General features: G+C 54.5%; 68 protein-coding genes and 5 pseudogenes (2 of these 73 cut by a window edge). 23 read left to right on the top strand and 50 right to left on the bottom strand.

Annotated elements, in window-relative coordinates:
- The 6 genes and pseudogenes from ACO77H_RS12320 to ACO77H_RS12295 all read left to right on the top strand — a co-directional run.
- Positions 1-167: the 3' portion of a hemagglutinin repeat-containing protein gene (locus ACO77H_RS12320; protein WP_432755588.1), read on the top strand. Its footprint begins 4786 nt before the window's first position; the window shows 167 of its 4953 coding nt (coding positions 4787-4953); its start codon lies off the left edge, out of view; the stop codon is at positions 165-167.
- Positions 168-355: 188 nt separating this feature from the next.
- Positions 356-565 (top strand): annotated as a pseudogene (locus ACO77H_RS12315) (hypothetical protein).
- 319 nt (positions 566-884) lie between these two features.
- Complete coding sequence (locus ACO77H_RS12310) at positions 885-1121, top strand: hypothetical protein (protein ID WP_432755587.1); 237 nt, start codon at positions 885-887, stop codon at positions 1119-1121.
- Positions 1122-2083: 962 nt separating this feature from the next.
- A complete protein-coding gene (locus ACO77H_RS12305) occupies positions 2084-2887 on the top strand; it encodes a hypothetical protein (protein ID WP_432755586.1) in 804 nt (267 codons plus the stop codon).
- Positions 2884-3573, top strand: a complete 690-nt coding sequence (locus ACO77H_RS12300) for a tetratricopeptide repeat protein (RefSeq protein WP_432755585.1) — start codon at positions 2884-2886, stop codon at positions 3571-3573. The genes ACO77H_RS12305 and ACO77H_RS12300 overlap by 4 nt, the downstream gene beginning before the upstream one ends.
- A 423-nt stretch (positions 3574-3996) precedes the next feature.
- Entirely contained in the window at positions 3997-4206 is a 210-nt protein-coding gene (locus ACO77H_RS12295; protein ID WP_092236140.1) for a hypothetical protein, read from the top strand.
- A gap of 16 nt (positions 4207-4222) precedes the next feature.
- Here ACO77H_RS12295 and umuC read toward each other — a convergent pair whose 3' ends face one another.
- Positions 4223-5497: a translesion error-prone DNA polymerase V subunit UmuC gene (gene umuC, locus ACO77H_RS12290; protein ID WP_432755584.1), complete on the bottom strand. Its 1275-nt coding sequence runs from the start codon at positions 5495-5497 to the stop codon at positions 4223-4225.
- Positions 5490-5915, bottom strand: coding sequence for a LexA family protein (locus tag ACO77H_RS12285; RefSeq protein WP_170042759.1), 426 nt, complete (start codon positions 5913-5915; stop codon positions 5490-5492). Before ACO77H_RS12285 ends, umuC begins: the two co-directional genes overlap by 8 nt.
- A 101-nt stretch (positions 5916-6016) precedes the next feature.
- Between ACO77H_RS12285 and ACO77H_RS12280 the strand changes: the two genes are divergently transcribed.
- Both ACO77H_RS12280 and ACO77H_RS12275 read left to right on the top strand, forming a co-directional pair.
- Positions 6017-6700 (top strand): SOS response-associated peptidase, encoded by a 684-nt coding sequence (locus ACO77H_RS12280; RefSeq protein WP_432755583.1) that lies wholly within the window; start codon positions 6017-6019, stop codon positions 6698-6700.
- Positions 6701-6986: 286 nt separating this feature from the next.
- The gene (locus tag ACO77H_RS12275; RefSeq protein ID WP_432755582.1) at positions 6987-7766 is read left to right on the top strand and encodes a hypothetical protein; all 780 of its coding nucleotides are present in this window, start codon (positions 6987-6989) and stop codon (positions 7764-7766) included.
- A gap of 46 nt (positions 7767-7812) precedes the next feature.
- Here ACO77H_RS12275 and ACO77H_RS12270 read toward each other — a convergent pair.
- The 3 genes and pseudogenes from ACO77H_RS12270 to ACO77H_RS12260 form a co-directional block, all read right to left on the bottom strand.
- Positions 7813-7914, bottom strand: a pseudogene (locus ACO77H_RS12270) (lysis protein); the annotation flags it as partial.
- Positions 7915-8322: 408 nt separating this feature from the next.
- A complete protein-coding gene (locus ACO77H_RS12265; protein WP_432755581.1) occupies positions 8323-12885 on the bottom strand; it encodes an autotransporter domain-containing protein in 4563 nt (1520 codons plus the stop codon).
- Positions 12886-13249: 364 nt separating this feature from the next.
- Positions 13250-13339: pseudogene (locus tag ACO77H_RS12260) on the bottom strand (lysis protein); the annotation flags it as partial.
- A gap of 70 nt (positions 13340-13409) precedes the next feature.
- Between ACO77H_RS12260 and ACO77H_RS12255 the strand changes: the two are divergent.
- Together ACO77H_RS12255 and ACO77H_RS12250 are read left to right on the top strand one after the other, a co-directional pair.
- A complete protein-coding gene (locus ACO77H_RS12255) occupies positions 13410-13685 on the top strand; it encodes a hypothetical protein (protein ID WP_432755580.1) in 276 nt (91 codons plus the stop codon).
- Between the two features lie 25 nt (positions 13686-13710).
- Positions 13711-13845: a hypothetical protein gene (locus ACO77H_RS12250; protein WP_432755579.1), complete on the top strand. Its 135-nt coding sequence runs from the start codon at positions 13711-13713 to the stop codon at positions 13843-13845.
- Positions 13846-14671: 826 nt separating this feature from the next.
- On the opposite strand, the pseudogene ACO77H_RS12245 reads toward ACO77H_RS12250, so the two are convergent.
- Positions 14672-14833, bottom strand: a pseudogene (locus ACO77H_RS12245) (lysis protein); the annotation flags it as partial.
- Between the two features lie 260 nt (positions 14834-15093).
- Here ACO77H_RS12245 and ACO77H_RS12240 point away from each other — a divergent pair.
- Complete coding sequence (locus ACO77H_RS12240) at positions 15094-15882, top strand: hypothetical protein (protein ID WP_432755578.1); 789 nt, start codon at positions 15094-15096, stop codon at positions 15880-15882.
- A gap of 37 nt (positions 15883-15919) precedes the next feature.
- Here ACO77H_RS12240 and ACO77H_RS12235 read toward each other — a convergent pair whose 3' ends face one another.
- The 12 genes from ACO77H_RS12235 to ACO77H_RS12180 all read right to left on the bottom strand — a co-directional run bounded on the left by ACO77H_RS12235 (position 15920) and on the right by ACO77H_RS12180 (position 26321).
- A complete protein-coding gene (locus tag ACO77H_RS12235; RefSeq protein ID WP_432755577.1) occupies positions 15920-16447 on the bottom strand; it encodes a lysis system i-spanin subunit Rz in 528 nt (175 codons plus the stop codon).
- Positions 16444-16977, bottom strand: a complete 534-nt coding sequence (locus ACO77H_RS12230) for a glycoside hydrolase family 19 protein (RefSeq protein ID WP_432755751.1) — start codon at positions 16975-16977, stop codon at positions 16444-16446. The genes ACO77H_RS12235 and ACO77H_RS12230 overlap by 4 nt, the downstream gene beginning before the upstream one ends.
- Positions 16978-17038: 61 nt before the next feature.
- Positions 17039-17587, bottom strand: a complete 549-nt coding sequence (locus tag ACO77H_RS12225; protein WP_432755576.1) for a tail fiber assembly protein — start codon at positions 17585-17587, stop codon at positions 17039-17041.
- Positions 17588-17589: 2 nt separating this feature from the next.
- Entirely contained in the window at positions 17590-18348 is a 759-nt protein-coding gene (locus ACO77H_RS12220; RefSeq protein ID WP_432755575.1) for a hypothetical protein, read from the bottom strand.
- Positions 18349-18386: 38 nt separating this feature from the next.
- Complete coding sequence (locus tag ACO77H_RS12215) at positions 18387-19112, bottom strand: hypothetical protein (protein ID WP_432755574.1); 726 nt, start codon at positions 19110-19112, stop codon at positions 18387-18389.
- Between the two features lies 1 nt (position 19113).
- Complete coding sequence (locus tag ACO77H_RS12210) at positions 19114-19509, bottom strand: hypothetical protein (RefSeq protein ID WP_092236114.1); 396 nt, start codon at positions 19507-19509, stop codon at positions 19114-19116.
- Between the two features lie 30 nt (positions 19510-19539).
- On the bottom strand, positions 19540-23409 hold the full coding sequence (locus ACO77H_RS12205) for a phage tail protein (RefSeq protein ID WP_432755573.1): 3870 nt from the start codon (positions 23407-23409) through the stop codon (positions 19540-19542).
- Positions 23410-23468: 59 nt separating this feature from the next.
- Positions 23469-24080: a tail assembly protein gene (locus tag ACO77H_RS12200; RefSeq protein ID WP_432755750.1), complete on the bottom strand. Its 612-nt coding sequence runs from the start codon at positions 24078-24080 to the stop codon at positions 23469-23471.
- Positions 24081-24282: 202 nt separating this feature from the next.
- Entirely contained in the window at positions 24283-24669 is a 387-nt protein-coding gene (locus ACO77H_RS12195; protein ID WP_432755572.1) for a hypothetical protein, read from the bottom strand.
- Positions 24670-24744: 75 nt separating this feature from the next.
- Positions 24745-25128, bottom strand: a complete 384-nt coding sequence (locus ACO77H_RS12190; RefSeq protein ID WP_432755571.1) for a Rap1a/Tai family immunity protein — start codon at positions 25126-25128, stop codon at positions 24745-24747.
- Between the two features lie 184 nt (positions 25129-25312).
- Positions 25313-25801 (bottom strand): hypothetical protein, encoded by a 489-nt coding sequence (locus tag ACO77H_RS12185; RefSeq protein ID WP_432755570.1) that lies wholly within the window; start codon positions 25799-25801, stop codon positions 25313-25315.
- Positions 25802-25895: 94 nt separating this feature from the next.
- Complete coding sequence (locus tag ACO77H_RS12180; protein ID WP_432755569.1) at positions 25896-26321, bottom strand: hypothetical protein; 426 nt, start codon at positions 26319-26321, stop codon at positions 25896-25898.
- Between the two features lie 227 nt (positions 26322-26548).
- Here ACO77H_RS12180 and ACO77H_RS12175 point away from each other — a divergent pair, with 227 nt between their 5' ends.
- A complete protein-coding gene (locus ACO77H_RS12175; RefSeq protein ID WP_432755568.1) occupies positions 26549-26956 on the top strand; it encodes a hypothetical protein in 408 nt (135 codons plus the stop codon).
- Positions 26957-27081: 125 nt separating this feature from the next.
- Here the strand turns inward: ACO77H_RS12175 and ACO77H_RS12170 are convergent, their stop codons facing one another.
- From ACO77H_RS12170 to ACO77H_RS12120, 11 genes are all read right to left on the bottom strand, one after another.
- The gene (locus ACO77H_RS12170; protein ID WP_432755567.1) at positions 27082-27444 is read right to left on the bottom strand and encodes a DUF2388 domain-containing protein; all 363 of its coding nucleotides are present in this window, start codon (positions 27442-27444) and stop codon (positions 27082-27084) included.
- Positions 27445-27809: 365 nt separating this feature from the next.
- Positions 27810-28064 (bottom strand): hypothetical protein, encoded by a 255-nt coding sequence (locus ACO77H_RS12165; RefSeq protein ID WP_432755566.1) that lies wholly within the window; start codon positions 28062-28064, stop codon positions 27810-27812.
- Between the two features lie 25 nt (positions 28065-28089).
- Positions 28090-28851, bottom strand: a complete 762-nt coding sequence (locus ACO77H_RS12160) for a C40 family peptidase (RefSeq protein WP_432755565.1) — start codon at positions 28849-28851, stop codon at positions 28090-28092.
- Positions 28852-28853: 2 nt separating this feature from the next.
- Entirely contained in the window at positions 28854-29606 is a 753-nt protein-coding gene (locus ACO77H_RS12155; RefSeq protein ID WP_432755564.1) for a phage minor tail protein L, read from the bottom strand.
- 11 nt (positions 29607-29617) lie between these two features.
- A complete protein-coding gene (locus ACO77H_RS12150; RefSeq protein WP_170058755.1) occupies positions 29618-29956 on the bottom strand; it encodes a phage tail protein in 339 nt (112 codons plus the stop codon).
- A complete protein-coding gene (locus tag ACO77H_RS12145) occupies positions 29956-33291 on the bottom strand; it encodes a phage tail tape measure protein (protein ID WP_432755563.1) in 3336 nt (1111 codons plus the stop codon). Before ACO77H_RS12145 ends, ACO77H_RS12150 begins: the two co-directional genes overlap by 1 nt.
- Before the next feature lie 57 nt (positions 33292-33348).
- Entirely contained in the window at positions 33349-33837 is a 489-nt protein-coding gene (locus tag ACO77H_RS12140; RefSeq protein ID WP_432755562.1) for a hypothetical protein, read from the bottom strand.
- A 123-nt stretch (positions 33838-33960) separates the two neighbouring features.
- Positions 33961-34767 (bottom strand): KilA-N domain-containing protein, encoded by an 807-nt coding sequence (locus ACO77H_RS12135; RefSeq protein WP_432755561.1) that lies wholly within the window; start codon positions 34765-34767, stop codon positions 33961-33963.
- Complete coding sequence (locus ACO77H_RS12130; protein ID WP_432755560.1) at positions 34764-34982, bottom strand: hypothetical protein; 219 nt, start codon at positions 34980-34982, stop codon at positions 34764-34766. The genes ACO77H_RS12135 and ACO77H_RS12130 overlap by 4 nt, the downstream gene beginning before the upstream one ends.
- Positions 34979-35839, bottom strand: coding sequence for a BRO family protein (locus ACO77H_RS12125; protein WP_432755559.1), 861 nt, complete (start codon positions 35837-35839; stop codon positions 34979-34981). The genes ACO77H_RS12130 and ACO77H_RS12125 overlap by 4 nt, the downstream gene beginning before the upstream one ends.
- A 68-nt stretch (positions 35840-35907) precedes the next feature.
- A complete protein-coding gene (locus ACO77H_RS12120) occupies positions 35908-36084 on the bottom strand; it encodes a hypothetical protein (protein ID WP_432755558.1) in 177 nt (58 codons plus the stop codon).
- 120 nt (positions 36085-36204) lie between these two features.
- Here ACO77H_RS12120 and ACO77H_RS12115 point away from each other — a divergent pair.
- The 6 genes and pseudogenes from ACO77H_RS12115 to ACO77H_RS12090 form a co-directional block, all read left to right on the top strand.
- Positions 36205-36291: pseudogene (locus tag ACO77H_RS12115) on the top strand (hypothetical protein); the annotation flags it as partial.
- A 9-nt stretch (positions 36292-36300) separates the two neighbouring features.
- Complete coding sequence (locus tag ACO77H_RS12110; protein WP_432755789.1) at positions 36301-36642, top strand: hypothetical protein; 342 nt, start codon at positions 36301-36303, stop codon at positions 36640-36642.
- A 54-nt stretch (positions 36643-36696) separates the two neighbouring features.
- Positions 36697-37029, top strand: coding sequence for a hypothetical protein (locus ACO77H_RS12105; protein WP_432755557.1), 333 nt, complete (start codon positions 36697-36699; stop codon positions 37027-37029).
- Positions 37030-37072: 43 nt separating this feature from the next.
- Positions 37073-37699 (top strand): hypothetical protein, encoded by a 627-nt coding sequence (locus ACO77H_RS12100; protein WP_432755556.1) that lies wholly within the window; start codon positions 37073-37075, stop codon positions 37697-37699.
- Positions 37696-37989: a hypothetical protein gene (locus ACO77H_RS12095; protein ID WP_432755555.1), complete on the top strand. Its 294-nt coding sequence runs from the start codon at positions 37696-37698 to the stop codon at positions 37987-37989. The genes ACO77H_RS12100 and ACO77H_RS12095 overlap by 4 nt, the downstream gene beginning before the upstream one ends.
- Before the next feature lie 42 nt (positions 37990-38031).
- The gene (locus ACO77H_RS12090) at positions 38032-38313 is read left to right on the top strand and encodes a hypothetical protein (RefSeq protein ID WP_432755554.1); all 282 of its coding nucleotides are present in this window, start codon (positions 38032-38034) and stop codon (positions 38311-38313) included.
- A gap of 52 nt (positions 38314-38365) precedes the next feature.
- On the opposite strand, the gene ACO77H_RS12085 is transcribed toward ACO77H_RS12090, so the two are convergent.
- From ACO77H_RS12085 to ACO77H_RS12070, 4 genes are all read right to left on the bottom strand, one after another.
- Complete coding sequence (locus ACO77H_RS12085) at positions 38366-38755, bottom strand: hypothetical protein (RefSeq protein ID WP_308935625.1); 390 nt, start codon at positions 38753-38755, stop codon at positions 38366-38368.
- The gene (locus ACO77H_RS12080; protein WP_432755553.1) at positions 38739-39530 is read right to left on the bottom strand and encodes a hypothetical protein; all 792 of its coding nucleotides are present in this window, start codon (positions 39528-39530) and stop codon (positions 38739-38741) included. The genes ACO77H_RS12085 and ACO77H_RS12080 overlap by 17 nt, the downstream gene beginning before the upstream one ends.
- Positions 39531-39653: 123 nt before the next feature.
- The gene (locus tag ACO77H_RS12075) at positions 39654-39803 is read right to left on the bottom strand and encodes a hypothetical protein (RefSeq protein ID WP_432755552.1); all 150 of its coding nucleotides are present in this window, start codon (positions 39801-39803) and stop codon (positions 39654-39656) included.
- A complete protein-coding gene (locus ACO77H_RS12070) occupies positions 39803-40402 on the bottom strand; it encodes a DUF6338 family protein (protein ID WP_432755551.1) in 600 nt (199 codons plus the stop codon). The genes ACO77H_RS12075 and ACO77H_RS12070 overlap by 1 nt, the downstream gene beginning before the upstream one ends.
- Before the next feature lie 139 nt (positions 40403-40541).
- Here ACO77H_RS12070 and ACO77H_RS12065 point away from each other — a divergent pair, with 139 nt between their 5' ends.
- Positions 40542-40793: a protein L gene (locus tag ACO77H_RS12065; protein WP_432755550.1), complete on the top strand. Its 252-nt coding sequence runs from the start codon at positions 40542-40544 to the stop codon at positions 40791-40793.
- 80 nt (positions 40794-40873) lie between these two features.
- On the top strand, positions 40874-41122 hold the full coding sequence (locus tag ACO77H_RS12060) for a hypothetical protein (RefSeq protein WP_432755549.1): 249 nt from the start codon (positions 40874-40876) through the stop codon (positions 41120-41122).
- Between the two features lie 142 nt (positions 41123-41264).
- On the opposite strand, the gene ACO77H_RS12055 is transcribed toward ACO77H_RS12060, so the two are convergent.
- The 6 genes from ACO77H_RS12055 to ACO77H_RS12030 form a co-directional block, all read right to left on the bottom strand.
- Positions 41265-41543: a DUF1799 domain-containing protein gene (locus tag ACO77H_RS12055; RefSeq protein ID WP_432755548.1), complete on the bottom strand. Its 279-nt coding sequence runs from the start codon at positions 41541-41543 to the stop codon at positions 41265-41267.
- Positions 41544-41590: 47 nt separating this feature from the next.
- The gene (locus tag ACO77H_RS12050; protein ID WP_432755547.1) at positions 41591-41971 is read right to left on the bottom strand and encodes a phage tail assembly chaperone; all 381 of its coding nucleotides are present in this window, start codon (positions 41969-41971) and stop codon (positions 41591-41593) included.
- 3 nt (positions 41972-41974) lie between these two features.
- Positions 41975-42631: a phage tail protein gene (locus ACO77H_RS12045; RefSeq protein ID WP_432755546.1), complete on the bottom strand. Its 657-nt coding sequence runs from the start codon at positions 42629-42631 to the stop codon at positions 41975-41977.
- A gap of 71 nt (positions 42632-42702) precedes the next feature.
- Entirely contained in the window at positions 42703-43122 is a 420-nt protein-coding gene (locus ACO77H_RS12040; protein ID WP_432755545.1) for a phage tail terminator-like protein, read from the bottom strand.
- Positions 43119-43694 (bottom strand): hypothetical protein, encoded by a 576-nt coding sequence (locus tag ACO77H_RS12035; RefSeq protein ID WP_432755544.1) that lies wholly within the window; start codon positions 43692-43694, stop codon positions 43119-43121. Before ACO77H_RS12035 ends, ACO77H_RS12040 begins: the two co-directional genes overlap by 4 nt.
- The gene (locus ACO77H_RS12030) at positions 43691-44080 is read right to left on the bottom strand and encodes a hypothetical protein (protein ID WP_432755543.1); all 390 of its coding nucleotides are present in this window, start codon (positions 44078-44080) and stop codon (positions 43691-43693) included. Before ACO77H_RS12030 ends, ACO77H_RS12035 begins: the two co-directional genes overlap by 4 nt.
- Before the next feature lie 39 nt (positions 44081-44119).
- Between ACO77H_RS12030 and ACO77H_RS12025 the strand changes: the two genes are divergently transcribed.
- The gene (locus ACO77H_RS12025; RefSeq protein WP_432755542.1) at positions 44120-44425 is read left to right on the top strand and encodes a hypothetical protein; all 306 of its coding nucleotides are present in this window, start codon (positions 44120-44122) and stop codon (positions 44423-44425) included.
- Here the strand turns inward: ACO77H_RS12025 and ACO77H_RS12020 are convergent.
- The 11 genes from ACO77H_RS12020 to ACO77H_RS11970 form a co-directional block, all read right to left on the bottom strand.
- The gene (locus tag ACO77H_RS12020) at positions 44422-44916 is read right to left on the bottom strand and encodes a DnaT-like ssDNA-binding protein (protein WP_432755541.1); all 495 of its coding nucleotides are present in this window, start codon (positions 44914-44916) and stop codon (positions 44422-44424) included. The two genes, ACO77H_RS12025 and ACO77H_RS12020, sit on opposite strands and share 4 nt — an antisense overlap.
- 1 nt (position 44917) lies before the next feature.
- Positions 44918-45253, bottom strand: a complete 336-nt coding sequence (locus ACO77H_RS12015; protein ID WP_432755540.1) for a hypothetical protein — start codon at positions 45251-45253, stop codon at positions 44918-44920.
- Between the two features lie 57 nt (positions 45254-45310).
- Positions 45311-46459 carry a P22 phage major capsid protein family protein gene (locus tag ACO77H_RS12010; protein ID WP_432755539.1) on the bottom strand — a complete coding sequence of 383 codons (1149 nt, stop codon included), beginning with the start codon at positions 46457-46459 and terminating at the stop codon, positions 45311-45313.
- Positions 46460-46534: 75 nt separating this feature from the next.
- Positions 46535-47323 (bottom strand): DUF6651 domain-containing protein, encoded by a 789-nt coding sequence (locus ACO77H_RS12005; protein ID WP_432755538.1) that lies wholly within the window; start codon positions 47321-47323, stop codon positions 46535-46537.
- Between the two features lie 123 nt (positions 47324-47446).
- Complete coding sequence (locus tag ACO77H_RS12000; RefSeq protein WP_432755537.1) at positions 47447-48061, bottom strand: hypothetical protein; 615 nt, start codon at positions 48059-48061, stop codon at positions 47447-47449.
- A gap of 114 nt (positions 48062-48175) precedes the next feature.
- On the bottom strand, positions 48176-48376 hold the full coding sequence (locus tag ACO77H_RS11995; protein WP_432755536.1) for a hypothetical protein: 201 nt from the start codon (positions 48374-48376) through the stop codon (positions 48176-48178).
- Positions 48373-49485: a hypothetical protein gene (locus tag ACO77H_RS11990; protein ID WP_432755535.1), complete on the bottom strand. Its 1113-nt coding sequence runs from the start codon at positions 49483-49485 to the stop codon at positions 48373-48375. Before ACO77H_RS11990 ends, ACO77H_RS11995 begins: the two co-directional genes overlap by 4 nt.
- Positions 49486-50880 carry a DUF4055 domain-containing protein gene (locus ACO77H_RS11985; RefSeq protein WP_432755534.1) on the bottom strand — a complete coding sequence of 465 codons (1395 nt, stop codon included), beginning with the start codon at positions 50878-50880 and terminating at the stop codon, positions 49486-49488.
- Positions 50881-50884: 4 nt separating this feature from the next.
- A complete protein-coding gene (locus tag ACO77H_RS11980) occupies positions 50885-52183 on the bottom strand; it encodes a terminase large subunit domain-containing protein (RefSeq protein ID WP_432755533.1) in 1299 nt (432 codons plus the stop codon).
- A complete protein-coding gene (locus tag ACO77H_RS11975; protein WP_177067405.1) occupies positions 52170-52631 on the bottom strand; it encodes a DUF2280 domain-containing protein in 462 nt (153 codons plus the stop codon). The genes ACO77H_RS11980 and ACO77H_RS11975 overlap by 14 nt, the downstream gene beginning before the upstream one ends.
- A gap of 30 nt (positions 52632-52661) precedes the next feature.
- Positions 52662-53285, bottom strand: a complete 624-nt coding sequence (locus ACO77H_RS11970; protein WP_432755532.1) for a putative metallopeptidase — start codon at positions 53283-53285, stop codon at positions 52662-52664.
- 77 nt (positions 53286-53362) lie between these two features.
- Between ACO77H_RS11970 and ACO77H_RS11965 the strand changes: the two genes are divergently transcribed.
- Positions 53363-53794, top strand: a complete 432-nt coding sequence (locus ACO77H_RS11965) for a hypothetical protein (protein WP_432755531.1) — start codon at positions 53363-53365, stop codon at positions 53792-53794.
- Positions 53795-53886: 92 nt separating this feature from the next.
- Positions 53887-53959, top strand: partial view of a hypothetical protein gene (locus ACO77H_RS11960; RefSeq protein ID WP_432755530.1) — the start only. It continues 374 nt past the right edge of the window; the window shows 73 of its 447 coding nt (coding positions 1-73); the start codon lies at positions 53887-53889; its stop codon lies off the right edge, out of view.

Genomic DNA, 53959 nt, shown 5'->3' with positions numbered 1-53959 from the left:
TGTCGAAGTCACCGGTCAACCTGGTGCTGGGCGCCAAGGACGAATTGACCCAGAAACAGGACGACGCCATACGTAAGGATCAAGCCTTCAACCTTGGACCGCTGAGAGTCGGCGGGCACAGTGATCGCCAGGCGTTACAGGCCGGGATTGATCAGCAAACCAATTAACTAGCAATCCACTCGTGGAAGCAGGAGGCTATCCTGCTTCCACTACTGATCGCGTAAACACCAAAATCCGTATGCGTGAATTAGAGTTTTTCTATGTTAACCAACCCTCGCTGAAATCCATCGACTTCCACGAAAAGCACATCTGCGCCATCATCAGCCTACGCTGTTCACTCAAAGGAGGAACACCAATGCCGAACGCTGACCTACTCCCTTCCCTGCTGTCCAAAATCAACGAAAACTAACTCGCCCTTGAAGCAGCCATCATGGAGCTTACGAACTGGGTTGAGCAGCAAGGCAGCACCGAAATGGCCGACAACGTGCGTGGTGCACTGGATACCATCGACCGCAACGAAGAGTTCATCAAGCTGACCCTGGCGGTCCTTATGACGCCTGACTAATCAACAGAGACCGTTAGCTCTTAACGCCCCTACTCCCCGGTCAGAGAGGTGGGACTCTTTCGAGCGCAGCGCTGCGAGAAGCTCATTATCATCAGGAGGGTTGCTGACCTTCCGGGTCAGACCTACTGCCTAACGATCCATTGCGCGCTGGCAGAGGTGGATCTTACTGCCAGCGCCGTAATCACCGACAGTCCTGGCTCGCACTGCCGGCCAGCGGAATAGAAGAGGCAGGCTAGTTCGGGAAATTTCAGAGAGGAATGCCGCCCACCCTTCCAAGGATCTGCTGGTCAAAAAGTATAGAAAAAGGATGACGAAGGGGATGTTGCGCTTGCGCTGGGACAAGGCACGAGAGATGGCTTGCGAGAAAACTATCGAACAAGGATATCCGACGCTCGCCGCGAAGATCGGCGGGTTTCAGTTGCAAGATATTCGACCCAAGGCGGCGTCGGAAATCGTGGATATCGGCAACGCAAGCCTGCTGCTGGGGCAGAGCAATCAGGAAATCACAAAGTGCGTTGACAGAAGGCTCAGCGCCACTACGAATCCGTCAAAATAGAAAAGTTATGGAACGGTCCCATAATAGTTATGGAACACCGAGCAAATACAAGCCAGCCACAGCCGAACCCCAGAAACACGAAAGCCCCACATAAGCGGGGCTTTCGTATGAATCTTGGCGGGAAACCAGGGATTCGAACCCTGGGAACGCTATTAACGTTCGCCGGTTTTCAAGACCGCTATGCAAACTCCAGCGGGCTGTGGCTTTGAGGGCTCGCGGAGTTCCATTACTCAGCATTAGCGACCAGGCTGGAGGCCCCATTCTACAAGGGGTTAGTTTTTAGTTTAGGAACTGTTCTCGCCCCCATCCCCGGCGTCCTGCCGACCGAACACAAACTACCAAATTGCCCACGATTCGTGGCGCTTGTCGTATGGCCGCGTTCGGCCGCTAGCGGTCATGGCGTGCCTGTAAAAGGTGGGGCCATTTGTAGCCTCACTCGCGCTGAGGGAATACAAATCTTTGATGCAGACAAGAATCGAAATATTCCGTAATACATTATAGATGCTTTTCCCCCTAAGTTTTCTCCCTCCTCGTTTGTCCTGTATCTGACCGGGACCAAAAGTCACGACTGCTTGAATTGTGTGAATGAAAACTGTAACGCAGTGAAGCCAATTACGGCATTTCAACCAGAGGGATGCACGATGTCGGAGCATTATATTAGTGTAAGGGGTGAAGAGGGATTAACCACGATAACAAACCCTACCCCAGGATTTAACAGCTCACACCGATCTTCATTTACTATACATGCCGCAAAGTCAGGATCTAGTTACGGAAACAGTACAACTGAAACAGGTCATGTATTTTTAGAGATCAATACTCCGTCCTACAGAGGATCCATAGGATTTAGTCCTGGCGAGAGAACCGACACCTCACGAGACAACATTTCAACAACCGATCACTTACTATACACAGAAACAAGCTCTCACCGATTTGAAGTCCCTAACACACCTAGATTTCAAAGTATGATGGATAATCTGTCTGCGCAAGCCAACGGTTACGCAAACGGATCCGTAGACCCTGGAAACTACAATCTAGTATTTAACAATTGTATACATTTTGTAGAGCGCGTACTTTCAAAGGCCGGTGTAAGCATCGAACTTTCCGCAACACCAAATGGTGTTGCAAAAACAATAAAAAAATGCCCTGAGCCATTCAAAACACCACTTCTCATTGATTTGAGTGGTGAAGGCATAACTACTTTGTCAATCGAAGATGGTGTGAAGTTTGATTTCAAAGGAGAGTCAGACCCGATTCATACAGGGTGGGCGGGGAAGAACACTGGATTTCTGGTTATGGATAGAAACAATGACGGATTAATAAATGATGGTAGAGAGCTTTTCGGTGATCACACTCCTCTGCCGAATGGCGGTACAGCTTCAGATGGTGCAATTGCTCTCACCGCACTAGACAATAACCAAGATAGGCGGATCGACAGAAATGATACCGTGTGGGAGAATTTGAAAATTTGGCAAGACATCAATAGCAATGGAGCTTCAGAACACAATGAGTTGAAATCACTTATCGACATAGGGCTGAAAAGCATTAATCTTTCATTTGCGAAAGATTCATCATTAGATCAAAGTGGAAATATCCATGAGTTGAGCTCAACGGTAGAATGGCATGATGGTCGAGTAACTGACATAACAGATGTTCTATTTAGAACATCTGATTCGAGGCCAAATGATGATGCTGGAGCTTTTATTTTCCAAGATTCCTCTGTCGAGCTCGTCGGTTCAAGATACAGTGCAGATGAGGTATGGTCATGAGTAAATCAACCTACTCGTACCCTATTCAATTTGTTGCGCTTTTACTGTTGTCACTGTCAACGCCAGTAATCTCGGATGAAAATATGAAAACCACTAGCTCAACGTTGCCCCCAGCTATTTTTAAGCAACTCGACTATCCACCTGACTCAACACCAAACTATTACCCTAAAGATAGCGAAGAGTTTTCCAATCTACTAAATTTATCCAATGCAGGCTACGCACAATTTAACTATATTCTTGGTAAAATTTATAGTGACTATAGACTGACCGAGTCAGAAAAAGACTATAAGACCAGCTTATTTTATTACGAGAGAGCAATTAAATTATATGCGCGCCACGCGGACGCACTTACAGATCTAGGCTTTCTTTATCAGCGCGGATTAGGAACGACAAAAGATATCAACAAAGCAATTGCGCTGTATGAAACAGCCGGCGCAGCCGGATCAATTAGAGCCTACAACAACCTAAGTTCCATTTATATTGTAGGCGATGACATCCCACAAGATTTTTCAAAAGCAAAAATATACAATCAGTACGCCGCACACATGGGGCATGCGAACAGCATCGAAGTGCTGGAGCACTGGGATTACTTTGTCGAAATATCTTCAACGCAAGACGAAAAAGAAATGGCTAAAATTGTAGAAAAATACAAACAAATCGAGCTGAAAAACATGCAAAAAAAATAAATGTGGCTTTATATAAAAAAATAGAAAAATTAGCCCCCTCATCAAAATAACGAGAGGGGGCTAACAAATAAGTACAACTCCGGACTTGCTTGAGTCCTAGCTTGATTACTTGCCTGTAGGCTGACTGCTCTCGACAGATTCTGTTGAAAAAGTCGGCCTTGGTTTCCATGGCAGAAAAGTGCGCATCTGAGATTGAAATTCTTACTTTTGGCTGAGGCTTCCGGGCTCAGATTTCACGTAGCAGCGTGCAAAAATTGCGTTTTCCCGGTCATTTTCCGGGCAGTTTGAGCGGAGCGACTTTTTCAACACTATCGGCCGACTGCTGCCCTTCGCGAAGGACACCTTAGGGTCGAAAGTGGACACCCTTAGAGCAGCCGTACCGAACATCAACTGCTACGCTGTTCACTCCAAGGAGGAACACCGATGCCGAACTCTGACCTGCTCCCTTCCCTGCTATCCAAAATCAACGAGAACCAACTCGCCCTTGAAGCAGCCATCATGGAGCTTACGAACTGGGTTGAGCAGCAAGGCGGCACCGAAATCGCCGACAACGTTCGCGGCGCGTTGGACGCCATAGACCGGAATGAAGAGTTCATCAAGCTGACACTAGCCGTACTCATGACTCCTGACTGAACGTCGGATACCGTCGCTACTTACAAGCCACCGACCACAGCTGATCAAGCCTCGTCGTATAACGACGGCTCATCATTTCCCGACGCATTCCCCAGTCGGGGTTCATCGGCACACTGGCAGACCGCAGCGTTCCCTTTCCCCACCGCCCATTGATCTGGTCCAGCACCGTCATCACCCTGGTAGCCTCCGCAGGCTGCGAAACGGCGAATAGATCGTCGGTGTACTCGCCTGGCTGGCAAAGGTTGAGCAGCATCACCTCGGCCTTGCTGTACTTGAAGCCTGGCCGGTAGATGTGGTCGACCGCTTCAATCGCAGCCTTCGTCAGTAAGCGCACGTCGTCGGTTGGATAAGGCAGATCGACTACCACCCCGTTCGCATATTTGGCCTCCTCTGGGTTAAACATGCCGGTACGGATGCAGACACGGACCTTCTTGCACAGCGAACCCTGGGACCGGAGCTTTTCAGAGGCCCGCATCATGTAGGTAGCCAGCGCCTCCTTGATCGGCGGCAACTCGGTCAGGCGCCTACCGAACATCCGGCTGCAACAGATCTCCTGCTTCGGCGGGTCGGGCTCGTCCAGTTCCAGGCAAGAGGTGCCGGCCAACTCCCGGGCGGTCTTTTCAATCACGATGCTGAACTTCTTGCGCAGCGTCCACGGATCCGCCTTGGCCAGGTCCATTGCGGACTTGATGCCCAGGGCGTCGAGGTGGAGTTTCATTTTTCGTCCAACACCCCACACCTCGGCCACGTCGGTATTGCGCAGCACCCAGTCGCGTTTTGCCGGATCGGTGATGTTCACCACGCCTCCGGTCTGGGCCTGTAACCGCTTTGCCGTGTGGTTGGCCAGCTTGGCCAAGGTCTTTGTAGTGGCGATACCTACGCCAACCGGAATGCCGGTACCGCGCAGCACCTGGGCCCGAATCTTTCGCCCGAGGGCGTCCAGTCCATCAATGCCAGTCAAATCGGCGAATGCTTCATCGATACTGTAGATCTCGACCGCAGGCACCATGCTCTCTATCACCGTCATTACCCGCTCGCTCATATCCCCATACAGGGCGTAATTTGAGGAAAAAGGCACGATGCCGTGCTGCTTGAGCTTGTGCTTGATCTGGAAATAGGGCTCGCCCATTTTGATAAAAGGCTTCGCGTCGTAGCTGCGGGCGATAACACAGCCATCGTTATTGCTGAGAACTACGATGGGCACCTTGGCCAGGTCAGGACGGAAGACGCGCTCGCAGCTCGCATAGAAGCTGTTGCAGTCGATCAGCGCGAACACAGGCTGCCTAGACATGGCTTCGCACGGTGTTGGTTATCACCCCCCAGATTGAGAGCTCGTCGCCTTCCAGGATGTACCGCGCCGGATACTTCGGGTTTTCCGATAGCAGGATGACCTCTTTCCCCCGCTTGCACAGGCGCTTACAGATAGGGTCGTTGTTCAGCAGAGCCACAACGATATGCCCGTGGGCTGGCTCAATCGAGCGATCCACGACTGCGAGATCACCTTCAAAGATGCCCGCCCCCTGCATGCTCTCGCCGGTGATTGCGATCAGGTAAACGTGGGGAGCCCTGATATTTAGAACCTCATCCAATGAGATGTGCTGCTCGATGTGGTCGGCCGCCGGCGATGGGAATCCGGCCGGCACCCGGAAAGAGCAAAATGGCAGCTTCGTGCCGCCTTCGGATATCGGGCCTAAAATGGTAAAGCTCATAGAGCAGCCTTTTACAAATACTGTATAGACATACAGTTAACTTTGCAGCCGGCTTGCGGTCAATTTTTCTGTAGGGGATTTCGACAGACGGAGAGGTGCGTATGTGCGGGAGGATTTCGCAGTACAGCGATATTCAAGAGTATGTGTCCACGCTGGGCATGACCGGCACCCTGGTGAACTCCGTAGGTGAGGCACCACTTGAGCGGTACAACGTGGCCCCCACAACCCCAGTCGCCGTACTCCACATGCAGGATGAAACCTTGCACGCAGACCTGGTTCGGTGGGGTTGGCGGCCGCACTGGGCCAAGGACCGGGCTGCGCCGATAAACGCCCGAGTCGAGAAAGTGGCCCATGGCCCATTCTTCCGGGCGATCTGGCCACACCGGGTTATCACGCCCGTGGACAACTGGTTTGAATGGGTTGATGAGGGCGGGCCGAAGAAACAGCCCTACCTGATCCGCCGGCGGGATGGCGCGCCTGTGCTGTGTGCGGCCATAGGCCAGCTACCCGACGCAGATGAAGGCCAAGGCGAGCATGACGGCTTTGTGATCATCACCGCAGACAGCGCCGGCGGCATGGTGGACATTCACGACCGGCGGCCCGTGGTGCTAACGCCGGAGCTGGCCAGGGAATGGCTGGACCCGGCCACGCCCAAGGAGCGTGCCGAGCAGATGGTGTTGCACCGGGGCGAACCGGCCGAGGCTTTCGAATGGTTCAAGGTCGATATGGCCGTGGGCAACGTTAGGAGCAAGGGGCCGGAGTTGATCCAACCAACCAACATATAGCTTGGGATATGTCGCAGCCAATTGGTTGACAGCTCGATCAAAACGCCATGAAGGGAATTTTCTTCATGCAATCCAGATAACGAAATTAGGTCCGAGCAGGCAACATCACCTTTCATGATATCTTCCCGTCACACCCGATTTCTTGAGGGATGGGGTGTGAATAGAAACCCCGAAGGTCAGGCGAGCTCGGGTTTTCGACTGTCTATGGCGATAGCGTGCAAATGATTAGGGACAGCGGCCGTCACCCAAAAAACAGCCCTACTGCGATTGAAATGGAGAAGTGATAATGTGCAACTCATATCGTAGCATGCTAATTATTAAAACAGCCTCAAAGCCAAAAAAATATTTAGCAAGTCTTTTAGCCTTACTTATAAGCAATTTAGTTTTTGCGAACTCCAGCACATCTTCTGCTGATGAAAATCTCGACATGTATGACGCCAAAAACCTAATAGAGCAGGGAAAGTATAAAGAGGCAAAGACCATACTAATAAGGGAAGAAAAAACCATAACTGACATTGGAAAACTATGCTCCATATACAGCTCAATGCTAGGCTTAGCATCAATAAGCGACAACAAAGAAGAAGGGGCAAAATATGCTAGCCTATTTCAAAAATGCTATAAAGAAAACAGTACCCCCTATATTTTTCTAGGGGCCATGACCATCTATTTTAAAGGAGAGCACGAAAAAGCATTACGCATCATGGATAAACTCTTAGACAAGATAAACACTGAGCTTGCTGAGGAAAAAAAATCAGACTTCCAAGTTTTTGCAGACAAGAATTTAATATCTACCATTTATAGACTTAAAGCCTCTGACCTTCTGACCCGCCAAGAGCCACAAAAAGTAAAACCCATGATTATTTCGTTCGCGGAAAAATCTTATGAAGCAACACCATTTGGTGACGCTGAAGTTTTCTTAGCTGCTATCTACAAACTTTATGGCGATACTGAGCGTTCAAAATCAATTATAGAAAAAAGTGATGAAAGAACTACTGAGGCACACGCTGTTGACGTAATTTTAAAATCGATCAAGCAGAAAATAGACAATGCCTCAGTCTCACCTTAAGGACGTTGACTCGGAAAATTATGGCAGTTTTCAAAAACAACTTAAATTACCGAGACACCTCCCTGACATACGCTTGGCACGCCCGCAGCGCGATCAATCCTTGGTCGCCGGCATCGGTGATGGCGATAATTCGTTGAGCATGCGCGGGGCTTGAGTTGGATTCTCATTTCTGCCCATACTCACCAGTCATAAGCCAAATGAATTGCCGCCGGAAGTATCCATGCCCCTCACCAAACCCAACCAGCAACTTCGCCGCGACCTGAAATTGGCTGCGGCCTTGCTCAAGTGGGCGGGTGAATAGCCCCGGCCCCCTAGACATCTCCAGCAATGCGAGGCGCAACAGCAGATGTCACCGCTCGCGAAGCGTTACACCAACGATTGAGGCTGGCTCCTTTACCAGCTTCTTTCTATTTCGGTATTGCACCGAGGCGAACCGTCCAAAGCCTTCGAATCGCTCTAGGTCGATACAGGGGATGGTAAGTATATCGACAGAGAAGTGACCTGAATAATTAAAGTCACCTCCCTGCACACTTTAAAGTGGGTAGAATCCTCTAAGTCAAAACTCCCATGAACCAAATGCTGAAATGGACTGATCCCGCATACCGTTTGCTCCTTCAGCCATGTAATCCAGGCCCACAGAGAAACCGCCCCTAGTTTGCACCACTACTTTCGCATTGAGCTGAGCAACATTTTTCTTCAACGGCAAACCGTTGATACGAAAATCATTACCTCCAGAACGTAAGGCCATATCTGTATTCGAAGACACATCAGAAAATGCGTGCTTCAAGCCCGCCCCGCCCTGAAAACTCAATTTAATGTCATCATTATAATGCGTGGAGTAGTTAATTCGCGCTCCCAGTGTGCCGGCGTATACATCTTTGGTTTCACGCTTTCCAGACAGGGAGAACAGGTCTTTATCCTCAGAGAATCCGGAGACTTCAACCCGCGCATAAGACAAGCCTACAAAAGGCTCAACATTAAAGCGGTCAAGCCTCAAGTCATACGCCAACTCAGAGAACAGCTGCACAGTGTTACCGTGATAATCAGCATTCGGAGTAGAGGCATTAGCCTTATAGTAAATTTTGCGCTTTGTTTCTATGTCATGCCAAGAAAAGCTCGCACCTAGACGTACGGACAATGCATCGTAGCGTTTTGAGCCATAGGCGCCAAGGTTGTAAGTGCCAATATCCGCCGAAGAGATACCCTGAGACATGGAGGTTTTCCGGTACCCTCCGAACACACCCAAACTCAAGTTTGAATCCTCAACCCAGATATCACTGCCAAGAATAAAACCTTGGATATTTCGACTCAGACTGGAAATGTTTCTACCCCCCTCCTGCCGGCCCTCTAAACCAAACACATGACCCCAAGCCCCGGAGCCGGCCAATCCTTCCTCTGTTTCATACAAACGCTTGGAAACCGAGTCTCGAATATAAGATGACTCTTGTACCAGTACAGTTTTTAGAGTGGGATGAACATCACCAGTTATTAAATTTGCAAATTGTGTGAACTCTGACTTACTCATTCCGACCACAACCGCATTTTCTTTTGCCAACAGGCTACTATTTTTTCCGCCTATTACCACCGGGTCGACTGGCGTCACCACTACCCCAGGATCTACTACCGGGTCGACTGGTGTCACTACTACCCCAGGATCTACTACAGGGTCAACTGGTGTCACTACTACCCCAAGATCTACTACAGGGTCAACTGGTGTCACTACTACCCCAGGATCTACTACAGGGTCAACTGGTGTCACTACTACCCCAGGATCTACTACAGGGTCAACTGGTGTCACTACTACCCCAGGATCTACTACAGGGTCAACTGGTGTCACTACTACCCCAGGATCTACTACAGGGTCAACTGGTGTCACTACTACCCCAGGATCTACTACAGGGTCAACTGGTGTCACTACTACCCCAGGATCTACTACAGGGTCAACTGGTGTCACTACTACCCCAGGATCTACTACAGGGTCAACTGGTGTCACTACTACCCCAGGATCTACTACAGGGTCAACTGGTGTCACTACTACCCCAGGATCTACTACAGGGTCAACTGGTGTCACTACTACCCCAGGATCTACTACAGGGTCAACTGGTGTCACTACTACCCCAGGATCTACTACAGGGTCAACTGGTGTCACTACTACCCCAGGATCTACTACAGGGTCAACTGGTGTCACTGCTACCCCAGGATCTACTACAGGGTCAACTGGTGTCACTACTACCCCAGGATCTACTACAGGGTCAACTGGTGTCACTACTACCCCAGGATCTACTACAGGGTCAACTGGTGTCACTGCTACCCCAGGATCTACTACAGGGTCAACTGGTGTCACTACTACCCCAGGATCTACTACAGGGTCAACTGGTGTCACTACTACCCCAGGATCTACTACAGGGTCAACTGGTGTCACTGCTACCCCAGGATCTACTACAGGGTCAACTGGTGTCACTACTACCCCAGGATCTACTACAGGGTCAACTGGTGTCACTACTACCCCAGGATCTACTACAGGGTCGACCGGTAGTAACTCAGAACAAACTGCTTTTTGATTCGCGCCTTGGCAAAGATCAACTGGTTTAACATCATTCCGGGCGAGCATCAGAGACACTTCCGAAATGTCGTAGCTCAGGCTCGGATCAAGAAACGCAAAATTGGCCGAAACACTATCAAAGCGACCACTCACCCCCCCTCCAGCAGAGAGCACAGTGTATTTGTTTACGGGACTATACTCGCCTAATTCGGCAGCTACCAAAACATCACCGCCTTTGACATCAGCAACGCCGCCAACCTTGATCATGTCACTCAACCCTGCGGCATTTGCCTCAACGGCATAAATGGAGCTCTTGTTAAATACTAGGTCTTTAACTACATTGAAAGTCCCAATAGAGTTACCAGGCGAAATAATCCCTCCCGCCTCTAGGCTGAGTGAGCGAACAGCACCGGCACCATAAACCAATGCATCCTTGAATACTCGAACATTAGTAGCATCGAAGACGCCATTGAATCCAAGATTTCCACTTCTGACTTCTGTCTGCCCAGTAATACCGCCGGAACCTGTCAAGTTTAGTGAACCGCCACCCGCCTTCACAATCGAACCGCTACCGTCGATCCGACCATCAAACTGAATATTGTCACGCCGATTGAACATCATGACCGCATCATTAACTACGTTACCAAGTAACCAGCCTTGGTCGCCACCATCACCAATTTGTAACGTGCCCGACCTGATGACTGTGCCGCCGCTGTGTTGGCTGTCGCCAGTCAGAGTCAGCACCCCCACCCCTTTCTTCAGCAACGAGCCAGTGCCTCTGACATTGCCTGCAAAAGAGTGATCAACACTATGATTGAATGCCAAGCTGGAGCTTTCGTTAATGAAAACATTACTGTTAAGTGACCCAACATCAGCACCATTACCAACTTGCAAAATACCGGAAACAATAGTGGTACCGAATTTTCCGGGATCTATATTTAAATCATTAGCCCCCGTCAGCACCAACGTACCAAAACCACTTTTCAATAGAGCGGAACCGTGAGCATTACCACTATATACAAACTCAGATGATGCGTTTGCCACCTCAATTCCCGAAAATCGGTCTTTAATAACTATATCTTTATCCATTTGATGAGCATATTGAGTTTCTTGATTTTTTTCGGTGCTGTCATCAAAGCGTAACAGCGCACCATTCAATACGATTTTCGGCGTTAAATTATCAACTTGACTCTTTAGACTAAGATCCAAGACCCCACCAACGATATTATGGGTCAATTCAGAGCCTTCCTGAGTAACAACGATATCAGCGAACGCATCGAAAAAAGCGTCGTATTCAAAAGCTTTATTACTAAGGCGAGACATCAACGGCTGACGGGTATCGCGCAAGTAGTGCTTGTAGGCATTGGCAATAATTTCACTAGTTTTCTCGCTGGGGTGCAACCCATCCTCAGTGAAATACTTACCCCCCTCCATCGCCCTGTTTTCATTGCAAATCTGAACATCCGCACATGAAACACTTATATCATTAACAATACCGTAACGCTCACGATCCGCCGCCACATGCTGCATAAATTTAAAAAGATCAAATATAGTAATCGTAGTACCTGGACTCTTCTGAGTAACAGACAATGCAGAGCTTGTCGTTTTCTCATTTAACCCCAACATGAGCTCAGTCATACTCAGGAGCGCATCATTCTTTTCTTTTGCAACTCCAGAATGTAAAACATTAGTACTACCGGGCTTCCAATTAATTATCTCAGGAACGACTCTTATATCGGGAATATTTCCAAAAAATATATTTTTCGCACCTTGCTTAGCAATATCATAAATTAATTTTTCTCTACCCCCACCTATATCTTTTTTTGCATCTGAGATATTTTTAGCCCGATCATAGCCTTGAGCAATTACATCATTCCCTCCTGCCAACACTAAAGCCAAATCGTTTTCGTTGAAACGCCCCCCTCGTTCCAAAAATATTTTTGGCTGATCAGATATCGGCTTTAAAAGATCGAAGTTTCTTTGATCCATCTGACTTATAATCCCCGGAACCATGCCTGATAGCCAGCTATAAGAGCTACTTGCGATGGCGCCCGCAACCAAACTTGTTAGAATTTCTTTGTTCCCTCCTGGAAACACATCTAGAATCTTACTCCCCCCCTGCGCCATATTTGTATTTTTACTATTATCAATTACAGTCTCACCATTATAGCTTTGACTGTGCAGCAGCACATTTACGTGGACGAACGAACTTGGCCGAAAAGTATCACTGTAGTACATTGGGTTTGCTGAAAAAAAATCCGAACCAAAAAGTTGCTGCGCTGTATTTCCTTTGCCAGAGGTGAACGGAGCGCCAAGTGGCAACTCCGCTCCCATATCAAAGCCTGGGTTTAACCAGCCCAAATCAAAGACAATTCTGCCGGAAATAAACCTACCAATATTATTTGTGTCAAGTTGACTATCACCAAAAAGCACTGCTCTGTGATACTTATTTCTTAGACCACTATCATCATCTTCAACAATAGCGGGCCGACCATAAACTTCAGGCTCAGCTATAGTCGCGACGGAAAAAACCATGACAGCGATAGAAAATCCAAATCGGCTGTATTTTTTTATCATTCTCAAGCACTCTTTTTTTATTATAGTTAAAATCTATTATGCCAACCAATAATGGACTCACCATAGCTCCGCATTCATAGCTTTATGATTTGCGCACTTGCTGCTGAATAAAAAATAGGACTAGTCCTATTTATATGTAAGATTTTTTAAGCACTCCATTCCTACCGCCGCCGTGAGCGCGCTCTGCGAGACAATACTGAGATACGCGGTGGGTGGCTGGGAGCAGAAGTCGAACAGAATCCGACATCAGCAAACCACCTGTATTCACCATAACCCCATGATCAAAATCCAAAGCTCGCAATATTTTGGATTTTTTATCACCCAAAGATGGATAGATATGTAGGATTTTTCCTAAAGTTATTATTTAACGGCAACGGCCCTGACAAGCCCGTAGCGCGGTCAATCCTCTATCGCCGGCATCGGTGATGGCGATAATTCGTTGAGCATGCGCTGGGCTTGAGTTGGATTCTCATTTCTGCCCATACTCATCACACAAGCCAAATGAATTGCTGCCGGAAGTACTCATGCTCCTCACCAAGCCCAACCAGCAACTGCGCCGTGACCTAAAAGAGGCTGCGGCCCTGCTCAAGTGGTCGGGTGTCGATCTGATGCAGGCTGCCGTGCGGCTGTCTGAGGCTGGACAGGTAGATGAAACTAAGGAGCTGCTGAAAATTGCGGCGAGCTACCAAGCGTCCGAGGACAAGCTGACGGGCTATGCGGATGATGTTAGGACCGGACAAGTCCGACGGGTAAAACTACTTGAGCTAACTGAAGTACCTCATGGCTCGGGCAAGAATTAAGCAACTCGAAATCCTTGTTAAGGACATGCTCGAACAGGCCTCGATGCTGGAAAGTGAACGGCTTTATGCGGCCGCAGAAAAACTCATCGAGAATGCCAAGATCCTGCAGGAAGCAATCAATAAACTCAAAAAATTAGGTCCGCAGCGGGAGGCGTTATGAACGTCACAGGCCCAAACGAAGAACTGCACCGAGATATTCAGAGCATCATTTTTCATCTTGAGCGCCACTATATTGACCTGGGGTGATTAGCGGCTCGGCGCGACGGCACAGACTCAGTGCAACTGATTACGGTGGCCAGCAAGCTGCACGATGAAGCTGACAGGCTGACGGGCTATGCGAATGAGAGAATGGCGGGAAGGATTGTGTGGGAGAGGAATAGCCCCAACTAGGTACTGAGGAAGGCTTGGGGGGAGCGCAAGTTCAACTCGATGATGCGCATCCTAGACGTAGCGTGCGAACTCAACCTGACCAAATGTCTCTTTTCCGAGTAAAAACCTTTAAGCCCGTCCCCCCCATCGCGGGCTTTTTTTGCCTGCTAAACTGATAGTCTACTCGAAAGGAATCGAGGCAATGCCTGACGGCCCATGCAGCAGAAACAACAACGCCATCATGTAAAGCTGCATGTCCATGACACCGCCTCGCGCTTGAGCCATCCTATAACGACTCGGCCAAAACTGACTTGCCTGCCTGACTCTCCAGATCTAAAGAGATCTTCTGCTGTAAGGTCGGATCTGAGCCGTCAAGTTTTTGGGAGACTATCGATGCTCGGTGATCACTTAGCAATAGCGCCAAGGTCAGAAGCACAAACACACCAATCATAGGAAATGATCTTAGCCACAATGCGAGGCGACGCCGATACTGGTCTTCGTTCACCGTTACTGGTCCTTACAGCTTTAATAGCTGCGACACAACGAAATGAACCCCACTGTAGTTTTTATCGCGGATGATTGCCATCCCGCCCCAAATCCAATTGCGTTGACTCAATCTAGCGTAGGATTTCCCTCGCATACGCCTGGCACGCCCGTAGCGCGATCAATCCTTGGTCGCCGGCATCGGTGATGGCGATAATTCGTTGAGCATGCGCTGGGTCAAGTTGGGCTCGACGGGCTGCATGAGCCACGCCGACGGCGCCGGAGGTGGCGGCCACACCTGCAAAACCCTTGCTTTAAGAGCTAGGCTTGTCCGATGATTATTGAGAATACACCTAGCCAACAAGAAGTCATGATCGAAGGGGCTGTATCTCAAAGTGATCTATTACGGCTCGGCGTCAACAGATGGCGCAGTGGTATACCAACCACCGTTACGTACTAAGGCCAGGAGTGGCGCTCGCCCCTATACGCCGGACTAACGCAAGAAAAGCCCTTCAGCCTAAGTATTTTAGGGCAGACGCCCTAGGAGACAGTTCCATTGAAATCGAATTATTCAATACTTCTGTTCAGTCTTACTCTATGCAGCGTTGTACAGGCCGCGCCGCCCGCCGAGACTGAAGCGAAATTCCAGCACGCGCTACGTATAGCTGAAGACAACAAGCAACAGATAGATTTACTTGTTGAGCGGGAACAGCAAGGCAAAATTGACAAGCTTGAACGAAATGAAGTCATGCAGAAACTGGCAAAAAATAATGAGATCTTCGAGAGCGAATTGCGCAAGGCCAGCGAAGAAGGGCATGGCGTAGCCAGTTACCTGCTGGCAAGCACGAAAGCAAGACGCAAGGACTCCGCAATGATGCTCGCGGAGGCCTGTGAACTGTACCAACGCTCAACAGATCAAGGTCTGCTGGCCGGCGCAGTACTGCAATTACGTGAATGTGACAAAGCTTTCCGGACATACAAGTACGATGCCCCAGAAAGTTTGCGTCTTCGGGCGCAACTACTCAGAGCACTGGAGCAATCAGATCCATATTCGGATCATTACCCGCTACCAACGTTAAATTCGTACTGTTTCAAAACTGCAAACGTACCCCAGGCCAACAATCAGAAACCGCTGGCCACTCTGAGGGGCCTTTACACGCCTGTTTTTCTGAGTCTTGATCAGTTTCGCGCTGATGGTTATTACCTGCTGACGGTCATGGGTGGTGATATTGGGAGCTCAGCAGCACGTGGCTATTTCAAAAAAGTCCAAGATAACGCGCCTGACTGCCTAGACCCCGTCAATATCAAAATTATGTACGAACAATCGGATCTTAAAAACCATTAACCAAAAATCTTTCCTACTTAAGGCCTGATCGGATCGCCTATTCAGCTTTTCCTACATCAATTGAGGCTTGCGGGCAGAACTCCAGCACATGCCTCTGTAAAGCCCTCAAGGCTGCTTGATCAGCAATGATCCCGGCCCTGATATCGAAAACAGTTCGTCCAGCAGTTGGAGCGAGTTCGACGGTTCCTGCATTGCCCAGGCCGGTGGTGCTGGTGGAACTGGACAGGTGGCCGCTATCGGCACGACAACTTCCCGCGATGCGCAGCCGGCGAGCAGAATCGTCAGCAGCACGGCGCAGTCTTTCATTTTCAGCAAGATCATTCGCTTTCTCCTTGGTTACCTTGGCGTCGAAGTCGGCCCTGGCCTGCTCGGCGGCCTGTTGTTTCTCCAGTGCCTTGCGGGTTTGGGCGCTTGCGGCATTGTTGATAGCGGCTAGGTCATCCTTGTGCAGGCCGGCCTGCTCGACCAACCTCTTACCCATGCGCCAGTCCTGTACCTGCCAAGTGCCGCCGGCGCTGATCGCCATCGCCAGCAGGATTGCGGCCAGGATCTGCCCGGGCGTCATGCGAGCACCTTCTGCGCCTGGGCGTACAGCCGCTGGCGATCCTCAAGGCCATTGACCCCGCCATTGACCCGGCGGGTGATCTTCACGAACTCCCCCTTGTCTGCCAGGGTGTTCAGGCCTTTCGTTGACCAGAACCACGCCGCCGACATTGCGGCGTGCTGCGGCTGCTCCAAAAGCTCGGGCTGGTTGATCAGGTCCAGGCCCAAGGCCTCACCGCACGCCGCGTAATTGGCCCGGCCTGTGATCTGGATCAGCCCCCGGCCCCGATACTTTGATCCATCCCCTTTAACGGTGTTGCCCAGGTCAGCACGGCCTTCATATCTGACTTGCTGCGCCGTGGGGCCCCAGATCTCCCGCACATAGCGCAACTGGCCCGACTCATGCCCGACCTGGGCGATGAACGCCACAATGCGAGCAATGGTGACAATTCCGTGTTTGCTCATGGCCGTGTTCAGCACAGGAACAAAAACGCCGGTTTGGCGGCCGGCGTTCGGGAGAATCCGCAGCAACTGCTGCTCGGTGATTGGCATAGCTTTCTCCTGGCAAAAATAAACCCGCTCGATGGCGGGTGTGGTCGACAGCAGCACGGCGCTACGGCGCAGCGGGCCAATCAATGGCGAGCGGGTACCCGTCCTGCTCGGGCACGCGGTTCAGGGCCACGCGGTATTTCTTCCAGGCCTTGAGGGTCGCCAGCTCTGCCTCGGTCCCTTCGTCGATATCGACGGCGTCCTGAAGTGGCGCGATTGCGTAATCCGCCTCGGCTCGCAGGTGCGCGATCTGGGTTTGTGCAGCCACCACAGGATCAAGCGCCGGAGGCTGCAGCTCTTCCTGTGGAGGAAGATCCGGCACCAGGATGTGCAGCGTGATCATGACCTTCAGATCGTACGGCTCGCCCTCTTTGGTCACGGTGACCGTGAGTAGGTCGCCCTCAAACGAGATGTTCACCTCGGCGGGATTGTCCGAGGGGTGGAGCCCGTAGCCCCAGCCCTGATCGATGGGCGGGAACGGGACCATGCCCTGGGTGCCGGTGACGCAGTAGACGCCAACGTCCTTGCGATAACAGGCCACTTCGGTCCCGCCCAGCGAGACGAAATCGAACTTTTCACCCGTGCCGGTGATGTTAATTGCTGCTCTTGCCATGATCAGATCGCCCTTAGTGTGTTGTCGGCCATGCGGGTGGTGTTGCCGGTGTGGTACATCCTCACCCAGGGGAGGAACGCATTGAATGCAGAGCGAAAGAGGAACTGGTTATCGCCGTTGTAGATCATCATCTGAGCACCTACACGGCCAGAACGTCTCAGGTTGATGCCAGTTGCGTTAATCGATTCTCCTGTTCCGCCTGGAAAGGCCGCATTACCAGCGATGAGCGCCCCGCCCAACTCGTCATATGCCGCGTTCCAGTCGGAGACAACTACGGCATCTGAGCCGATGCCAAAGTCGGCAGTCTTCAACACCCGGCCCGGAGTGGTATCGACGTTACCCACGGTCACGGCCGCTGTTGCAGCAGTGCCCAGCCCCAGGCCTGAACGCGCCTCAGCCTGGTTTCTGCCACCAGTGCCGCCCTTGGCCACCGGAACGACGTTCTCCGTCGATACGCTCCCCAGGCCCGCGAGCGTAGCGCCCCACTGCTGAACCATTTGGTTCACCGCGTCGGCCAGGGCTTTGGGGTAGCCATTGACGGGCACGATCCCGTACCCGGCGCCGCCAACGGCCGGCCCACGGTACGCCGGCGAAATGGCAAGCGACGTATCGCTGGCTGGGTTGATCACTTGATAGATGCCCTGGTCAGGGCCGACGAACATATCCCCGGCACGGCAGTTCGAGAACTTGGTGCCAACGCCCGTTACTGTCGGGCTCCCGTTCTGCACGCTCACAGTCCCTTCTGAAAACCAAGAAGCCATAGGTTTCTCCAGTTGAGTGCCCACATCGGCACTTGAAATTAGTTGTAGTAACGTTCTATCGGAAACTTGCAGACGGGAATACTCAGACAAAAACCATCTGAGCCTTGCCAATAAAATCGTTCTAGGTAGTGCCTCTGATTAAAGATCTGCAACACCGGAACCCCGCCCTCTAAAATTGTGATGCCCGCATATTTCGAGTCGTTTGCAAACCACATTATTCCCCGATCAAGACTCGACACGCTTATAAAATCGTCAGCATCTACTGTTAGATCGCTGTAGTAGATATCTACGAAACGTCCTCTGCCTACCGTCCAACTCTTTGAAAACTTCCCATAACGAACAACCCTATCACTGGACACAAACATGATCCGGTTTTGTGCATCGCGCACTTCAAGTCCGTATTCAGATGAGCTGCCTTGGTCGGAATATTTGCAAGACACAAATTCCATTAAATAGTCTTGCAACACGCTTCCGCCCCGAACTGCTGATGTGACATGAAACCCGGTCCAGTTACCGGAAGATCCTTCAATAGAGGTATACAGCCCAAGGCTGGCGTGTGATGCCGATATCGTCCTCAAAAATATTTGGGGCGGTTCCACGGTGCGAATAGGTTTGGCAAAGGTAAACTGCCCTTTGCCTTCCTTGTCAGTGTAGCGAGACTGGATTCTGAACTGCCCTCGCTCGGAGAACACCAGAACTTTGTACACGCTGCTGATGCTGACAGATCCGTGATCGTTTACAGCGACAAAACCGTAGTCATCCATATCAATTTACCTTGACCACTTCTACGACGCTCTCCACAACATTGCGCGTCCACATCTCGCGGTTTTTCCCGCCGCCACCACCGTCCGGCTCGCGGTAATTGATTTGTGTGTAAATCGCAATTCTTGTCCCGCCCAAGTTTGTGTAAGTCGGTAAGCCACCCCAAGTATCAGGGTAACCAGGCTGATCATACGGCGCGTAAACTTTGGGGGTGATCGTGACAAAGCAGGTGGCGGGGTCATAGCCTGGAACATCCATAAGGATGTACTCATAGTTAGAACCTCTTCCGCCACCAGTTGCCGCCGGAACTATCAACACTGCCAACTTCTGTAGGGTGAAATCCTCCATACCTAATGTTTTAACGCCGTTAGCGTCAAACACACTTAAACCAAAGTCCATGCCCGCACCTCCCCTGCAACTTCAATCCAGTCAAAGTCTTAGATTGCCGGTCATTGTCCGACGTACGTCATTACCGTCATACACAGCAAGGCCGTTGTTATTGAGCAAGATCGAGCCGCCAGTACCATCGCCGCGCAGCACGAATGTGCCCGCCTTCACATTGATCTCCAGCAGCGGGCGCCCCCTGGAGTCGATAGCCTCAGATCGCAGCGTCATGCCCAGGATGATCTCCTGGATAAATGCCTTGTTGATCACCGCCTGGTTGATGAACACCTGGCCACCGCTCACAACGAACGGCGTAATCAACTGCCCACTGACCTCGTCGACAATCGCGAAGCGCTGCGCAAACGCCAGGATCTCCGACGTTTCCCCATCACTGCCCAGCGCCAGCCCAGCCATCACCTTCTTGCCGTTGGCAATGGTCTGGGCTTTGATCGTCGTCTGAGCAGACACCTTGCCGTTGAGATCAACAACCGTCTCGCTCACTTGCTGAACCGAGGCGTTGGTCTCACCGATACGCGACTGTAGGGTTTCCGAGGTTCTGGCCAGCGCCTGATTAGCGGAGGCCTGCACCTTCTTCTCGACCTCAAAGCTGGCTGTCGCCTCCCAGGCCTTGAGCGCGCCGGCAAGATCACCGGAACCATCATCGCCGCGCACCGAAGCCCGCAGCGCCTCATTGCTGGACGCTTGAGACGTGACCTTACCGTCGAGGTTGGTGACCTTGGTGTCGAGGCCGGTAATGGCCTGGGCATTGCCGGCTACCTTCTCTTCGGTCAGCTCCAGGTCGCTTTTGAGCTGCGTCAGTTGAGTGGCTGCCGTCTGCTTGTTGGTGGCCACCACCTGCTCCAGAACGGTCAGCCCGGACTGGTTCGCCCCCACCCGCGCCTCCATCGTGGTGAGTTGCCGCGCCATTGCATCGCTTTCCGTGGCCCGTGTGCGCTTCTCAATCCCGAGATCAGCGGTCGATTGCCAGCCTTTCAACGCGTCAGCCAGGTCACCCGCGCCATTATCGCCACGGGCGGCCGAGCGCAGCGCCTCAACCGAGGTCGCTGTGGCCACCACCTGGCCCTCGATCTCCTCGATCATGCTGGTGACCAGTTGAACCTGCTGGGCCAGCGCGTTGGTGGTTTGCAGGATCGTGCCGAAGTCCTTCCAGTACAGCGGGTTTGGCGGCGCTTCGCCGGCCGGTACCGGGCCAGTCGCCTGGTACAGGTGCCCATCCTTTTGCGTGAATGCGCCAACGGTGTAGGGCTCGTCCGGGTTGTACGGCTCCGCCCCAGTGATCTGGCCCAGCAGCCCCTCCAGCTCTGCCTTGGCCTCTTTCAGCCGTTCGTTGACCGACCCGTCGCCGTCTCCCGAGATCAGCGCGATCTCCTCCCGCAGGCCTGGATACAGCGCGCCCTTGCCGATCTTGTCGGCAAAGTACTTCTCGTAGTCGCTCTGATCCGAGCTGGCCTGGCCATTGACCGCGCCAGGGATCGGGAAGAACGGCCCGACGTTGCCGGTACGGTCCACCAGGCGCGCCCAGAAGAACAGGCTCGCACCCGCCAGCAGGCTGTGCATTTCGTGCGTGGCCTGCGGGTAGCTGAAGTCGCTCAGCTTCTTGGCGGTCTCCAGATCGGGCGACTCGCTATACCAGACCTCCGTGCGCTGGGTGTCCTCAGCACCTGGTGGAAAGCCCCACTGGATGCCGATGCCGTAGACCAGGCTGGTGGTGGTCAGGAATGCCACCGCCGGCGGCAGGCCGACCTTCCCCTCCAGGTTGGTCAGGTTGGAGCTTTTCCAAATCGATGAGATCTCGAAGGCGCTCACCGACCGTACCCGGGCCAGATAGGCGCCCGAATAGATGCCAGTAACGTCCACGCTCGTCGAGCCAGTGCGCTGCAGCTTGATCCAGTTGCCGCTGTCCTTACGCCACTCGACGTCATAGGCGACTGCGCCAGTCACGGCGGGCCACGAGATGTTCATGGTGCTGACGGCCAGGCCCTGGTCGATCGCGACGTTCGACGTGATGTTGACGCTCGCCGGCGCCGGAACGACGGTGATCGGCACAACGCTGATCGGGCGATCTTCCAGGCGGGCGCCGGTGTCGATGTGCGCGAATTTACTTGGGTCGTACTGCACGGCCGAGATTTCAAAGACGCCGGGCTCCGGCCGGGCCACGCTCACCACCCTGTACAGCGGGATGGCGAGGTCGTCGGCATCCAGCGCCCACACCAGTTCGGGCTCGGGCACAACGGAGTAGGCAACGGTAACGGTGACCTGCCGGCCGCTGACCAACTGCACGGTGCGCCCCTCGCACTTGCCGTCGGGCAGGTTGAGGATCAATCGGTCACCGGGCTTGGCCTGGGTATCACGGTCCAGTTTGATGACTTTGCCATTCACCGCCGAGATGCGTCCGCCCACTGGCCGACCGGCCAGGAGTTCGTCGGCGATCGGGATCACATAGCCAGGCAGCGGGATACGCCCGTCGAGGCCCACCTTAAAGGTAACGGCCCGGTCCTTTGAGTTCGTCAGCAGCGCCCACTTTCCGCGGCGCTGGGCCTCCGATTCGCGGTCACATGCAATAGCACTGATTTCAAGCGGGTTATCTCCGTAGCGACGCTGCAGCTTCTGGTCAGTGACAGAAGTGACGTCGGTGTCGTGGTTATTCTCACGGTTGTCGTAGCTGACCAGGGCCCGGCTGTAGCGGGTACGCTCCGACGCGCTGGAATATGTGAACTTGCCATCAATAACGTTCGCGCGGGTGTAGGCGAAGTCAAAGTCCGTAGCGCGCGGCATATCCGACAGGGTGAAGACCTGGCCCTGAGCCCAGTAAGTCATGCCCCGATAGATCGCTGAGATATCACGCAGCAGCGACCACGCGTCAGCCTTGCTCTGAAGGTTGAGGTTGCAGATAAAGCGCGGCTCCATGCCACCCTTCCCATCCGGCACCTGCTGGTCGCAATACTGCGAGATGCGGTACAGCTCCCACTTGTCGACCATCCACGGCTTGATGCGGCGGCCCAGGCCGAAGCGGTCGTTCGTGGTGATGCCGTAGGTGTGCCAGACGGGGTTGTCCGTCCAAGCCTCTTTGAAGGTGCCATCCCACACGCCTGTATAGCTGCGAGAGCGCGAGTCGTAGTTGCTTGGAACCTGCCATTTTCGGCCATCACACACAACAGTCACGGCGGGAATGCTGCGGAACTGCTCAGCGGAGAACTCGATGTAAAGTAGCGCGGTATTCGGGTAGCGGATCTTCGCGTCGATCACTTCCGTGAAGCCGGCAATCTGCATTGTGTCGGAGATTTTGTTGTTGTTCTGATTGATCGTCAGTCGGGTGATGCGCATGAGCCAACCGCTGGCTGCCTTAGGCAGGTCGATTCGGCGAGTTCGCTCGTACACAGTCGTGGTCTTGCCGTCGACGGCCTCGATCAGCACCTGCTGGTAGGCACCGCCGTCGGTGGCCACTTCGACCTTATATTCGATCCGGTAGCCATTGATATTGCCGCTCGTATCCACGGACTGGAGCGCCGGCCAGGCGAAACGCACTCGCACGGCAGAAAGCTGGGTGTTGCTGATCGCTCGAACCCAAGGCGTACCGCTGCGCAGCTCGGTGCTGATCGTCGTTTCGTTCTCGATCGACGGGATGCCCTGGATATAGGTCTGGTCCACGGCTCCGGTGCGCCACTCCCACTTCACGATCGGGAAGTTCATGTTGCCTTGGGGGTCTTGCAGCGGGGTACCGTCGAGCCGGATGTCGCGATCTGTAGGTGTGCCTTCAAACTCGCCCTCGCCTACAGCAATCAACATCTTTGCAATGGCCACTGAGCGCAGACTGTCCGGGGCCTCGGTTGGGGTTTTAGGCTTTGCTTCGCCACCCTTGGCGCCGCGGATATCAATTTTGCGTACTGCGCCCATGCTTTCCTCCAGGCAATAAAAAACCGCCTCAATGGCGGCTGCGGTGCTTCACGTGCGGGCTACATCTGGTCTTCGGCATAGATGGCGGCACTGATGATCGCCCCACCCCATGGGCGCCTCCCCGCGCAAAGAGGGACCGGGTTGCCGGACGCCGTAGTGTTCTTGGCGCTGCCGAAGGCATAGCCGGGGGTGTTCTCTGGCGCGGCGCTGGTCTTGAGGCCGCCGGCCTGGGGACTGAGCATTTGGATTACACCGCCAAGTGCAAGGGAGGCCCCCATCATCATCATTCCAGAAGTAAAAGGTGTGGCTGTGCCGCCAGAGGCATAAGTCAATACCGCCCCTACCGCAAGCAAAACAACGCCCACGACTGTTTGAAGTACACCGCCACGCTTGCTCCCGCAGATGACCGGGGCAATACGAATATCTCCAGCTCCGCCGTAGCTAAGCTCTTTTTCTTTGAGGTTCTTGCTCCCGCGAAATACAGCAAACTCAATACCTCTCGATTTTGCATTTGAGATGAATCGCTCAAACCCAGGAATCTGCACACAAAGCGCTTTAATTGCCTCGGTGGGCGATCTGACGGAAAGCCGGAAAGAGCGCCCGAATTGGCGAAGTTGCCCATACAACAAGATTGTCGTCATCCGCTGATATTCGATAGCGAGTGCGGCCATAACTTTTCTCCAGATAATAAAAAACCACCCGAGGGTGGTATGCATGCCTGATCTGGCGGTCACATGGATGTTGGCTTGATATCAAGGCCGACTTGGGTGTCACCGCCTATCCTGAATTTGCCTCAGTATGAAGGCGCCCATTGATGCGATAACAGTCGCTAGCGCCAGATGCAAAAAGCCCAGCGCGGGGCGGAACCGAAACCTAGCGTTCAAAATCACGCAGTATTTCCAGCATCGTCCGCGTCGTGTACTTCTCACCAGGATCAGTGTCTGGCGAGTCGCTACTGCGTACCCATTCACCCAGATCGAACGCTTGATAAAGCGCAAATGCAGGCTGTGGAAGCTCGCCGGCCATTCCTAAATCAAAGATGGCGTTTGCGATGCCATTCATGACTCCGTCGCAAAACTCATAGCTCAAGTTCTCAGACAGATAACCCTCCGCGACAGTGATTGATAGCTCATTCAACACCGTTTCTGGACTGACTCCGAACTCCAAGCAGATCGATTCTAGGTCACTCAGTGCCACGCCCTTTGCCTCGGCCTCCACGCATAACGCCTGTAGGTCGCTATTCGGTAACACCTTGTTCATGGATCGCTACTCGCTCACTTCGTCATGCGCCGAGTATATGAGCGACCTGTCCAGGCATCCAGCTTGGATGGAATGCTATTTACAGGGGTACTCAGCTTTGAGTGCGAGCAATGCTATTAACGTAGGGCGTTTAGTCGAGAGATCAGGGCGGTCTTCAGAGTGCTTGACGATCGCCTGTACGCCCATTTGATCAATGTAATTTTCTGGCAAGCAAATACCTGGGAACTTGTTTTCCGCTCCTCCGGTAAGGTACTGAAGAGTCTCACGAACCCCAGCAACCATTCCAACGCAGTAGCCCATATCAACTTGATTGTCGTCCTTGGCCATTTTCTTCGTTTCCCAGAAACGTAAGGCGAGCTTGCATCCGCTTAAAAACTTTGTTCCAGCATTACTTTCAGCAAACACCACATTGCTAGCCAGCACTCCAAATAGCGCGACCGCCGCTATCAAAATCCGCATGTCGTTCCCTCTCTATTTTGGTGGGACTTTAGCATCCGGAAAAGGGCGCACAAAACCAAACGTCGACCGGGGTTCCAAGGCCGTGTGTGCTGAGGCTTCACTGGCTGAGCGGATACCCAGGCTCTTGCGTAGCAACTCATCTGACCCATTAGACGGATCGTCTCGTATGGAAACTGGGAAGTGACTAAGTTGTGGGCTGTGGCCACCAATCATTTGGCAGTTGCTTTATGACTGACAGCTTGGAGATTACGACCCAGACGCAACCGCTCGATAGCACACGAACCCGGTGGTCGTTGTATTCAAATATGTCGTTGTGGTGCGCCACTCTCGGTTCGCCGAGCTTCAGCCTCAAAAGATTGGAGTATTCCGATGCGAGCTGAGCGATCTTTCCATGATCCTCTTTGTACAGCGTATCGGTGAGGTCTTTTGGTTCACTCCCGATAAACAGCCGTATCTCCTCAATGAAATCATCGACGATGATGGCCTGGCCAGTCATATATTTCTTGCCGGAAAAGCTGAAGTAACCCTGCCGAGGAGCGATCTTACGAAGGCCAACGTTGACCGCCGCATCCTTGAATTCTCCGGCCGCCCAGAGATCTGGGGACTGGATGATCTGGCTGTAAAGCTGCCAAATATCCTCAGGGGTTGGGGCGTCTCGTCCATAAATCCGCATGTCGTTCCCTCTTTGGTTTGGCGGGACTGTAGCATTTCCGGCATCGAAATCTCTCAAGCAGTAACTTTGTCCAATGCGTCGTCGGTGCTGAAGGCTAGCGCTTCAGAGCATCACACTGCGCACGCAGGTCGCTGTCGGAGATAGAGCCGCAGCTACCGTTGTTGGTTTTGGCGTTACACAAATAGCGCTTATCACTGTCATCGATGCTATTGCAGCTCCCACCATTGGTTTCAGCATTGCAGGTATAGCGAAGGTCGCGGTCGGAGATCGAGTTGCAGCTACCATGATTGGTCTTGGCATTGCAGTAATAGCGCTGGTCACTGTCGCTGATGCTATTGCAGCTACTCCCATTAGTTTCCGCGTTGCAGGTATAGCGCAGGTCGCTGGAGGAGATCGAATTACAACTACCACGGCCTTCCTTGGCTTTGCAGTAGGCGCGCTGGTCCGAATCACCAATGCTGTCGCAGCCGGCAAAGGCATAGCCGCTGATCATCATCAGCAATACAAAAAACACTCTCATCGCTTTCTTCCTTGGTTTGCCGGGAAACTACCCGCTATTCTCGGCCCGCTTTGGCGCGCCTCATTCATCGTAGACGCCGTGCACATCGCCAACTTAGCTACCGCTTCCGCTACTGCCATATCAAAATCGCATGTAGCTCCATTGGTTTGGCGGGACTGTAGCACTGAGGGGTAGGATGTAAAAAGCATCGCGCACAACCTCTGCGCATTACAACCGAGCAAGGGCACATGACTCAAACTCTTGAGCTGGAAATCAACGGCACACCTCCGGACATAACAGGCCTGGTATGCGACTCCTTCATCTGCGAATCATTTGCCTGTGACGGGAAAGTGATCGCCCCGGCGAACGTGAGTCACATTAGTTTCGGTGGTCGACGGTACCGGGCCTATTTTGATTGCGGCATTATCTTCTGGCGATCGTCCTCAACACCACCGGAACCGTGGAGCGATTCGGAAGAAGGTTGGGATTGCCCACATATCGATGTTGGTACGCTCGCAGGCGTTGTGGGCGTAGCGTTAAACGGATACGTCATGGCACCAACCGTCACCGGAAGCGTCATAGCATTTCACTTCGAAAATGGAGTGCAGATCAAGCTAGAAGATGTGAACGATGAAACCCATTTCAGCATCCTGTGAATGCTGTTCGCCGATTCAGGCGAATCACACTGAAAGCGCGAGTTTGGCCTGGCATCCACTTCATTGAGGGGCGGATGCAAAAAGCCCAGCGCGAGCTGGCTACAAATGGTCGAAACTCCATTTTTCTAGCGTAATTCATAAACCAAAACTGCTTCGGCTAGCTCGACGTCACTAACTGAGCTTGTTTCATTCTGAGTACGCAAAACTTCGAACGCAGCCTCCAGGCTCGCGCCTCTAATAACTCCATCACTCGCGACGAAAGCTGCGGCATCATTGCGAGCGGCAAGTATCTTTCGGTCCCCCCTCTTTGAACTATTCTGGCTACTTTCTTGACTGTCTTCGGTAAGCGTGACGGGGGAAAGAGTCACAGCAAGGCTCGATGAGACAATCGCTCCAAAGGCCGAAACCTTGACCGGCCTGCCATCACCAGCGATTACGGGAAAACTGCACGGAAAACCGAGCATAAGCACAACAATCAGTTTGCGCAAAATCCACTCCACGGGCGTACATCATCCTTTACGAACTGAATCTACAGTCTTCCTGTCCAGGCATCCAGCGTGGATGGAATGCCAGTAACTCGCCTGACGATTGCCGTAGTAGCGTTGCGTCTTCAACTACCAAGGAATGGCCATGTCAGTCAGAAGTCTCGTGAAGAATCTACCAGCAGACCCGGATATGCCTGGGTGGGTGCTGGGATGGGCCGTGGGTCGTAATGATCCTTGGAGCTTTGTTGACATTTACACCGACAAGAATGTCGCAGAGATCGAGGCTGAGCGACTGGGCGATGGCCACACTGTGAAGTATGGGTCGCATAGGCTAGGAACCGATGAGTTTATGGGTGGCGGCGAAGAACCTAGATAGCGACCGCCTGCTTCAAACCAAAATCAATTCTCCCAGGCCCAGATACAAGCACTGCTCTAAGCCCTGACTTACCGTGGTAGCTGCGGCTGTAGCCACCTTTGCTCTGGCACTTGCCGGAGAATTTCACGCGATCAATCTCGACGTCACCATCAAAAATTGCGACTTCGGCTTCAGCGCCGTAGATGCCACCGCCGGCAATGGTGAAAAGGTCGTGAATAGTCAGCATGTAGCGTTGCGAGGTTTGCATGCCTAGCTCCAGCGGCCCTGCCGCGTCATGGTTGTTTTGAATCTCTGTGCCTGAGGATCAGGCGTGTCCGGTCATGCCAGGGCCCGCCGTAGACGATGATCTCGGACGGCCTGCCGTATAGGTGATGCAGCAGGAACGGGCCTGGGCCGAATGCGCCCGACTCTTCACCTGGTAGTGACGGATCGGTGCCCAGGTAGATACCAGCATGGTTAGGGTGAGCTGTCCGGCCGACCTGCATTACGATCAAATCACCGCGCTGCGGCCGATCGACACGCACGAAGCCGGCGGCCTCGTAGTTGGCCTCGTACAGGCTGATGTTCTCCGCACTCTCCCACCAGCCATCAGTGCGCTGGAAAGCTTCGAACTCCAGACCCCACTCACGCTGGTACCAATCAGCGCAGACCTGCCAGCAGTCCCAGGCGCCGTGCACGAACGGACGCTTGAGCAACGGCGTACGGCCGGTCGGTGTGATCGTGCGTAGGTCGCCCTCGGGCCAGCTCAGGATGTGCCAGGGCAAGGCAGTGGCCTCGCACATGGCAAGGTCATGCGGCGACGGCCTGCTGGTGGCGTCCGGGTGTGAGTGAACGATGCCGATCACTTCGCCCAAGTCTTCCGCCGCGGCGTAGTCCTCGGGATCAAGCCTGAACTCTTCGTTCGGCTCCGTTGCGATGTTCCGGCACGGGAAATACTTCTGCTTGCGCCCGGTGGCGAGCAGCAGGCCGCAACATTCTTTTGGATACTGGGCCGCCGCGTGCGCCTGGATAGCCGCAATGATGTGCTTGCGCATGGTCAGCTCCGGGCAATCAGGGAAACGGCGGGGAATCCACCGAAGGACAGTTCGTTGTTCTCGCCGAAGCGCAACTTGCAAGACGACAAGCAGCCCTTGCACTGGTCCAGGGCCGGGTCGTCCGTGGGGTTGTCCTCGTCGTCGAACATCGCCGCACCGGTGTAGCCGCAGTCTGGCCCGCGGTAGCCGTTGGTCATGGCCCAATGGCATAGCGTCGTCATTTGCCGGCCGGGCAGACCGTGGTTATCGATCTCGCCCGGCGAGGACAGCTCCCAGACCACGGCCTCGCCGTCCTCGCTGGTTTTCTGGTCGATGTACCAGATCTCCAGCGCCTCCTGGGTAGGGTCGGCAGTTGGGTTGCCCTCGGGGAAGTTCGCTGCATCCAGGTACTTGGCCAGCGTCTCGCGAACCGTCAGCTTGAACTTGAGCAGGTCCTCGAAGGCCAGGCACAGCGCCGTGACGCGCCCATTGACGTTGCCGGCGGCGAAAGTCGGCCGAGCGGCGGTGCCGTCGCTACTCGAAGAAATACCCTCAATCTGCACCGGCCAGGCCGCGTACTCTTCGCCCTGCCACCAAATCGACTTGGCCGGGAGCTCCTCATCTGAATGCTCGTATGCCAGCAGTTCTTCGGGTGTGTGCGGAATAGCGTGCCCGTGAAAGCGCAGGTAATCCGCGCCGTACTCGGTTCCGTCAATTTCAAACAGGCGAATCTCGCCGCCGGGCTCCAGTTTCTGGATGTCCGTGATCAGTGCCATGGGCGGTTATCTCAGGGGTGAAAGGTTTGCTGAAAGGTGGCGGTGATGGCATAGACCTGGCCGCCGCGGTGCACAGGCTTGTAGCCGTTGCACTTGTAGAGGCCCAGATCCCCAAGGGGAGGCGTCCAGAGAAACGCCTTTGCCCCCTTGTGCCGATCAAGGAACGCCTTGATTAACAGAACCCGGGGCTTGGCACCGGTGAAGGTGAGCGGCCAGGACTGGGACTGGTTGTTGAGGCCGTCCTCGACCGACTGCTCGTAACCGTCCCCGAACTGCTTGGTGCGGACGCGCTGGGCGACATCCCCTTCCGCGCCCTTCTCCGTCTCCCAGATGAATCGTTCGATGGCCATCAGCGCCCCTTGATTGCTTTGTTGATGACGCCGCCTTGGCGCATGTCCTTCGTCCGCAGTTCCTGGTACTTCTGCTCGACGAACGTTGCCAGCTCTTTGCCGAACAGGTCGTAGCCAGGGTCGTCGGAAGAGGACGACGCGTTGCCATCGCCATCGATGTGCACCTCGACATTGATCTGCGTGCCGCCCGCTCCGCCACCGCCCATTGCCATTACACCCAACTTGCCGCTGGAGGTTCTGGTCAGCGGCATGATTGCCTCTTCCCCTGCCTCGCCCATCACCCCGGTCTTGCCGTTGGCCATGCCAAACGCCGTGGGCTTGCTGACGATGGAGTTGGTAAACGCACCGCCGTCGGCAAACATCTGCACGCCGCCGGACCATGCGCCACCCTTTGCCTGGGTCACACCGGACCAGCCAGCCAATACTTCAGGGCTATACCCGGCCGCTGTCGACCCGGCTGATGTCGCGACACCGCCGCCAAAGTACGACCCAGCAGCAGACACACCAAGCCCCACTAGGGAGCCGAGAAGGCCAGAGGCTGCTTGTCGGGTCGCGATGCGTGCCATATCGGCAAGAATTGACTTGGTGAAGTCAGCAAACGACAGCTTCCCGGTCATGGCGAAGTTGACGATCGAGTCCTCCATGGAGCTGAAGGCATTACCGAACAGAGCCTTGGTTTGGCCAGCGATGTTTTGCGCCGAATCCAGATAGTTGGCCCAGGCCGATGTCGCGCCCTTCGTCCAATCGCCCTGGGCGGCCTCCACATCCGCGTAGTTCTGCCGGATCTGGTCGGTTGCCTTCTTGTTCGCATCGGCGAGTGCCTGCGATTTTCGGGTGAACTCTTCGTCCGACATATTGCGCGATGGATCGGAGCGCTGGTTTTCCAGATCTAGCGACTGCTGAGCAAACCGATCTTGCTGACTGTTCAGCTCCCCGTTGAGCGCGCTCTGCCGATCTCCCTGGCCAACGCCGAGCACCGCCCGCTGGCCCGCAAGCCCCAGGGCCCGCTGTTGCTGCCCTAGCGCCTGCACGTACGAGCTGATTGCCCGCTCCTGCTTGGCCAGGCGCCCGGTCTCATTGGTAGCCAACACTTCAAGTTGGCTATCGGCATCCTTCTGCGCCTTGACCATCCCTGCGCGCGCGTCTGCGATCTTCTGGTCCAGCTGGATGCTCTGCGCCGCAGAAGTGGTCTTCTTGCCCTTGGCGGCCTCCAGCGCGGCGATCTCAGCCTCGTAGGCCGCAGTGGTTTGGTCGAGTTGATTGCCAATCAGCGCCTGGCGCCGCAGCAGATAATCTTCCTCCGACAGCAGGCCGGCCTTCTGCGCCGCTTCTAGTTCCTTTTGGTAGTTTTTGTAGGTGTCGGTGATCGCTGCTAGGTCGTTCTTGGCGTTGTTGAAGCTGGTGAGGTCGACCTGAGTACCGACTGCTTTTGGGTCTTTGTTCTTGTCCTGGAGCCCCTTCAGCAGAGTGTCATAGGCGCCGCCAGCGAACTTGTTACCATCGAAGCTGACACCATCAAGTAGCGGCGACTTCTGTCCGGTTTTCTCGGCATTCTCATATAGCGCACGAAACTGATCGTTGAGCTTTCTCAAGCCCGCCTGACGCTTGGCCAAAGGGTTTACGTTATCGAGCTGCGCGTCCAGCGCCCGCTGAGCCTCAATGGCCTTCTGGTTCGCGTCGGTATTTTCACCGGTGGTAATCGCCAGGTTCGAGCTGGCCGCCTGCCTGGCTTTTAGTGCTGCAAGCTTCGCCTCGAGCGCGGCGGTCGAGTCGTCATGCTCACCGGTACCCAGGCCAAGCGCAGAGTTCAGCGAACTCAGCCCATTGGAGATCGCGCCAGCTACCCCGCCACCTTTCCGGGTATCCAGTACGCGCTGAGTGATCTCGATCTGCTTGGCCAGGTCGGGGAATATCTCAGACCTGACTTCTGCATAGGCACCCTTGATGGCGGCCTTGATGTTGTCCCAATCGCGCTCTACGTCGGATAGCGACTCGCGGTAGGTCTTCAGTCGCGTTAAGGCGGCCTGATTCAAATCTTCGCTGAGAACATCCAACGCGCGCTGACTTTCACCTTGGTCATCCAGCCCCTTGATCACCTGGTACTGTTCAAGGGTGAGCAGCCCATACTGACTGCTGATCTTGCCTGCCGCTTCGGTTGCGGTCTCGCCGGCGGTTACGAATGACTTGGCGAGCTCCCCCGCGCCCTGCCCGGTTACTTCACTTACGGCCGCTGCGGCTTCAGCCAGATTACGCATCTGCGTGCCGCTGGTAGCTGCTCCGGATGCAAGCGAAACGACTGCCTCGCGCGCCCCGGACAGGTTGCCGGTGACGCGCCCAGCGCCGTTGGCCATGTCCTTCAGGCTGGCGATGGTCTGCCCGGCACCATTCGTACCGGCATTTATAGCGGCGTTGAACTCGCGCGCCTGCTTCATTGCATCGAAGTAGGCGTAGCCCAGCGAACCGATTACGGCGACCAGCAGGCCGGCCGGGATCATCATGCCCGCCAGGCTTTTCGCCGATTCGCCGGCGCCAGCTCCCAACTGAGCGATCGCACGCGCCCCGCTACCCAGGTCGCCCGCCTGGATGGCGTTGGCAAGCTGCATGACGTTTTCTTGCGCCTGGCGAGTGCCCAGCTTCAGTTTGTCGAACGCACCGGCGGCCTCAGTCAGCCCCGCTCGGTCCTTACCGATCTTGGTCAGGGCCTCGTTATAGCGATCAGCATCAATCTGCCCTGCTTTGTGCAGGTCGTTAAGCGCCTTCTCCTGAGCCTCCAGCTTCGCCAGTTTAGCGGTCACTGGGTCAATCCCGTTGACGGTGCGCTTCAGTGCCTCAATCTGGCGATTCTCAGCCTCGATCAGCTTTTGCTTCTGCGCCAGTTCTTTGGCTTCGGCCTTCTCAATCTTGTCGTAGGCCTTTCCCAGCTGCTCTTGATACTTCGCCTGCTCCTCAATGGTGACCAGCCCGCCCTTGCGGGCGCGCTCAAGCAGACCTTCAGCCTGGATCAGCGACTCCATGCTGGTAATGTTGCCGGTCATTGCCCTGTCGAGCTGGCTGATAACATTGATCTCAACCACAGCGCTGTCGGCTGCTTTGCGGCTTGCACCAGATTTGCGGTCTATCGCGGCAGTGGACTTGTCGACGCCCTGGGCCACCTCACTTTCAGCTTGAGTAATCTTCTTTCCGGTGTTGGCCAGCCCTTCGCCAGTTTTGCCAAGGTCATCAATCGCCTTCTCGGCATCAACTGCCGAATCAACCAGCTTGTCCAGATCGTCGGCAGCCTTTGCAGCCTGCGAAGACTCGACAGAAATGCCCAGCGAGGCGAAGTTCGTGCTCATCAGTTTTCTCCGGGCAATAAAAAACCCGCTCTAGGCGGGCTCTTTGCAGAATTAGATTTACTTGCAGTCTTTCAGGTTCTTGTACGTGTATTTCACATAGGCAGAGATACGGGGTTCTTCACCGCTGAACTTGATCCTGATGGACTCAAGGTCATGGTCAAGCTTATGTTCGCCAGCCGTCCATGACACGCCCCAGCTTGGCGCGGCCTCCTTGTTTGGCGCCCCGTACTTATCTGCAAGCGACTTTGCAACGCCGGAGTTTGTAGAGTTAATGCTCTGAAACCACTGGCCGACCTCGCACAACCCAGATTTTCCACCGATTAAATATGAATACCTATCAGCGCCTGCCTCGTTTTTTGGCGCCTGCGGAGAAAAGTAGGTCGTTCGACCCAGGGGATCGGCGCCCCCATCTTTTGACAGGGCGACATATTTCTCCAACTGAGAAGCTGTAACCCCCATTTTAGTGCCAACTGGCCCATCCCAAGGCCCTTGGTCACCACACCCTGCCAGCGCTACGAGCGCCAAAGCCCCCACGAACATTTTCATATCGTTCCCTTGTTGAGATATCACGGGACTTTATCACCAACAAGGGAGCAACACGAAAGCCCCGCATGGGCGGGGTTAATTTCGTGGCGGTAGTTAAATGTGACTCAGAATCACATTTGAAATCTAACGTCGGACGCCACCAGCAACTACGGCCGGCAGCCCGGAACGTAGCTGATCAGCCAGCCTGGCCAACATCTCCTGCACAGATTCCTTCCAAAGGATCTGCTGCACCGGCTTTCCGTCGCTGTGTTTCTTGCCAGTGTCGGTGATGACCGCGAAGATCTTGCCGTCAGGCGTAACTTCCCAGCGCTTCTTGCCATGTTTGTAGATCACCTGATGTTGTAGCCCGCACTCGGCGAGCAATTTGTTCATGCTCACCGCGCTCATGCCAAACTTCGCGCCCAGCTCGGTTGGGGTGAAGTTCATTTCCTGCGATTCGTTGACCAGCCTCTTAACGCCTGCCATTTCCATCAGGTCTACGCCGATAGCTGACTTGACCATGCTATTTGCGCTCAGCAGCGCTTGGTTGCCCTCAAGGCCGAAGCATTCGGCGATGCGCCGAGCGGCGTCAAGGTTGTCGGCCGCTACGGAAAGCTTGCGCTCTTGCGGTATGGCGTTATCGTTTGCCGCGACGGAATCAAACGTGCGGATCACGTTCAGGCTGAATACGGGGCTGATCCACATGGCATAGGCGTAGACCAGTTCCTTGCAGGCGTACGTGCCAGCAGCCCTTCCGCCCCGTGCCACCCTCAAAGCCGTAATTCCGGCTTTGCCAATTTCATCGGCAAGCTCTTGGGCCTGCTGATTTTCCACCCAGCGGGATGGGCGATGGCGATCTTCTCCGCCTGCCGCCCGGTGGAAATCGTTAAGGCTGAAGCGGCCGTCCTGATCCTGGTGAATTTCGATACCTGCAATCATCAGCGCATTCATGCTGTCTTCCTCAGTTCAATCGACGCAGCCACATTTGGATTGAAGCCGTCCAGCGGCATCAGGCTTTTCTCACTGACCGAGTAGCGCTTGCCCTCGACCAGCATCAGCCAGCTTTCTTCAATCTTGCGGATCAGTTGGCCGGAGCGACCGACAAGGTTTGGCCGCTCCGGCATCAGGATCAAGGCGCGGCCGCCAGCCTTAAGGGTGAAGTTCATGCTGCAGCCCTCCGCGCTTGGCTGAGCGATCGAATGCGGAGGTTCTCGGTTGCAAGCGCTACAAACTGGAACATTTCCGCTGTGGAGACATACATATCCCGGTCCACAAGCATTGACTGCATGAATTGCTGCCGCGTTAGAACGAACGCGCCCATTGGCACAGGCGTGACCTGCCGATTGCCGCGATGATCAGCGCTGACGAGATATCGCTCGCATTCGCCAAGCTTCTCGGGGATATCGAATGACTTGCCCTGCCCCTTCGGAATGAATTCACCCTCAAGGACTGCGTAGGCCGCGATGAAGTTACACGCCGACTCGAACTGGCGTGCAGGGATCAACTCAAGACGCGGTACGTTGAAGCGTGTGTGCACTGCCGAATAAATACGAGCGGAAGCACTGCGCTGAATGGAGGCTGGAAGATGTGCCACCTTGTGGCGTGCCAAGCCTTTGAGGGTAGCTGTCTCGGTCATGTCGACCAGATCGTCCATCAGCGTCTTCAATTTGTTGCTGGAGTCTTCGTATCTGCCCTGCTTGCGGATTGCCGGAAGGACCTCAGCGGTGACCCACTTCTTGAAGCGCTTGGCTTCGGCCTTTCGGCTGCGCAGGATTGCCGAGTAAAGGCCTGACTCGTTAATGACCAGCATTTCTTGGTCGCCGCCAGGGGTACGCACAATCTGCGTACCCTTTTCGTCTTCATCCAAGTTTCGAGTCATGTCACCGGCAATACGGTATTCCAAGGCAGACGAGACATCAGCCGCCACGAACCACGGCTGATCATCAATCAGCAGCGTGCGTACCTGCTGCTTGCCGAATTTGAAAGGGATGACATTGGATGTGGCTGTGCTAATATCGCTCATGACGATTTCTTCCTGGTAGTTGATCTCGTTACCCGAAGCCCTGGCCTGCAAGCCGGGGTTTCTTCGTTTTAGGCTACTGCTTGCTTGTCCTGCTGCATTTCCCGCCACTTGAAGCCCTCCTCAATCAAGAGTTCAAGCTCTGTATTGAGACTGCGCCGGTTGGTCATCGCCTCCTCCTTTGCTCTCCCTTTCAGATTCTCCGCAATCCTCAAGCTGTATGGCGCCACCTTATGCGCGTCTTTCATGCGCCTCTCCTTGTTGTTCGTGGACTCATATTAACTCACAAAACCGAAGAGTCAAGTGGACTCATTGAGTCTTTTTGATTCATTTCGCATACTGGCCTTAATACAAAACGCAGGCCCCTTATGAGCGACCGACACGTCATATCTCCATACCCAATCCGCATGCCCTCGGAGCTACGGCAGCGCCTAGAGGAAAGCGCCAAACAGGGTTCAAGGTCTTTGCACGCAGAGATAATCTCTCGCCTTGAGGCCAGTTATGACTACATCCCTGAATCCAGGGCGATCTCTGCCGAAGACGGAGTAGCTGAGCTCAACGAGCTTTATAGTCAGCAAGCAACACTTCTTCATTTGCAGATGGCAAAAATCCGAGCGTTAGTTGATCTGAAGGCCGAACTGAATGATTCGCCGTCTGCAGAAGAAAAGGCTGCGCTGCTTGCGGCCACAACCGTGGCGCAGTCTGAAGTCGATAGCTTGTCCAAGCAGCGGCATGAAGCTGTGCGGAAGTACGATGCACTGCAAGCGCAAATCAAGCTGAACGCCAAGACACCCAAAAAGGGCTGAACAAGCCCGGCCCGCCGGGCTTTTCGACAACACGCCTCAATAATAGGAGCTCCAATGCATAAGGTTTTGCTCGCAGTCAGAGTCGTCCAAAAGGGCGAGCTACTTGGTTACTGCAGCCATCAACTCACCCTTCCCTTCGCCCCCTTTCCTGGCCTTCGTTTAGAGCAAGGAACCAGCTGCAAATTGTGGGAAACGATGACCGGATCGGAGCTCGCGCCAGCTGTTGAGCAGGTCATCTACGATCTGGATGAGGAGCAATTTGTTTGCCTGTTCAATGTGGGCATCCCGCTGCGCGCGTCATTCTGGTACGACGAGGTTGATCTGACTCCAGGGACCGTCAGCGCTGTTGGCGAATACTTCCGCCACATGCCGATTTGCAGGCAGTAGTCTCCGGCAGGCCATCTTTCTCACGCATGCGCAAGGATGCGAAATGTCTTCAATTAAAGAACAACACCTCTCCGAAGCTGAGATACATAAATTCATCGGACTAATCGGACTAAAGCGTGCGGCGCCTGGGCGATACAGCGCTCTACTCGTTGCTAACCTCCTCGGAGGCGCTTTATCCGGCCGGCAAAACCCCTCAACGATTGTTCACGAAATCGAACTCCTCGAGATGGGCGCGCTGGGTCAATTCAAGGCGCCCATACAAAATAAACGACCACCCCTCAAAGGCCTATGGCACAAGCATTACTTACAAGACGGCTTGGCGTCGATAGCAATGAACGTTGATAAGGGACTTAAGCGGTTTGGCATGCCTTTTTTTGACCAGAAAATCGAAGAGGCAAAAGCTGCGGGCGAGACTCGCTACGTAGACCCTACGGACATACCTGCATTGGTCGATGATATTGTGAGCGGAAACCGCCAGAGGCTTGCGGAGCAACAAGCACTGAGCGGTGAATGGATCATATTTGCCAAATACGAAGGCCAGAACTATTACCTCACGATCGCAACACATGACAAAGGGACTCATCAGCATGTGCGCGAGCAGATCGAGCAGGTCTGCTGCGTTGAATTCCCCTTCTTATCGCAGCTCTTGGCTGACGCGGAAGAATCATGACAATTCGCCGCCAAGTGGAGTACGCCGCTCCGGCACAACCCCTCACTTTCAAATGCCTAGGCCACACCAAGCGGGGCGACTTGATTGAGTCCTACCAGCTTGAAGTGACCGACTCCCGCAATGGCACGACCGTAGAGATCTCAGTACCGACGAGGAAGCTCATTTCAGCTCATAGCATGAAGAGCATTCTGCTCGGCCAAAAAATGTTCTACTCCTTCACGCAGCGCAAGCACACCAAAATACTGAGTGAGATGTTCGATCGGCAGCAGCTTGAACTAGTCGAAGACTAGCCCGGCTTGCTGGGCTTATTGATGCCATAAGAGGAGGCATAAATGCTGCACGACTTCACAAGCTTGAAGCTGGCTCTCCAGGACCCCGCATACGGGCCATACGCTCTCTCCAAGATGAGAGAGTTGCTCATTCAAGGACTTGAGAGAAGCTGGCCATCAGAGGCTTACGCGGTAACTAACCTACTCCTACCATGGAGCGGAAAAATTTCAGACCAGTCCCGCAGTGATATCGCTTGGCTAATAGCGCAACTAGAGAAAGACCCGAACTACGGCAATGACGGGTTAAGCAATTTAGTTGTACTGATGCAGACGATTTCCCGTTGAAAAAACTTTCGCCAGATGTAAAAAGCCCTGCGCGGGGCTGGTCGATCGTTGGCTACTTGGCTGTATCTCGGGCGATAGTGCCAAGCTTTTCGAGGTCCTCCACAAGTATGCGAGAAAGCTTGACTGCCAGAGCGGCTTCACTAGCAGGAAGAATATCTCGAATGTCGTAATCTGCTGCCGCTCTCGCTCGCTTGTTGTCCCTCAGCCTTCGGGCGATCTTTTTCAGCCCTTTACCCTGAGCCTCAAACCTCAAAATTAGCTTTTCGTGAACTCCCGCTTCATTTCTTTGCGTGCCAGGCAAACAAAGCCTTGCTGCAGTTTCCAAGGCCCTGTGGTAAGCAGCGTAATAACCTCTACTGATCGCTGACCTGTGATCAATTTCATTCGCTCCTTCCAATAGCCTGAAGGCTTGCTCGAGAAAGTCGTCAGTTGACACGGACATGATAAGCGGCCTCCAGAATGAATTGCTCATCAGGAGTCCAAGGCACGACACCGATCGAAAGCTGCTGGTCGAGGGGGCCGTCATGTTGTTCAATCAGTGCATCCAACACCTTGTCGTTCAGCTCGATCAATTCGTCATCAGATGCTTTGACAACATAGCGATACATAATCCCTTCGTTCTCCATGGCGAAAAGCTTCATACCAAGGATAGGGTGATTGGCATTTGCCCTTATTACCCTACAAGCAGTATCTAGCCGCTTGGTGAGCTCAATATCGGCAACCCCAATTGCCTGAAGAATCTGCGCGGCAGCCGTCTCGCGCGTAAGGTCGTGACTTAGATCCTGGGTCTTCATCAACTCCTCCAGCATTCCAGCCTGGCTGAAATGGGCAGTTAGAAGCGGGCGAGCGCCCTCTGGAAGGTCATCCATCCGGGAAAGCTCTTCCACAATGACTCTGGCCGAGCATATGCGGCCATTCATAAGAGCTATATGAGATCGCGATAGGGACACTGCTATACGATCAACACCGCATTTTTCGGCGAAATCAAGTTCCGCATCCGCTTCAATTTTCCCTTGTACACCAAGCAGATACGCTAGTTCGAGGTGCAGCGCTCCCGCGTAAGTTTTGGGGTGACCTTGCACCTTCAAATCTCCGCGCAACTTTCTCTTGAGCCGCTCAATTGCGAGTTCGTCCATTTCATAAGAGAAGCTGAGCCGCTCCTGAATTCTAAGTCGCTCCTCAGAGCACTCTTCCAGCACTGATTTTGGCTGCTGCATCCTGCTTGTCCCGAAACTGTCATTGAGGAGTTCAAATATGAATTTCTGCTCTGCAGCGCTATCCGGTGCGCTACGCGTCTGTGCAAACAAATAAAGCCCAGCGCAGGCCAGGCTTTACGTACATCAGTCTTTCTTAGGAGTTGGCGGCGGAGGCGGAGCTTTAGGTGGCTGTGCAGGGAGCACGCTTCTGCTGCGCTCTGGATTCACGTTCATCCCATCGTTGACGTGCTTGCGCTCCATAATCAACGGACGGCCATTGTTTTGATCATTCATCAGACATTCCCCTGCGGTTCAAGAAATTCTACCCAGTGCACGTCGCTGTTCGCCACCATCAAGTAAGTGACGCCATCCTGCGGAACCGCATCGTCTCCTACAAGCCAGGTAGGAAATTCCATGACGAAATGCCCGCCTTCTGGCTCCGCAGGCCACGCCAGAGGGTAGCCCATTAAGCGGCGACCGTCCTTGAAGTTCAACACGATGCCGCGATCGGGAAATTTCAGGAATGCGTAGCGCCACTCCCCTACGGACGCTCTCGACGTGAGGCCGCACTTCCTTGCAAGCGTGTAAAAGATGTCATGCTGGGACAGGAATGCCAAGCCCAGTCCAAATACAACGGCCAGCAACAGCGCCCAAGCCATGGCTATATTTTCCGTCCACTCGCCAAGCGAATGGAATTGACCAAGCCAGGTCGCCAAAAAGTAAATGCCATCAACTACAAATCTAATCAAGCCAGTACAGATTAACGCCTGAATCACCTGCTCAAACTGAGTAGGCTTTTTTGCATCCGCAAGCCAGTAAAAAACGACCGTGGCTAGGAAACCTGGTAGCAAGGCCTGCAACAGCGGCATTAGCGTTCCTGCTATTTCACCCATGGGAAGCATCCATTTCGATCTGTGCGGTCAGATTACTCCGGACCTGGCCAGGCATCTAGCGTGGATGGAATGCCAGTAACCGTATGATGATCGCTCGTAGTAGCGTTGTGCCTCCAAAAAAACACCGCATGGAGGCAGCATGGCTTTAGTTACTGAACAAACAAAAAAGTACGTATTTACCACCGACAAGCCTGAAAACGAACACTGGACCCATATATATGGCATAGGGCAAAAGGTGCCTGTTTCTGGCATCTATCGCTGTTACGCATGCGGAGATGAGATCACCTCGAACCAAGGTGATCCGTTCCCCCCGCAGAATAAGTCGCAGCATGAGTGCCAAGGAAAACCTGTTCAGTGGGAATTGATCGTTAGAACCCAAACAAAAGCGTAAAGGATTCCCCAGTCCTTCGCCTGCAAGCCCAAGGACTGGGGTTGCGCCAATATCGGCGCGTTTATGACCTGGAGGTCAATATGAGCAAAACCCCTGTTTCATCATTTGAGGCTGGCGTAGTCGCCGCTTTAGGCGCTGTGTCGTTGTATCTGCGCTCCCGTCCGGACTACGATGCGGCCGAACTGCAAAAGTACGTCAATTTTTTCAAAAACACAGTTCAAGACGGCGCAGATAAGGCCGCTTACGTACTTCCCCTGGATGCCGTAGGTGGTGACCTGAGCAATGTTGAACAAGCAATCAAAAACGGCGTAGGAGCTAAGCCCCGCTAACGCCCACCTGCGCATTGTCGCGAATTACAGCACCGACAATGCGCACTTTCCCATCTTCAGTTACTTCAAACGGCTGAGTCATATTTTGCTCCTGCGGCCCTGCCGCGTCATGTTGGTTGTTTCGCATCTTTGTGCCTGAGGATCAGGCGCCCCTCACACTTTCCCGCTGTTCCGCCATCACCTGCAGGGCTTCAGCCTCCATACGCCGGAAGTCGCTGAAAATGGTTTGTCGTTGGCTGATCGGCACGCCGCACATCCGAATCACACCGGAGAGAACGCTGTAGTCCATGCCTGTTGCGCCGCACGCGCCCGTGCGCCACTGGGTGCTCATGGCCTCGAAGACTTTGAAGGCCTCCCAGTTATCCGGCCAGATGCCGATTTCCTTGTCGGGAATGTCTTGGCGAGACAAACCGAAGGCCATCAGTTCTGCATCTGATGGCCCTGGCTCATACAGCGCGCGGGAGGCGCTTAGGAGTTTCCCAGGCGGGCTTCACTGAAGGCTTCTGCGTAGGCATTCAGCACAGCCTTCGGGGCCGAGTTGATCGAGTTGACGAGGATGCGCACGTTTTCAGGCGTGAATTCCTCTTCAATATCCCAGCCCACCACTACATCCAATAGTTGGTCGGCTTGCAGGGCGATCTGGGCGGCAGTGAAAGCTTTGAGGTCCATGTCCCCTACCTGCTTGCCCAACTCGTCGTGCCGCTCGTTCCAGCCGGTATACAGCTCGGCCAGCGCGGTTCGGTCCAGGTACTTGAATTCGAACTCAACCTTTTCAGCGTTGTAGCCCGCGCGCTGGATCATCACCGGCGCCTTGAAGGTTGGCTTTTGGATCAACTTGAACTTGTCCATGGGTTACACCGCGGCCGCGTAACGGGTTGGACGACCGGTCAGCGCCAGGCTGATCACACGGGTCATCAGGTTGTTGCGGGACATGGTCGGGGTCGACGTGATCGACACGTAACCGTTGTAGATAATGCTGCTACCGCCCGGCAGGTTCAGGCGAAGCAAGCGAGCCTGCTTATCATCGTCCGCCGCCTCACAGACGGCCACATATGGCTTGGACGGATCATCAGCCACGGTGAAGGTCAACGTGATGGGGTTCTTGGTAGTCGGCATCTGGCGATCGTCATCGTCAGCCAGAAAGCCAAAGGTCAGGAACTGCTGATCACCACCACTGGAGCTCATCTCGGTGATCTGAGAGATCTCGGTGAAGGCTGTTACCTCACGGACAGAGCCGATACCGGAGCCCGCGGGGTACTGCTGAGCGTTGGTGGTGTTCACGCCAGCCAGGGCGAAGGTGCCGCTGGCAATTACCCCCACACGGACACCGCGGCCGTCGAGGCGAGTCCAGCCGGAACTGACGGCGACTACATCGCCCTCGGCCAAGCCATGGGCTGCAGCAGTTGCGATTGCCGGATTGGCATTGGTCAGCGCAGTGAATGGGATTGCAACGCCGTAAGTCGACGCAATCTCAAGGGTGGCGCCGTTGGGCATTTGGATGCCGGCCATGGGTGTTTCCTCTTTTCAGAAATGACAAAACCCGCACAGAGGCGGGTTTCGGGGGTTGCCCAACGGGCGGATTAGAACGTATCGGCTCGATACTGAAACGACAGAGGCAAGGTACTCGTGGTCTCGCCCTGGATGGATGCGGCCGTGGCCATGGGCGAGCGGACGTAAACCGTGAAGTCCGCTTTCGTCAGCGACAGGTTGTTCGGGTACACCTGTGCGACCTCTTCAGCAATTGCGCCAGCGGCACCAGTGCCCGAGCCGGGCGCAGTAACCACGCTGACCTGAAATACGCCCCGGTAGGAGACGTGCTTGCCTGCAAGATCCTCGCTATCGGTATTCCCGGGCATCAGGTATGCCCTCAGGTAAGAATCCCCTCCAGCCGGCGGCGTGAATGCCACGCCTTCATAAGCGATCACCAGCTTGGGTGCGCGCGTATCAGCCCAGGCCTTCAAGCGTGCCTCGAACAGACTTCGGATAATCCGGTCGCTCATTTTGAAAGCTCCGAGACGGCTTTGTTGATGTACATCTGAAACTCCGTCACGGTGATCTGTACCATCCCGGCCGGCGCCTGGTTGGACCAGCCTTCGTACTCAAGCCGAGGGCCGTACGGGAGATTGTTCGTGATCCAGATCGCCCCTTTGCCAATCGTAAACGTCTGGATAAGAGCTGCGCCCGCATCCCTTGTCGCGCTGCTCTTTGGATCAATGCGGTCGATGCTACTGGTGATTGCGGTATCAAAAGAGACCTGCCAGTTACCCCTAAAGCGACCTCCTACATATTCCTTACCTGCAACGAGGTCCATACCATCTTTGATCAAGCGCCCAGGCTTTAGGCGGCCATTTTTGGTGAGATTGGTAGGGTCGTTACGTAACTCTGTATTCAGCCTCTTAACTTCATCGTTGTACTGAACTGCAGTGGCATTGACCGCCCACAGCTCTGGGTTACCGACTGGTGACCGATCGACAATGGAGGTCAGAAGGTCGATGGCGGTCTTCTTGACCACTTCCTCAAGATCACTTTTGGTCTTCTCGACGAACTCCCGAACATCGATGCTAAAGCTCATTTTCTGGCCTGCACGCTGAAGCCGACAGCGATGCCAGCATAGTCCCAAGGATCGACGTGCTGGACCGTGTAGGTGTCACCGTCGAAGGCGATCTTGTCGAGTGTCACCGGCTGCGGAGTGTCCACGCCATCCAGCAGCACCGGCGAGATCAGGATTTTTACGTCGCCCTGCTTGATCAGCGAGCCGTCGATATCTTGCTGGCGATAGTTTTGGCGCAGCCCTGAGCCGTCGAATTGCTCCGTTAGCACCGAGCTTCCGCCAACCTCGGGATCGTACTCGCCGGTAGTGACCCGAATCAGGGAGAGCTCCAGCCCCTTACCACCTCTTGATCGGGGCGCAAGCATTCTTGAGGACGCAGCCTTGGCACGATCATAAATATCTGGCATAAGCCCTCCCCCCAAAACCACCGCTAAAAGGAATTTGAAATGTTGACGCAAGCGAATAGGGCAAAAGCGATTACTGAGAGAAGGGTCCGATTGATCACTACGCAATCATTGTCCGGAGATACGGAAGCGCTGAAAACCCAACTTCGAGACTCAATATTGCTGGCTTTTCAGTACTTAGGCTTATCCATGATGGGCTTGAGATTCGTAGAGTTCTATGTTGCTCGTGGAGCAAAATTTTCACCCTTTGACGAGGACATGGTGAGCGAATTCGAAGACATGTTGCTTGAAGGATTGTCACCGTTGCAGATAAAAGCAAAGTTGGTCACCCTCTCTCTAGGGGTTTAGCTCCTCATCAGGCTGACCTGACTTGAAGATTCCAGCAGCCCAGCGAACTGGGCATACGACTGCCGGGTTGCCGCCGGCTTGCTCACCGACTTACTGGCGACGGCAAACGTGGTGCTGATCGGCCCAACAGTTTCGGAAACGACTGCTCCCGTTTTGGTTTCGGGCGCGATCAGGTCATCCGCATGGATCTCGGCGGCCAATGCCATCTGGCCAGCCTTGATCTGTGGAGGGATCTCGTCGAACCGCAACACCCAGCCTTGACGCTTGACCTCAGCTCTAGGCCAGGCCAGCGCCTGATCGCGATTCACAGCTCTGCCCTTCCATGGCATTGCGTCCATTTGCAGGGCTGCTCGGCGTAGCAGGGATTCCTGCGCAACCTCGTCGGCCGGAATGACCTTGCCGAAGTTCGTGGCATAGGTGACCAGTTCGGCGGCCGTTGCGAAGCTATCGGCGCCTGACACCACCTTGCCGTTCTCGATCACCAGAGCCATATCAGACCTCTTTCCAGCCGAGTCGTTTGTGATCATCCAGGCAAGAAGGGTGAACGTGCAGTTCTTCCCCGCCCTGCTCAACCTTGACCAGGCCGGTGAAGTCCGGTTCATCGTCTTCCACGGCTGACTTACCTTTCGGCTTCGCCGCTGCAGCTTCATCCGCAAGGCGTTGAGCGTCTGCCGCAGCCAAATCAATCGCGTCCTGTGCGCTGTTGCTCCAGTCAACACGCTCCTGCTCGCCCAGGGCCTCAAAAGCCTCCGCGCTCAAACCGCTGAGCTCGATAGCCTTGGCCAGCAGCACCTTTGCCGCCTTCTGTTCTTTAGTCAGTCCTGCCATTTTCATTCTCCAGAAACAACGCAAGGGCCGAAGCCCCTGGTCGTCGTAGTGATTGAGTTAACCGATCAACAAGCTGATGTGCTCATCCTTGATAGCGCGGCAGCCCCAGGCCAAACGGACGTGGTAAGCCGTTTGCAGGAACTGGCGATAAACCGCGACTTCGAATGACAGGCCTGTCAGCGGATCGGTGATCGTGATCACGTCATCTGCAGAGTCACCGCCCTCAGGCATTGCAGGGGCACGAGTGGCCAGTACGATGGCCGAGCGGGCAAACGCCACGTTCGCGGTGTACGAGTTGCCCAAGGTGAGTGCGTTGCCAGTCGGGATAATGATCTGCGAGCCGGGCTTGTTCAGCGCGATAGTGCCCGGGGCCGCAACACCGGTACCGACGACGTACTTGTTGTCGCCGTCAGCCGCGAAGGTCGCGATATCGCCGGCCAAGACAGTGCCAGTACCAGTGGCCAGTGCAATGTTGGTTGCACCTACTGCGGTGGCACCGTTGGTGACGTACGCAGCGCCAGTACCTTTGACGTGTCGCCCAACTTGATGGGAGTGACGGATAGCCATGTTCATGATTCGATCAGTCATGCCGTTGCGTAGCATGTCGCTGGAGCCTGCCTCATTGACCTTGAACAGCACAGATTGCTTGCCGCGCATGTTTCCAATCGCTGAGTGCCCCAAGACCAGTTGCAAATCGTTAGTTGGTGCACCGTTCTGCTCTAAAACACCTAGGACACCTGCGAAGTCGGACAGATCTGCAGCAGTGCCGAATGGCGTGGTGCCCGCAGTACCGAACGCACGGGAAGCATTCCGGTACGCCTCAAGCCAAAGATCCTTCTCAATCTCATTCACCAAAGTCCGCATCGCCTGGTAAAAGCGATCAGCCTGAATGGAAGAGAAAGTGCCGGCATTTTGCAGGCCTCGGGTTTGCTCACCATTCCAGCGAACCGGAACGTGTTTACTCTTTGTGATGGCTACTGCGACGTTATCAACGACAGTATCACCAGTGTCCGGGGCCGTTACGCCTGGGGTGTTATCGGACGCTGCTTCTGCGCTGGTGATCGGAACCAGTACGTCCTGACCGATTGCAGCTCGGGCAACCGACGAATCGCGGGATACGGCAGGGATGAAACCCGTCAGCTCTCGCGAGATTACGTCCAGTGCTTCGTACAAGTCCGGCACAAGGCCGTTAAGGGTGCTCGCCATTTTGGCTTTCTCCACAAAAAAGCCCGCTCAGTGGCGGGCATTGATTACTTGCCGGGCAAACCCCGGCGGCTTTGGTCAGTCGGTAACCGTGCCGCCATTGCGGGCGTGATCTGCCTTTGCGGCGGGATCAAGCGCATCAAACGCGGCTCGAGGAAGGGCTTTGTTGTCACCACCCTTGCTACCATTATTGGGAGCCCCACCACCATTGGCGCCAGACCCCTTCAAGATGTTGTCGCGATATGGGTAACGTTCGACGAGAGTTTCCAGCGCCTCATCGAAGTCAGCCAACTCACCCGGGCGAACTCGGCTGTAGATCTTGTTGCCATCGTCGCCATAAGCCACGACCTTACCTTCTTCGACCTTGAAGGCCTTGCCGAAAGTGTTCTGCAGCATGTCAGGCGGAACCGTGATCTTGTCGGAAACAAACTTGGAGCGCCCGAAAGCGCCGCCGATCTTTTCCTGATAGAGAATGCCGGTGGTGGTGTCACGCTCGGCAGTGACGGTCTTCACCTGTTCCGCAAGGGTGGTGACCTGAGCCTTGAACTTCTCCTCGGTGGCGGCAATAGCAGCCGCCTTGATCTCATCGACCTTGCCCGCCTGGACAAGCTGGCCAGAGTCAAGGTTGGCGACTGTTGCCAGTGCTGCAAGAGCCTGCTCAGGGTCCTCAATGCCCTCGAATGCTTTGGCGCGAGCCTCAGCAGTCTCTTTGGCTTCGCGGTGACCTTTGGCTTCAGCGTTCAGCGCGGTGATTTTGGATACGGCCGACGGCGCGTCAAACGCCACGTCCTTCCCATCGTCGTGCGTGTAGACCGGCTTGCCATCCTGTACAACCACATAGCCTTGTTCGTCGAGTTTCAGTTTCATCGGTTCGTCTCCGGGCATCCGCCCATTTGGTGGGCCATCCGGCCCGACGCGGCGCTATCCATCCGGAATCGCGCCCATAAAAAAGCCCCGGCGGATGCCAGGGCTTTGAAATACTGCTGTCGGCTATTTATTGAGTGTAGAAAACTCCAAGCTTTGCTGCTCTTGCCTCAGGCGACGTGAAATCCCTTCAACGAAAATAGGGTCTAGCTCCTTATAGAACCGGCCAAGACTTGTGGTTACCACTAGCCTGAGCCCGGTAAATTCAGAACCAAACGTCTTGGCCACTAACCTGGCGACTTGTAGCCTGTGCTGATCGCCGACCAAAACACTGATTAACTCTCCGAAATCGATCCGTCCGACCGGAAACTCCTCAGCCAGGAAATGGGTTCCGGACAGCCCAACCTTCTTATCTGAGCCCTCTGCACCAATGTGTAGCCCTGTAACCAGAGAAGGGCGATTCCCCGAGGAAACCATTTTTATCAGTAGGCCTTCCTGACGAGAGGTTTGCTCAACAATCAATTGTTCTGTGTTTTCCCTTCTCTGCTTATCGCTAAGCCAAAGAGTCACTAACACAGCGGCGAGCGCACCAATGCCCGAAACCCAATCTCCAACACTCCCGAGGTTGAGCAAATAAACGTCAGCAGTTGCCAGGTTGATCTTTATGGCCACAGCAAACCCTATAGCGAATCCCGCCAATACAGCTAGCGCTACAAGTACCGAAACCCATGATTTTGTCATGATGCACCTCGCAAAAGTTGCGAGGCGTTATATCAGTACTGGAAAGCTGGATCCAGTGGGCGGACAACTACAGAAGAACGACTCTTTCACCCCGCAGCAGGCACCCGACACAGATCAGAGTCTTAGTGCCGCCAGTCGGCCATTCTTCATAAGAACACCAATCTTCGTTTCGCTAACCTCGCGCCCACCGCAGCGATGGCACTGAACCATCGTTGCCGGCTTGGGCATCGCGCGAACGCGCTTGCGGACCTGCTCCGCCGGAGTGTCCGGGGCTGGCGTACCTTGAATGAGGTGAAGCTTGAGTTTGTCGGTCATGTAGCCATCTTAGCGAATGCCTGCGCGTCATGCCGCTTGATCTGCTCCAAAGTCAGCCATTCACCGGTTGGCGAGTAGAAGTCCTCAAGGCTCTTGCCGTCCTTGTAGAGTTGGTACCGCATCGGCCCGAGGACTTGAGCCTTCCGGGCATCTGACTGGCGTTCAAGCCAAGTCCCATAAGTGGTATCCCCCGGCACCTGGCCATCCATGCTCGCTCGTTGACTTGGCGCCATCTCGTCAATGGGAATGCCAAGCTCTCGCCATGACTTGGTTCGCGGCGTTGAGGTGCTGCGACAGCAAAAGTGAATCCGCCCCGGACCTTGCAACCAGGGCACCTTATGCCCTATCGGCTTGTGCGTGCCGACCTCATACGAAAGCTTGTCCCGGATGATGCAGTCGGTGGAGGTCTTCGTGTCCAGGGTGCTGAGCCAATCTTCGGCCTTCAAGATCTCGCTGTTTGCGACGTTGAACTGTTCGCGTGCCGTGGCCGCTGTGTGGCTCACGGCCGTTTGCACGACCGATGCCAGGTCTTTACGGGGCCTCTCAAGGAAGCCATCGGCATAGCCCACCGCCCTGGTGCCACGAATGCTGCGGATGATCTGGTCGGTGGTCCTGCCTTCCAAATAGCCGGATCGGATCGCGTTGCGAACCTTGACCATGCGCTCGGCTCCCACCTGCTTGCCCCAGTCTCGCAACAGGCGCCCTTGGAATGGGCGAGACATCGCCGCGGCGTAGACTTGCTCGCCACTAATACCAACAAGCGGGAATCGAATCAGGACTGGTTCTGGAAGCGTCTTCTGGAACAGCGTCTGCTGCCAGCTGGTTTCGTAGCTCGCGAGCTCCTGCAGTTCCGCCTCAAGGGCTTTGAACACCTGGTCGTAGGCTTGAGCATTGACCGCCCTCACCTCATCCAACAGCAACTCGAGGCGCTCAACAGTAAACGACTCGACGGGCATCCGCTCCAGCGCTTCTGTGAGTGCAGCCGAGAGGCTGGCATCAGACCGATTGAGCAGAGCGATGATGCGCCGTACTACGCCAAGTTTGTACTTCTCCAGCGATACCGCGTGGGCGATATGCTCGTCCTGAAGAATCTCGTTGACCGTTGCCATTTAGAGAGCTCCGAGCGCTGGCCCCTGGTCGGCGATCTTCTGCTTCTCGACCTCCCACTCAATGTCATCCGAGACCACGCCGCGGCGCTTGTACTCATTGAACAGGGTTTCGTCGGAAAGCCGGCCTTGAGCTGCCATGTTGAGGAGTAAAGGAAGAGTGGTTTCAGGCGCGAAGTCCACGTCGAAGTTGCCATTCACCTTCACATGGCCGCCTTCCTTCTCCCCCTTCCAGAGCGCGAAGAACTGAAGCACCTGGTCAAGCGTGTCCTCAAGCTGGCCAGCCATGGTTTGCAGCGGGCTCATTTCTTGAGCCGCCTCTTCCTCAGCCTGGGTCGCAGTCTTCGTGGACTGCTTGTCCTTCTGAAGCAGCTTGGCGCCGGCGATGCGCATCTGATCTTCAAGGTCTTCGAGCGACTTGCGGCCGGCCTCAATGGCGGTGCCGGTATGCTCCACCCACTTCATGTCGCCGCCGGTAGGCAACTTGGTAGCAGAGCTAGTCCCGACTTTGAGTTCGAAGGCGTCGTCGTCGATGCCGGAGATCATCAGCATTGGCACCCGGGCAACGTGCAGGATGTTGTCCTGATCGCTTTGGGACTGCCAGTGCTTCTTGTTGAGGTGCGCCAGCTCCAGCAGCGGCGGCGTTGCGGTCATGAAGCCTGTGCGCTTGGTGTAGTACGTAGCTAGTGGAATGATCGTGAGTGTGTTCGTTCCTTCATCGGCCTTGGCCCACTCCTTTTTCCCATTGGCGTCTTCAGTCTTGCGATACACCCTCCAGCCACCAGGGATCAAAACCCTGATCTGCGGAATGACTGTCACACCGAAATCGCCTACGCGCTCTTCGACCGCCTCCGCATACCAGAACTGGGACAGCGAGCATTCGCCGCCCTTCTCCTCGGTGAGCCAGCCAATAACCTGCTGGGGGTGAATCATCACCGCGTAAGGCCGCACGCCAGCGGCCTTCTCGTCGGCGGCAGTGCGGACAACAGAGTTACCTTGCTCATCTTTCGTTTTCGGGTAATCGGCCAGGACATGGCAAAGACCATGGGATAGCCCGACGGTGAACAGCTGCTGAGCCCAGACCTGCAGGTTATTGCCCTGCCGGTCGAAGTTCTGCACGTAGGGCTTGATCGTCTCAGGCACATCCTCACCAAGCACAATGTTCTCAGCAAACACCCTGCCCTTCATGTTCTGGACCGTCTCGCTGAATGCCGGGAGTAGCGTGGACAGCGACAAGCGCTCCTTGTAGGCGTCGTCGTCTTCCTTTGGCCACTTCGGCAGATAGAGCTTGCCCGCGAGTTGCATCGCCTTCGTTCCGCCCATCAGCGCGTCAACAAGAGCCCAGTCTTCGCGCATGGCGTCTACTGCCGGTAGCGTTTTACTTGGGTCGTTGCTCATGGGGTCACATTCTCAGGGAGTTGGTGAAAGCAGTCCGCTTAACGATCGGGTACTCGCGATGGATGAAATAGCCGCCGGCGTCGTTCGCGTGATCGATGCCGGCGGTTTTGTCTGGCTCCCCGTTCGTGCCCCATACCTGCTGCTCCAGGCCATCGGCGTAAGTTGGGCAGGTAAAAGGGTTGACCAGGTAGCGCCGCTCGCCCTGCGCATTGCAGAAGACGGCGTTCATTGCGTTGATTCGATCCTTCACCGGTGGGTTTGCCGCCGGAGCAATGACCGCGAACCCGGCCTGCTTGAGCATGGCCAGGTCGGTGATGCTGGCGTTCACGGACTTGCGCGAATCACCCGATGCGTCCGGGTAGATCCTGATCTCGCAGGTCTTTTTAAAGTCGTTGCCGTCGTGCTGCCAGTAGCGCTCCTTGATACGGCGGATCATGTCGGGCGTGTCGTAACCGTCTATCAGCTCATCCACCGCCCTGGGCAGCCCCTGGTCGCGTTTGACGTGGGTGATTGCCGCCATCTTGCCGACGTTGAAGTCCATTCCGATGAACAGCGGCTCGCCGGGCTGCACAGTGTCGAAACATCCATTGAGCTTGCGGTCGTAGGCCGTGTAGATCGTGCCCGACGTCAGGTTGACGAACTGGCCCTTGAGGTACGCCATGATCAGTTGCGGCGGATAGGACTCCATCAGTGAGGCGATGTAGTCATCCGGCAAGTTCAGCTCGTTGTCGAAGGTGCTGGCCTGCACCAGGCCATACATCTCCTTGAGCGACGGCTTGTCCCGCAACTGCTTCACGAACTGCAAGAAGACGAACTTAAAGCCTTCCGGCGTCGTGGTGACATCCACCCCGTTCTTCAGTCCGGGCAAGTTGTAACGCATCCGGGCAATGATCTTGCGCCAGGCCTGCTGCGCCTTGATGGCAGTCAGCACGTCCAGTTCATCCACCAGGGCATGGCCGATCTTGAAGCCGACAATAGTCTGAGGCTTCTCCATCGACCGGCAAATCACAGTGCCGCGGTACTGCCGGCCGCTGTAGATATGAACTTCGTGGTTCGCCTGATTGATCTTTGTCTTCAGCCCCCAGTCGTAAGCCACCTCATCCATGGTTGGATAGAAGATGTCCCGGATCTGCGGGTAAGTCGGTGCAAAGTAGCCAGCGTTAACGCCGGGCCACTCCATGAAGTGCTTGCTCAGTGCCGAGCAGCCCACCCAGGTCTTGCCTGAGCCGAACCCGGCAACGAACGCACGGAATTTGTGGGGCAGCGTGAGGAACTGAGCCTGCGGAACATTAAGGCTCGGCATTCGGCTTCCTCGCATCCACCACGTCGACCTGGATGCGGGTCGGAATCACCGGTTCATCGCCAACCTCTTCCTTCCGGGCCCGGTTGACGTAGATGTCGCCGGTTTCCTTCGCGGCCTGTTCGAGGATCTGCATGGCCAGGCCGATGTTCTTCATCGACTCAGCCTTCTCCACAAAGCGGTTCATCGCGCGGAGACGAAAGGCGCGGTTGGCAATGGGTATGTCTTCAGTCTCTTCGCGGAAACGCTTTCTGGTCTGCTCGAAAAGGGTCTTCCATCTGTCGGCGAGCTTCTTACCTGAAACCTTTGTAGGGTCGTGGGATTCGACCTGCTGCCGGGTGATGCTCAAGCTGAATTCTTTATGGACCGCCTCAACCACCTGAGAAGGCGTATCGAAGCAAGCGAGAGCCTGTACTACAAAGGTCTTCACCTCACTGCTTAGAGCTGCCATAGGCGTTCATCCGTCCAAACCTGTCCAAAATCAGGCCGACTTGAGCAGACAGGTTCCGCAGGCCCTCGCAATGTTCAATTTCCCCACCTCAGCAGGACTGTTTGCAGCATCCACCAACGCTTGAACGTCAGCGCTTGCACCGTAGCGGCGGACGACTCCGACGAACTCTTCGACGTCGTGGCCCTGCAGCTTGATCTTCGGTGCACCGTCTTGGGTGAATGCTGGTTGACCGTACTTGTCGGTCGCGTGAGCCAGGTGATAAAGCTCGTGCTCGATCAAGGCGCAGAACTCAAGGTCGCTGCACTGGGCGCAGTAGTCGGCAGCCAGGGTAATGATGAATGCCGGCACATCGCCGAACCAATCACGCATCTGTTGCTCCATCCGGGCTTTCTGCCAGCCACCGGCGCGGAACGCTACCTGCTCGGCCTGGCCCAGGACTGTGCGGCCCTGCTTCTCGAAGCTCGACGACGCCCACATAATCCGGATGTCTGCATCCAGTAGGTGGGCATGGTCTTCGTTGTGAATGCTGCCTGTGTCGGCAACGATCTCAGTTTGCAGCCATTCCCACACCTCAGGCGCTGGAGTAAGGCGGATACCGAAGTCGGAGAGGTCAGACAGCTCAAGCAGTGACGATGGAGGGTATGGCCTGTCCATGAATCACCTTGAGCTTGAAATAGTGAAGCGTTGACGGTATTGGTGATGCAAATTAAAAAGTAAGGAAGCTCAATTCAATGTCCCGCACCAAATCCACTTGCGTTATTGCTATCACTGCTGCAGCTCTGTCCGGGTGTATTAGCACTCCAACATGGACCAATTTGGGACCAGTGGATCTGGATGTCTCAAATGGTCTGACCGCCTGCCATGTTGACGCCAACATTATCGATGGAGAGCGTATTGAGGGCATACTCTGCTCTACATACGAATCCGGTTTTTTTGGCGGTGGAGAACCAGAAATTTACTTCTCACCACAGAACCGAAAATTCATGCGAGAGCCGGTGAGCACAACCACCACCGGAGTTACTAAAGACTGGAAGGGGAAGAAAGCATTTTTACAATGCGCCCCTACTTTCGCCGTTGATGGCAAAACAGTTGAGAAGCGCTTTTGTAAGGTCACCATCAATGATCAATTGCTGGTAAGTGCGAACTTCAAATACGTGAAGTAAAGGCCTCCCCACCTCATAGCAACCCAGCGAGCACCTACGAGCTCCGGAACTGGGTTCACTCAAACGGCCCCAGCTGAAGGATACTGCCCCTAATGAAGTCAATCGTTAATGCTGCCGCCTTACTCTTGGTGGCTGGCCTGATCACAGCCTGCCAGAGCGGGCCGC

The organism is Pseudomonas sp. WMBT8, from assembly GCF_050916005.1.
In the GTDB taxonomy this organism is placed as follows: domain Bacteria; phylum Pseudomonadota; class Gammaproteobacteria; order Pseudomonadales; family Pseudomonadaceae; genus Aquipseudomonas.
This window is presented reverse-complemented; position numbering and strand designations above follow the sequence as displayed.

Excerpts from the sequence above, each read along its gene's own strand:
- ACO77H_RS12310 (WP_432755587.1), top strand. The coding sequence starts at position 885 with ATGTTGCGCTTGCGCTGGGACAAGGCACGAGAGATGGCTTGCGAGAAA.
- ACO77H_RS12305 (WP_432755586.1), top strand. The coding sequence starts at position 2,084 with ATGATGGATAATCTGTCTGCGCAAGCCAACGGTTACGCAAACGGATCC.
- ACO77H_RS12300 (WP_432755585.1), top strand. The coding sequence starts at position 2,884 with ATGAGTAAATCAACCTACTCGTACCCTATTCAATTTGTTGCGCTTTTA.
- ACO77H_RS12295 (WP_092236140.1), top strand. The coding sequence starts at position 3,997 with ATGCCGAACTCTGACCTGCTCCCTTCCCTGCTATCCAAAATCAACGAG.
- umuC (WP_432755584.1), bottom strand. The coding sequence starts at position 5,497 with ATGTCTAGGCAGCCTGTGTTCGCGCTGATCGACTGCAACAGCTTCTAT.
- ACO77H_RS12285 (WP_170042759.1), bottom strand. The coding sequence starts at position 5,915 with ATGAGCTTTACCATTTTAGGCCCGATATCCGAAGGCGGCACGAAGCTG.
- ACO77H_RS12280 (WP_432755583.1), top strand. The coding sequence starts at position 6,017 with ATGTGCGGGAGGATTTCGCAGTACAGCGATATTCAAGAGTATGTGTCC.
- ACO77H_RS12275 (WP_432755582.1), top strand. The coding sequence starts at position 6,987 with ATGTGCAACTCATATCGTAGCATGCTAATTATTAAAACAGCCTCAAAG.
- ACO77H_RS12265 (WP_432755581.1), bottom strand. The coding sequence starts at position 12,885 with ATGATAAAAAAATACAGCCGATTTGGATTTTCTATCGCTGTCATGGTT.
- ACO77H_RS12255 (WP_432755580.1), top strand. The coding sequence starts at position 13,410 with ATGCTCCTCACCAAGCCCAACCAGCAACTGCGCCGTGACCTAAAAGAG.
- ACO77H_RS12250 (WP_432755579.1), top strand. The coding sequence starts at position 13,711 with ATGCTCGAACAGGCCTCGATGCTGGAAAGTGAACGGCTTTATGCGGCC.
- ACO77H_RS12235 (WP_432755577.1), bottom strand. The coding sequence starts at position 16,447 with ATGACGCCCGGGCAGATCCTGGCCGCAATCCTGCTGGCGATGGCGATC.
- ACO77H_RS12230 (WP_432755751.1), bottom strand. The coding sequence starts at position 16,977 with ATGCCAATCACCGAGCAGCAGTTGCTGCGGATTCTCCCGAACGCCGGC.
- ACO77H_RS12225 (WP_432755576.1), bottom strand. The coding sequence starts at position 17,587 with ATGGCAAGAGCAGCAATTAACATCACCGGCACGGGTGAAAAGTTCGAT.
- ACO77H_RS12220 (WP_432755575.1), bottom strand. The coding sequence starts at position 18,348 with ATGGCTTCTTGGTTTTCAGAAGGGACTGTGAGCGTGCAGAACGGGAGC.
- ACO77H_RS12215 (WP_432755574.1), bottom strand. The coding sequence starts at position 19,112 with ATGGATGACTACGGTTTTGTCGCTGTAAACGATCACGGATCTGTCAGC.
- ACO77H_RS12210 (WP_092236114.1), bottom strand. The coding sequence starts at position 19,509 with ATGGACTTTGGTTTAAGTGTGTTTGACGCTAACGGCGTTAAAACATTA.
- ACO77H_RS12205 (WP_432755573.1), bottom strand. The coding sequence starts at position 23,409 with ATGGGCGCAGTACGCAAAATTGATATCCGCGGCGCCAAGGGTGGCGAA.
- ACO77H_RS12200 (WP_432755750.1), bottom strand. The coding sequence starts at position 24,080 with ATGGCCGCACTCGCTATCGAATATCAGCGGATGACGACAATCTTGTTG.
- ACO77H_RS12195 (WP_432755572.1), bottom strand. The coding sequence starts at position 24,669 with ATGAACAAGGTGTTACCGAATAGCGACCTACAGGCGTTATGCGTGGAG.
- ACO77H_RS12190 (WP_432755571.1), bottom strand. The coding sequence starts at position 25,128 with ATGCGGATTTTGATAGCGGCGGTCGCGCTATTTGGAGTGCTGGCTAGC.
- ACO77H_RS12185 (WP_432755570.1), bottom strand. The coding sequence starts at position 25,801 with ATGCGGATTTATGGACGAGACGCCCCAACCCCTGAGGATATTTGGCAG.
- ACO77H_RS12180 (WP_432755569.1), bottom strand. The coding sequence starts at position 26,321 with ATGAGAGTGTTTTTTGTATTGCTGATGATGATCAGCGGCTATGCCTTT.
- ACO77H_RS12175 (WP_432755568.1), top strand. The coding sequence starts at position 26,549 with ATGACTCAAACTCTTGAGCTGGAAATCAACGGCACACCTCCGGACATA.
- ACO77H_RS12165 (WP_432755566.1), bottom strand. The coding sequence starts at position 28,064 with ATGCAAACCTCGCAACGCTACATGCTGACTATTCACGACCTTTTCACC.
- ACO77H_RS12160 (WP_432755565.1), bottom strand. The coding sequence starts at position 28,851 with ATGCGCAAGCACATCATTGCGGCTATCCAGGCGCACGCGGCGGCCCAG.
- ACO77H_RS12155 (WP_432755564.1), bottom strand. The coding sequence starts at position 29,606 with ATGGCACTGATCACGGACATCCAGAAACTGGAGCCCGGCGGCGAGATT.
- ACO77H_RS12150 (WP_170058755.1), bottom strand. The coding sequence starts at position 29,956 with ATGGCCATCGAACGATTCATCTGGGAGACGGAGAAGGGCGCGGAAGGG.
- ACO77H_RS12145 (WP_432755563.1), bottom strand. The coding sequence starts at position 33,291 with ATGAGCACGAACTTCGCCTCGCTGGGCATTTCTGTCGAGTCTTCGCAG.
- ACO77H_RS12140 (WP_432755562.1), bottom strand. The coding sequence starts at position 33,837 with ATGAAAATGTTCGTGGGGGCTTTGGCGCTCGTAGCGCTGGCAGGGTGT.
- ACO77H_RS12135 (WP_432755561.1), bottom strand. The coding sequence starts at position 34,767 with ATGAATGCGCTGATGATTGCAGGTATCGAAATTCACCAGGATCAGGAC.
- ACO77H_RS12130 (WP_432755560.1), bottom strand. The coding sequence starts at position 34,982 with ATGAACTTCACCCTTAAGGCTGGCGGCCGCGCCTTGATCCTGATGCCG.
- ACO77H_RS12125 (WP_432755559.1), bottom strand. The coding sequence starts at position 35,839 with ATGAGCGATATTAGCACAGCCACATCCAATGTCATCCCTTTCAAATTC.
- ACO77H_RS12120 (WP_432755558.1), bottom strand. The coding sequence starts at position 36,084 with ATGAAAGACGCGCATAAGGTGGCGCCATACAGCTTGAGGATTGCGGAG.
- ACO77H_RS12105 (WP_432755557.1), top strand. The coding sequence starts at position 36,697 with ATGCATAAGGTTTTGCTCGCAGTCAGAGTCGTCCAAAAGGGCGAGCTA.
- ACO77H_RS12100 (WP_432755556.1), top strand. The coding sequence starts at position 37,073 with ATGTCTTCAATTAAAGAACAACACCTCTCCGAAGCTGAGATACATAAA.
- ACO77H_RS12095 (WP_432755555.1), top strand. The coding sequence starts at position 37,696 with ATGACAATTCGCCGCCAAGTGGAGTACGCCGCTCCGGCACAACCCCTC.
- ACO77H_RS12090 (WP_432755554.1), top strand. The coding sequence starts at position 38,032 with ATGCTGCACGACTTCACAAGCTTGAAGCTGGCTCTCCAGGACCCCGCA.
- ACO77H_RS12085 (WP_308935625.1), bottom strand. The coding sequence starts at position 38,755 with ATGTCCGTGTCAACTGACGACTTTCTCGAGCAAGCCTTCAGGCTATTG.
- ACO77H_RS12080 (WP_432755553.1), bottom strand. The coding sequence starts at position 39,530 with ATGCAGCAGCCAAAATCAGTGCTGGAAGAGTGCTCTGAGGAGCGACTT.
- ACO77H_RS12075 (WP_432755552.1), bottom strand. The coding sequence starts at position 39,803 with ATGAATGATCAAAACAATGGCCGTCCGTTGATTATGGAGCGCAAGCAC.
- ACO77H_RS12070 (WP_432755551.1), bottom strand. The coding sequence starts at position 40,402 with ATGGGTGAAATAGCAGGAACGCTAATGCCGCTGTTGCAGGCCTTGCTA.
- ACO77H_RS12065 (WP_432755550.1), top strand. The coding sequence starts at position 40,542 with ATGGCTTTAGTTACTGAACAAACAAAAAAGTACGTATTTACCACCGAC.
- ACO77H_RS12060 (WP_432755549.1), top strand. The coding sequence starts at position 40,874 with ATGAGCAAAACCCCTGTTTCATCATTTGAGGCTGGCGTAGTCGCCGCT.
- ACO77H_RS12055 (WP_432755548.1), bottom strand. The coding sequence starts at position 41,543 with ATGGCCTTCGGTTTGTCTCGCCAAGACATTCCCGACAAGGAAATCGGC.
- ACO77H_RS12050 (WP_432755547.1), bottom strand. The coding sequence starts at position 41,971 with ATGGACAAGTTCAAGTTGATCCAAAAGCCAACCTTCAAGGCGCCGGTG.
- ACO77H_RS12045 (WP_432755546.1), bottom strand. The coding sequence starts at position 42,631 with ATGGCCGGCATCCAAATGCCCAACGGCGCCACCCTTGAGATTGCGTCG.
- ACO77H_RS12040 (WP_432755545.1), bottom strand. The coding sequence starts at position 43,122 with ATGAGCGACCGGATTATCCGAAGTCTGTTCGAGGCACGCTTGAAGGCC.
- ACO77H_RS12035 (WP_432755544.1), bottom strand. The coding sequence starts at position 43,694 with ATGAGCTTTAGCATCGATGTTCGGGAGTTCGTCGAGAAGACCAAAAGT.
- ACO77H_RS12030 (WP_432755543.1), bottom strand. The coding sequence starts at position 44,080 with ATGCCAGATATTTATGATCGTGCCAAGGCTGCGTCCTCAAGAATGCTT.
- ACO77H_RS12025 (WP_432755542.1), top strand. The coding sequence starts at position 44,120 with ATGTTGACGCAAGCGAATAGGGCAAAAGCGATTACTGAGAGAAGGGTC.
- ACO77H_RS12020 (WP_432755541.1), bottom strand. The coding sequence starts at position 44,916 with ATGGCTCTGGTGATCGAGAACGGCAAGGTGGTGTCAGGCGCCGATAGC.
- ACO77H_RS12015 (WP_432755540.1), bottom strand. The coding sequence starts at position 45,253 with ATGGCAGGACTGACTAAAGAACAGAAGGCGGCAAAGGTGCTGCTGGCC.
- ACO77H_RS12010 (WP_432755539.1), bottom strand. The coding sequence starts at position 46,459 with ATGGCGAGCACCCTTAACGGCCTTGTGCCGGACTTGTACGAAGCACTG.
- ACO77H_RS12005 (WP_432755538.1), bottom strand. The coding sequence starts at position 47,323 with ATGAAACTGAAACTCGACGAACAAGGCTATGTGGTTGTACAGGATGGC.
- ACO77H_RS12000 (WP_432755537.1), bottom strand. The coding sequence starts at position 48,061 with ATGACAAAATCATGGGTTTCGGTACTTGTAGCGCTAGCTGTATTGGCG.
- ACO77H_RS11995 (WP_432755536.1), bottom strand. The coding sequence starts at position 48,376 with ATGACCGACAAACTCAAGCTTCACCTCATTCAAGGTACGCCAGCCCCG.
- ACO77H_RS11990 (WP_432755535.1), bottom strand. The coding sequence starts at position 49,485 with ATGGCAACGGTCAACGAGATTCTTCAGGACGAGCATATCGCCCACGCG.
- ACO77H_RS11985 (WP_432755534.1), bottom strand. The coding sequence starts at position 50,880 with ATGAGCAACGACCCAAGTAAAACGCTACCGGCAGTAGACGCCATGCGC.
- ACO77H_RS11980 (WP_432755533.1), bottom strand. The coding sequence starts at position 52,183 with ATGCCGAGCCTTAATGTTCCGCAGGCTCAGTTCCTCACGCTGCCCCAC.
- ACO77H_RS11975 (WP_177067405.1), bottom strand. The coding sequence starts at position 52,631 with ATGGCAGCTCTAAGCAGTGAGGTGAAGACCTTTGTAGTACAGGCTCTC.
- ACO77H_RS11970 (WP_432755532.1), bottom strand. The coding sequence starts at position 53,285 with ATGGACAGGCCATACCCTCCATCGTCACTGCTTGAGCTGTCTGACCTC.
- ACO77H_RS11965 (WP_432755531.1), top strand. The coding sequence starts at position 53,363 with ATGTCCCGCACCAAATCCACTTGCGTTATTGCTATCACTGCTGCAGCT.